The sequence below is a fragment of the Aeromicrobium sp. WCS2018Hpa-31 genome (assembly GCF_031843905.1).
GTDB lineage: Bacteria > Actinomycetota > Actinomycetes > Propionibacteriales > Nocardioidaceae > Aeromicrobium.
On sequence record NZ_JAVTJF010000008.1, the window covers coordinates 168,161 to 224,965 of the forward strand.

The 56,805-nt window shown below is 71.6% G+C and carries 51 protein-coding genes, 1 tRNA gene and 1 pseudogene (2 of these 53 only partly in view); 33 read left to right on the top strand and 20 right to left on the bottom strand.

What is annotated here, in order from left to right; genetic code table 11:
* The 5 genes from RQG84_RS12285 to RQG84_RS12305 all read right to left on the bottom strand — a co-directional run.
* A protein-coding gene (locus tag RQG84_RS12285; RefSeq protein WP_311210262.1) for a sn-glycerol-3-phosphate ABC transporter ATP-binding protein UgpC crosses the window boundary here: on the bottom strand, nt 1-434 show its start. 727 nt of this gene lie to the left of the window's left edge; only the first 434 of its 1,161 coding nucleotides appear in the window; it begins with the start codon at nt 432-434; its stop codon lies off the left edge, out of view.
* A 4-nt stretch (nt 435-438) separates the two neighbouring features.
* A complete protein-coding gene (locus tag RQG84_RS12290) occupies nt 439-1,284 on the bottom strand; it encodes a carbohydrate ABC transporter permease (protein ID WP_055965099.1) in 846 nt (281 codons plus the stop codon).
* A 1-nt stretch (nt 1,285) separates the two neighbouring features.
* Nucleotides 1,286-2,230 (bottom strand): carbohydrate ABC transporter permease, encoded by a 945-nt coding sequence (locus RQG84_RS12295; RefSeq protein WP_055965104.1) that lies wholly within the window; start codon nt 2,228-2,230, stop codon nt 1,286-1,288.
* Complete coding sequence (locus tag RQG84_RS12300; protein WP_311210263.1) at nt 2,227-3,540, bottom strand: extracellular solute-binding protein; 1,314 nt, start codon at nt 3,538-3,540, stop codon at nt 2,227-2,229. Before RQG84_RS12300 ends, RQG84_RS12295 begins: the two co-directional genes overlap by 4 nt.
* A gap of 109 nt (nt 3,541-3,649) precedes the next feature.
* Entirely contained in the window at nt 3,650-5,359 is a 1,710-nt protein-coding gene (locus RQG84_RS12305) for a glycoside hydrolase family 13 protein (protein ID WP_311210264.1), read from the bottom strand.
* 100 nt (nt 5,360-5,459) lie between these two features.
* Here RQG84_RS12305 and ndk point away from each other — a divergent pair, with 100 nt between their 5' ends.
* Complete coding sequence (ndk, locus tag RQG84_RS12310) at nt 5,460-5,870, top strand: nucleoside-diphosphate kinase (protein ID WP_055965112.1); 411 nt, start codon at nt 5,460-5,462, stop codon at nt 5,868-5,870.
* Nucleotides 5,871-5,944: 74 nt separating this feature from the next.
* Here ndk and RQG84_RS12315 read toward each other — a convergent pair whose 3' ends face one another.
* From RQG84_RS12315 to RQG84_RS12325, 3 genes are all read right to left on the bottom strand, one after another.
* Nucleotides 5,945-6,910, bottom strand: coding sequence for a hypothetical protein (locus tag RQG84_RS12315; RefSeq protein WP_311210265.1), 966 nt, complete (start codon nt 6,908-6,910; stop codon nt 5,945-5,947).
* A 221-nt stretch (nt 6,911-7,131) separates the two neighbouring features.
* Nucleotides 7,132-7,791 (bottom strand): hypothetical protein, encoded by a 660-nt coding sequence (locus RQG84_RS12320; protein WP_311210266.1) that lies wholly within the window; start codon nt 7,789-7,791, stop codon nt 7,132-7,134.
* A gap of 25 nt (nt 7,792-7,816) precedes the next feature.
* A complete protein-coding gene (locus RQG84_RS12325) occupies nt 7,817-8,581 on the bottom strand; it encodes a hypothetical protein (RefSeq protein WP_311210267.1) in 765 nt (254 codons plus the stop codon).
* A gap of 127 nt (nt 8,582-8,708) precedes the next feature.
* Between RQG84_RS12325 and RQG84_RS12330 the strand changes: the two genes are divergently transcribed.
* Nucleotides 8,709-10,637, top strand: coding sequence for a TIGR03960 family B12-binding radical SAM protein (locus RQG84_RS12330; RefSeq protein ID WP_311210268.1), 1,929 nt, complete (start codon nt 8,709-8,711; stop codon nt 10,635-10,637).
* Nucleotides 10,638-10,643: 6 nt separating this feature from the next.
* On the opposite strand, the gene RQG84_RS12335 is transcribed toward RQG84_RS12330, so the two are convergent.
* Entirely contained in the window at nt 10,644-11,858 is a 1,215-nt protein-coding gene (locus RQG84_RS12335; protein ID WP_311210269.1) for an MFS transporter, read from the bottom strand.
* An 87-nt stretch (nt 11,859-11,945) separates the two neighbouring features.
* On the opposite strand from RQG84_RS12335, the gene RQG84_RS12340 reads away from it, so the two are divergent.
* The 6 genes from RQG84_RS12340 (at nt 11,946) to proB (ending at nt 19,407) form a co-directional block, all read left to right on the top strand.
* Complete coding sequence (locus tag RQG84_RS12340) at nt 11,946-12,728, top strand: TIGR03936 family radical SAM-associated protein (RefSeq protein ID WP_311210270.1); 783 nt, start codon at nt 11,946-11,948, stop codon at nt 12,726-12,728.
* Nucleotides 12,729-12,908: 180 nt separating this feature from the next.
* Entirely contained in the window at nt 12,909-15,914 is a 3,006-nt protein-coding gene (locus RQG84_RS12345) for an Rne/Rng family ribonuclease (RefSeq protein WP_311210271.1), read from the top strand.
* Nucleotides 15,915-16,066: 152 nt separating this feature from the next.
* The gene (rplU, locus tag RQG84_RS12350) at nt 16,067-16,378 is read left to right on the top strand and encodes a 50S ribosomal protein L21 (protein ID WP_055965138.1); all 312 of its coding nucleotides are present in this window, start codon (nt 16,067-16,069) and stop codon (nt 16,376-16,378) included.
* Between the two features lie 12 nt (nt 16,379-16,390).
* Entirely contained in the window at nt 16,391-16,645 is a 255-nt protein-coding gene (rpmA, locus tag RQG84_RS12355; protein ID WP_055965140.1) for a 50S ribosomal protein L27, read from the top strand.
* 96 nt (nt 16,646-16,741) lie between these two features.
* Nucleotides 16,742-18,322 (top strand): GTPase ObgE, encoded by a 1,581-nt coding sequence (gene obgE / locus RQG84_RS12360; RefSeq protein WP_311210272.1) that lies wholly within the window; start codon nt 16,742-16,744, stop codon nt 18,320-18,322.
* Nucleotides 18,319-19,407 carry a glutamate 5-kinase gene (proB, locus tag RQG84_RS12365; RefSeq protein ID WP_311210273.1) on the top strand — a complete coding sequence of 363 codons (1,089 nt, stop codon included), beginning with the start codon at nt 18,319-18,321 and terminating at the stop codon, nt 19,405-19,407. The genes obgE and proB overlap by 4 nt, the downstream gene beginning before the upstream one ends.
* 138 nt (nt 19,408-19,545) lie before the next feature.
* On the opposite strand, the gene RQG84_RS12370 is transcribed toward proB, so the two are convergent.
* On the bottom strand, nt 19,546-20,799 hold the full coding sequence (locus RQG84_RS12370; RefSeq protein ID WP_311210274.1) for an endonuclease/exonuclease/phosphatase family protein: 1,254 nt from the start codon (nt 20,797-20,799) through the stop codon (nt 19,546-19,548).
* A 60-nt stretch (nt 20,800-20,859) separates the two neighbouring features.
* Between RQG84_RS12370 and RQG84_RS12375 the strand changes: the two are divergent.
* The 10 genes and pseudogenes from RQG84_RS12375 to RQG84_RS12420 all read left to right on the top strand — a co-directional run.
* Nucleotides 20,860-22,110, top strand: a pseudogene (locus tag RQG84_RS12375) (glutamate-5-semialdehyde dehydrogenase); the annotation flags it as partial.
* A 61-nt stretch (nt 22,111-22,171) separates the two neighbouring features.
* Nucleotides 22,172-22,315, top strand: a complete 144-nt coding sequence (locus RQG84_RS12380; protein WP_164468780.1) for a hypothetical protein — start codon at nt 22,172-22,174, stop codon at nt 22,313-22,315.
* A gap of 14 nt (nt 22,316-22,329) precedes the next feature.
* Nucleotides 22,330-23,007 carry a nicotinate-nucleotide adenylyltransferase gene (gene nadD, locus RQG84_RS12385; protein WP_311210275.1) on the top strand — a complete coding sequence of 226 codons (678 nt, stop codon included), beginning with the start codon at nt 22,330-22,332 and terminating at the stop codon, nt 23,005-23,007.
* On the top strand, nt 23,004-23,363 hold the full coding sequence (gene rsfS, locus RQG84_RS12390) for a ribosome silencing factor (RefSeq protein ID WP_311210276.1): 360 nt from the start codon (nt 23,004-23,006) through the stop codon (nt 23,361-23,363). Before nadD ends, rsfS begins: the two co-directional genes overlap by 4 nt.
* Entirely contained in the window at nt 23,360-24,004 is a 645-nt protein-coding gene (locus RQG84_RS12395) for a histidine phosphatase family protein (protein ID WP_311210277.1), read from the top strand. Before rsfS ends, RQG84_RS12395 begins: the two co-directional genes overlap by 4 nt.
* A gap of 75 nt (nt 24,005-24,079) precedes the next feature.
* A tRNA-Ala gene (locus RQG84_RS12400) sits at nt 24,080-24,152 on the top strand.
* Nucleotides 24,153-24,544: 392 nt separating this feature from the next.
* Nucleotides 24,545-25,039, top strand: a complete 495-nt coding sequence (locus tag RQG84_RS12405; RefSeq protein ID WP_311210278.1) for a nucleoside deaminase — start codon at nt 24,545-24,547, stop codon at nt 25,037-25,039.
* 72 nt (nt 25,040-25,111) lie between these two features.
* Nucleotides 25,112-25,528: a Fur family transcriptional regulator gene (locus RQG84_RS12410; protein ID WP_311210279.1), complete on the top strand. Its 417-nt coding sequence runs from the start codon at nt 25,112-25,114 to the stop codon at nt 25,526-25,528.
* A 96-nt stretch (nt 25,529-25,624) separates the two neighbouring features.
* Nucleotides 25,625-27,820: a catalase/peroxidase HPI gene (katG, locus tag RQG84_RS12415; RefSeq protein WP_311210300.1), complete on the top strand. Its 2,196-nt coding sequence runs from the start codon at nt 25,625-25,627 to the stop codon at nt 27,818-27,820.
* Nucleotides 27,821-27,916: 96 nt separating this feature from the next.
* A complete protein-coding gene (locus RQG84_RS12420) occupies nt 27,917-28,513 on the top strand; it encodes a dihydrofolate reductase family protein (RefSeq protein ID WP_311210280.1) in 597 nt (198 codons plus the stop codon).
* On the opposite strand, the gene RQG84_RS12425 is transcribed toward RQG84_RS12420, so the two are convergent.
* Entirely contained in the window at nt 28,469-28,852 is a 384-nt protein-coding gene (locus RQG84_RS12425; protein WP_311210281.1) for a DUF1304 domain-containing protein, read from the bottom strand. The genes RQG84_RS12420 and RQG84_RS12425 overlap by 45 nt on opposite strands.
* Before the next feature lie 89 nt (nt 28,853-28,941).
* Between RQG84_RS12425 and RQG84_RS12430 the strand changes: the two genes are divergently transcribed.
* From RQG84_RS12430 to RQG84_RS12440, 3 genes are all read left to right on the top strand, one after another.
* Nucleotides 28,942-29,685, top strand: coding sequence for an NAD-dependent epimerase/dehydratase family protein (locus tag RQG84_RS12430; protein ID WP_311210282.1), 744 nt, complete (start codon nt 28,942-28,944; stop codon nt 29,683-29,685).
* 92 nt (nt 29,686-29,777) lie between these two features.
* On the top strand, nt 29,778-31,406 hold the full coding sequence (locus RQG84_RS12435) for an MDR family MFS transporter (RefSeq protein WP_311210283.1): 1,629 nt from the start codon (nt 29,778-29,780) through the stop codon (nt 31,404-31,406).
* On the top strand, nt 31,406-31,903 hold the full coding sequence (locus RQG84_RS12440; RefSeq protein WP_082480694.1) for a MarR family winged helix-turn-helix transcriptional regulator: 498 nt from the start codon (nt 31,406-31,408) through the stop codon (nt 31,901-31,903). Before RQG84_RS12435 ends, RQG84_RS12440 begins: the two co-directional genes overlap by 1 nt.
* A 1-nt stretch (nt 31,904) precedes the next feature.
* On the opposite strand, the gene RQG84_RS12445 is transcribed toward RQG84_RS12440, so the two are convergent.
* The gene (locus tag RQG84_RS12445; protein WP_396135293.1) at nt 31,905-32,381 is read right to left on the bottom strand and encodes a GNAT family N-acetyltransferase; all 477 of its coding nucleotides are present in this window, start codon (nt 32,379-32,381) and stop codon (nt 31,905-31,907) included.
* A gap of 40 nt (nt 32,382-32,421) precedes the next feature.
* On the opposite strand from RQG84_RS12445, the gene RQG84_RS12450 reads away from it, so the two are divergent.
* From RQG84_RS12450 to RQG84_RS12470, 5 genes are all read left to right on the top strand, one after another.
* Complete coding sequence (locus RQG84_RS12450) at nt 32,422-33,201, top strand: DUF5819 family protein (RefSeq protein ID WP_311210284.1); 780 nt, start codon at nt 32,422-32,424, stop codon at nt 33,199-33,201.
* Nucleotides 33,198-34,184: an HTTM domain-containing protein gene (locus tag RQG84_RS12455; protein WP_311210285.1), complete on the top strand. Its 987-nt coding sequence runs from the start codon at nt 33,198-33,200 to the stop codon at nt 34,182-34,184. Before RQG84_RS12450 ends, RQG84_RS12455 begins: the two co-directional genes overlap by 4 nt.
* 163 nt (nt 34,185-34,347) lie before the next feature.
* Nucleotides 34,348-35,703 carry a hypothetical protein gene (locus RQG84_RS12460; RefSeq protein WP_311210286.1) on the top strand — a complete coding sequence of 452 codons (1,356 nt, stop codon included), beginning with the start codon at nt 34,348-34,350 and terminating at the stop codon, nt 35,701-35,703.
* A 76-nt stretch (nt 35,704-35,779) separates the two neighbouring features.
* On the top strand, nt 35,780-36,553 hold the full coding sequence (locus RQG84_RS12465; protein WP_311210287.1) for a DUF5819 family protein: 774 nt from the start codon (nt 35,780-35,782) through the stop codon (nt 36,551-36,553).
* A complete protein-coding gene (locus RQG84_RS12470; RefSeq protein WP_055965197.1) occupies nt 36,550-37,611 on the top strand; it encodes an HTTM domain-containing protein in 1,062 nt (353 codons plus the stop codon). The genes RQG84_RS12465 and RQG84_RS12470 overlap by 4 nt, the downstream gene beginning before the upstream one ends.
* Here the strand turns inward: RQG84_RS12470 and RQG84_RS12475 are convergent.
* Both RQG84_RS12475 and RQG84_RS12480 read right to left on the bottom strand, forming a co-directional pair.
* A complete protein-coding gene (locus RQG84_RS12475; RefSeq protein ID WP_311210288.1) occupies nt 37,592-38,821 on the bottom strand; it encodes an MFS transporter in 1,230 nt (409 codons plus the stop codon). The two genes, RQG84_RS12470 and RQG84_RS12475, sit on opposite strands and share 20 nt — an antisense overlap.
* Nucleotides 38,818-40,785 carry a M13-type metalloendopeptidase gene (locus RQG84_RS12480; RefSeq protein WP_311210301.1) on the bottom strand — a complete coding sequence of 656 codons (1,968 nt, stop codon included), beginning with the start codon at nt 40,783-40,785 and terminating at the stop codon, nt 38,818-38,820. The genes RQG84_RS12475 and RQG84_RS12480 overlap by 4 nt, the downstream gene beginning before the upstream one ends.
* 123 nt (nt 40,786-40,908) lie before the next feature.
* On the opposite strand from RQG84_RS12480, the gene RQG84_RS12485 reads away from it, so the two are divergent.
* Entirely contained in the window at nt 40,909-41,742 is an 834-nt protein-coding gene (locus tag RQG84_RS12485) for a siderophore-interacting protein (protein ID WP_311210289.1), read from the top strand.
* A 532-nt stretch (nt 41,743-42,274) separates the two neighbouring features.
* Here RQG84_RS12485 and RQG84_RS12490 read toward each other — a convergent pair.
* Nucleotides 42,275-43,528: a DUF6716 putative glycosyltransferase gene (locus RQG84_RS12490; protein WP_311210290.1), complete on the bottom strand. Its 1,254-nt coding sequence runs from the start codon at nt 43,526-43,528 to the stop codon at nt 42,275-42,277.
* 80 nt (nt 43,529-43,608) lie between these two features.
* On the opposite strand from RQG84_RS12490, the gene RQG84_RS12495 reads away from it, so the two are divergent.
* Complete coding sequence (locus tag RQG84_RS12495; protein WP_311210291.1) at nt 43,609-45,018, top strand: bifunctional cytidylyltransferase/SDR family oxidoreductase; 1,410 nt, start codon at nt 43,609-43,611, stop codon at nt 45,016-45,018.
* Nucleotides 45,019-45,021: 3 nt separating this feature from the next.
* Here the strand turns inward: RQG84_RS12495 and RQG84_RS12500 are convergent, their stop codons facing one another.
* Complete coding sequence (locus tag RQG84_RS12500; RefSeq protein ID WP_311210302.1) at nt 45,022-46,338, bottom strand: DUF6716 putative glycosyltransferase; 1,317 nt, start codon at nt 46,336-46,338, stop codon at nt 45,022-45,024.
* 186 nt (nt 46,339-46,524) lie between these two features.
* On the opposite strand from RQG84_RS12500, the gene RQG84_RS12505 reads away from it, so the two are divergent.
* The 3 genes from RQG84_RS12505 to RQG84_RS12515 are packed head-to-tail and all read left to right on the top strand — an operon-like array spanning nt 46,525 to nt 50,061.
* Nucleotides 46,525-47,841, top strand: a complete 1,317-nt coding sequence (locus tag RQG84_RS12505) for an acylneuraminate cytidylyltransferase (RefSeq protein WP_082480696.1) — start codon at nt 46,525-46,527, stop codon at nt 47,839-47,841.
* The gene (locus RQG84_RS12510) at nt 47,834-48,721 is read left to right on the top strand and encodes an N-acetylneuraminate synthase family protein (RefSeq protein ID WP_055965209.1); all 888 of its coding nucleotides are present in this window, start codon (nt 47,834-47,836) and stop codon (nt 48,719-48,721) included. The genes RQG84_RS12505 and RQG84_RS12510 overlap by 8 nt, the downstream gene beginning before the upstream one ends.
* Complete coding sequence (locus RQG84_RS12515) at nt 48,718-50,061, top strand: DUF6716 putative glycosyltransferase (protein WP_311210292.1); 1,344 nt, start codon at nt 48,718-48,720, stop codon at nt 50,059-50,061. Before RQG84_RS12510 ends, RQG84_RS12515 begins: the two co-directional genes overlap by 4 nt.
* A gap of 11 nt (nt 50,062-50,072) precedes the next feature.
* Here the strand turns inward: RQG84_RS12515 and RQG84_RS12520 are convergent, their stop codons facing one another.
* Genes RQG84_RS12520 through RQG84_RS12535 form a run of 4 tightly spaced genes read right to left on the bottom strand, consistent with a single transcriptional unit; the run spans nt 50,073 to nt 55,361 of the window.
* Nucleotides 50,073-51,302 carry a CDP-glycerol glycerophosphotransferase family protein gene (locus tag RQG84_RS12520; protein ID WP_311210293.1) on the bottom strand — a complete coding sequence of 410 codons (1,230 nt, stop codon included), beginning with the start codon at nt 51,300-51,302 and terminating at the stop codon, nt 50,073-50,075.
* A gap of 25 nt (nt 51,303-51,327) precedes the next feature.
* A complete protein-coding gene (glf, locus tag RQG84_RS12525; protein ID WP_311210294.1) occupies nt 51,328-52,467 on the bottom strand; it encodes a UDP-galactopyranose mutase in 1,140 nt (379 codons plus the stop codon).
* Nucleotides 52,464-53,456 carry a glycosyltransferase gene (locus RQG84_RS12530; protein WP_055965218.1) on the bottom strand — a complete coding sequence of 331 codons (993 nt, stop codon included), beginning with the start codon at nt 53,454-53,456 and terminating at the stop codon, nt 52,464-52,466. The genes glf and RQG84_RS12530 overlap by 4 nt, the downstream gene beginning before the upstream one ends.
* Nucleotides 53,457-53,507: 51 nt before the next feature.
* Nucleotides 53,508-55,361 carry a CDP-glycerol glycerophosphotransferase family protein gene (locus RQG84_RS12535; RefSeq protein WP_311210295.1) on the bottom strand — a complete coding sequence of 618 codons (1,854 nt, stop codon included), beginning with the start codon at nt 55,359-55,361 and terminating at the stop codon, nt 53,508-53,510.
* A 61-nt stretch (nt 55,362-55,422) separates the two neighbouring features.
* On the opposite strand from RQG84_RS12535, the gene RQG84_RS12540 reads away from it, so the two are divergent.
* Both RQG84_RS12540 and RQG84_RS12545 read left to right on the top strand, forming a co-directional pair.
* On the top strand, nt 55,423-56,769 hold the full coding sequence (locus tag RQG84_RS12540; RefSeq protein ID WP_311210296.1) for a potassium transporter TrkG: 1,347 nt from the start codon (nt 55,423-55,425) through the stop codon (nt 56,767-56,769).
* Nucleotides 56,762-56,805, top strand: partial view of a TrkA family potassium uptake protein gene (locus RQG84_RS12545; RefSeq protein WP_311210297.1) — the beginning only. The gene runs 631 nt beyond the window's last position; the window shows 44 of its 675 coding nt (coding positions 1-44); its start codon is at nt 56,762-56,764; its stop codon lies beyond the right edge, outside the window. The genes RQG84_RS12540 and RQG84_RS12545 overlap by 8 nt, the downstream gene beginning before the upstream one ends.

Here is a 56,805-nt window from a genome sequence, read left to right on the forward strand (position 1 = left end):
ATGGCCACGCGCTGGCGCTGACCGCCGGAGAGGTTGCCGGGCTTGCGCTCGAGGTGCTCGTCGAGGTCGAGCGTCTTGCTGGCCTGGCGGACCTTCTCGTCGATCTCCTTCTCCGGCACCTTCTTCAGGCGCAGCGGGAAGGCGATGTTCTCGTAGACCGTCAGGTGCGGGTAGAGCGCGTAGTTCTGGAAGACCATGGCCAGGTTGCGGTCGCGCGGTGCCAGGTCGTTGACCCGGTCGCCGTCGATGATCATGTCGCCGGAGCTGATGTCCTCCAGACCCACGATCATGCGCAGCAGGGTCGACTTCCCGCAGCCCGACGGGCCGACCAGGATCAGGAACTCCCCGTCCTGGACGTCGATGCTGATGTCGTTCACGGCGGGGAAGCCGTCCCCGTACTTCTTGACGATGTTCTTCATCTCGATGGTGGCCATGGGATCAACCCTTCACTGCGCCGGCGGTGAGGCCCGCGACGATCTTTCGCTGGAAGAAGAGGACGAGGAGGATGACCGGGATCGTCGCGACCACGGCACCCGCGGCCAGCAGGGACGCCGGCCGGTTGAACGGGTCGGCACCGACGAAGAACGACAGTGCCGCGGGGATGGGACGTGCGTTCTCGGTGGACGTCAGCGAGATGCCGAAGACGAAGTCGTTCCACGCGAAGAAGAACGTCAGGATCGCGGCGGTGAACACACCGGGTGCCGCGAGCGGGACGATGACCTTGCGGAAGGCCTGCCACGAGGTCGCCCCGTCGACCTGCGCGGCCTGCTCCATCTCCCACGGGATCTCGCGGAAGAACGCCGAGAGCGTCCAGATCGCGAGCGGGAGGGTGAAGCTCATGTAGGGGATGATGAGGCCGGGCCACGTGTCGTAGATGCCGAGCGTGCGCCACATGTCGAACAGCGGCCCGACGAGCGAGACCACGGGGAACATGGCGATGACGAGGGCGGTGGTGAGCACGAACCGCTTGCCCTTGAACTCCAGCCGCGCGACCGCGTAGGCGGTGAGCGTGGCCAGGGCGACGGAGAGCAGGGTCGCGATGAGCGAGATGCCGATCGAGTTGAAGATCGCCCGACGGAACTGCTCGTCGGCGATGACGTCGGCGTAGTTCTGCCAGCCTGCCCCACCTCCGCTGGAGGGGAAGAAGCCGGGGCTGCCGTTGGTGACGGCCTCCTGGCTCTTGAAGGACAGCGAGATGATCCAGGCCACCGGGAGCAGGCACCAGATCATGATGGCGACGAAGCCGACGAGCGTGCCGATGCGGGTCGCAGCGTTCTTGTTCATGTCAGCCCTCCTGCCGTGCGTCCGCGAGGTTGACCCGGAACACCTTGACGATCACGAACGCCACCACGAGCACCGACAGGAACAGCAGCACCGAGAGGGCCGAGCCGATGCCCAGCTGGAACTGCTCGATCACCTGCCGGTAGGTGAGGAACGAGATCGACTCGGTGTTGTTGGCCCCTGCGGTCATGACGAAGATGTTGTCGAAGATGCGGTAGGCGTCGAGCGCGCGGAACAGCACGGCCACCATGATCGCCGCCCGCATGTTCGGCAGGATCACCTTCCAGAGCCGCTGCCACCACGTGGCCCCGTCGACCTTGGCCGCCTCCAGCATGTCCTCGGGGACCTGCGCGAGGCCGGCGAGCAGGAGCAGCGCCATGAACGGCGTCGTCTTCCAGATCTCCGAGACCATGATCGCCACCATCGACGTCTGGTACTCCGCGAACCACGTGAAGTCGTCGCCGAGGAAGGGGATCCAGCCGTTCACGAAGCCGTTCGTGTTGGAGAACGCGAACTGCCACGCGAAACCCGAGACGACGGTGATGATGCCGTAGGGAATGAGGATCGACGTGCGGACGAGACCGCGGGCGAAGATCAGTCGGTGCATGACCATGGCGAAGACGAAGCCGATGACGAGCTCGAACGCCACGGTGATGATCATGATGCCGACCGTGTTGGCCGTGTCGATCCAGAACAGGCGGTCGGTCAGGGCGGTCCCGTAGTTGGCCAGGCCCACGAACTCACGGTCGTCGGGTGCGGTGAGCGAGTAGCTGAACAGCGACAGGTAGAGCGCGCGCAGCATCGGGAACGCGGTGACCAGCAGCATCAGTGCGACGGCCGGGGCCACGAGGTACAGCGCGAGGCGGCTCTCCGCCTTGGCGCGGTCCGACGCGACGGGCTTGCTCGCGGACTTCTTCGGGGCCTTCTTGGGGGCGGTGGCGGTGCTCACAGGAGTGCCTCCCCTCGGAGGATCGCGGTCAGGAAGTCGGCCGACTGCTTCGGCGTCGAGTCCGGGCTCACCGAGCGGGGCGAGTGCCAGCGGGACTGGATGGCGCTCGAGACCTGGCTGTAGAAGGCGCTCTTGGGGCGCGGCCCGCCGGTGTCGACGCTCTCGCTGTAGAGCTGCAGCAGGTCGGCCGGGTAGGCCTCCTTGAGCTCGGCGGAGTCGTAGACCGACTGGCGCGACGGCATGAGGCCCTCGTTGACGGCCAGGGCCGACTGCGCCTCGGCGTTCGTGACGCAGACGGCGGCCTCCTGGGCGAAGTCGGGGTGCTCGGAGAACGCGCCGACGCCGATGTCGATGCCGCCGATCGGGGGCCGGGACTCCTCGCCCTCGACCGTCTGGGGGTACCGGGCCCAGCCGAGGTCCTCGAACTCCTGCTCGTCCTTCGGGCCACCGGGCTTGCCGATGAGTCCCTCGTAGTTCTTGTAGACGAAGGTCCAGTTGGTCATGAACTCGCCGGGGCCGTTCTCGGGGAACATCTGGCCGAGGCTCGTGCCCTCGTTCGAGGTGGTGAGGTCGGGCTGGGCGGCGGGGGAGTCGGCGAGCTTCTCGATGACCGCAGCGGCGTCCTTGCCGGCCGCCGAGTCGATCGTGACCTTCGCGTCGCGGCCGTCCTCGACGGTGTCGGGGTCGAGGATGTTGCCTCCGGCGCCCTGGATGAGCGAGTTGATCCACACGACGTACGCCTCGTAGCGGTTGGCCTGCACGCCGACGGTGCCGCCCTCCTCGGAGGCCGCGTCGATGACCTGGTCCCACGTGACCGGCTGGCTCATGTCGAGCCCGGCGGCCTCGGCGAGGGACTTGCGGAACCACACGACCTGCGTGTTGGCCCACTGCGGCGCGGCGACGACCTGGTCGTTCCAGGTGACCGTCTCGGCCGCACCCTTGAGGACGTCGTCGTCGAGCACCTGGTCCGCGAGCTCGCCCTCGAACGGCTTCAGCCACTTGGCGTTGGCGAACTCGGGGACGAACACCGGGTCGAGGCTCATGAGGTCGGTGGAGCTGTCACCCGCGGCGAGCCGGCGCGCGAGCTGGGTGCGCTGGTCGGTGGCGCTGGCCGGGAGCAGCTGGATGGCGATGTCGTAGTCGTCGGTGCTGCAGTCCTCGGCCAGCTTGTTCAGGGTGTCCTGGCCGTCCGGGTTGATGTACCAGTTGAGCGTGGGCTTGCCCTCGGATCCGCCACAGGCGGCGAGGAGCGAGGAGCCGAGGGCGAGACTCGCGACCATCACCGCCGTCCGACGTCGCGTGGTCGCCATGGGTCGGGTCCCCTTTCCCTCCGTCCCCGACGTGACCGGTGCCACACGGGAGTCAACAACGTAGGACGGTGCCGTCGGGGGCGCAACCCCGGGGTCGCCCCGGTCGCGATCAGGCCGGGTGAGGGCGGAGCCAGACCGTGGTGTCGGCGGGCAGGTGGTCGTCGGCGACCTCGCCGCTGGAGACGAGCAGCTCGCCCGGAGGCCGTGGGACCGGCACCGACGACACGTTGGTGTGGACGGTCGCCACCACGTCGCCGCCGCTGGCGACGAGCGCGAACGACAGCAGTCCGTCGACGTGCTCCACGCCGTGGTCGTCACCGTCCTCGATCCACGCGAGCGACCGCGTGCCCAGGTCGAGCTCGCGCCGCAGTCGCAGCAGCGTGCGGTACAGCTCGAGCGTCGAGCCCTCGACGCCGCGCTGGCGGGCGGGCGCCAGGTCCGCGTAGGTCGGCGGCTGCGGCAGCCACGGCTCGCCCTCGGGGCCGAAGCCGAGCGACGGGCCGGTGGACTCCCACGGGACGGGCACGCGGCAGCCGTCGCGCCCGCGGCGCTCGTGGCCCGAGAGCTCCCAGGTGGGGTCCTGCAGCACGTCGGTGGGGAGCTCGGTGGCGTCGGGCAGGCCCAGCTCCTCGCCCTGGTACAGGTAGGCCGACCCCGGGAGGGCGAGCATGAGGGTGGTCGCCGCGCGGGCCCGGCGCAAGCCCAGCTCCGCGTCGGGCTGCTCGTCGTCGGGGCCGATGCCCTCCGTGTCGACGACACGGGTGGCGTCGGAGCGACCCAGCCGCGTGGCGTGCCGCACGACGTCGTGGTTCGAGAGCACCCAGGTCTGCGGGGCGCCGACGTCGGCGGCGCTCTCGAGGGACCGGCCGATCGCGTCGCGCAGGGCGGGGGCGTCCCACGGCGTCAGCAGGAACGAGAAGTTGAACGTCTGGTGCAGCTCGTCGGGACGCACGTACTGCGCGAGTGCGTGCGCGGGTTCGACCCACGCCTCGCCGCAGAGCATCCGGTCGTCGTCCTGGCCCCACAGGTCGGCGAGCGACCCGGCGTAGCCCTCGACGAGGGTGCGCCAGCTGCGGTAGACGTCGTGCACCTCCGGCTGGTCCCACATCGGCAGCAGGCGCGTGTGGCTGCCGACGGTGTCGAGCAGCAGGTCGGCGTCGGGAAGGCCGTCGGCCTTGATCAGGCCGTGCGCGACGTCGATGCGGAACCCGTCGACACCGCGGTCGAGCCAGAAGCGCAGCACCGAGTGCAGCTCCTCGCGGACCTCGGGGTTGGTCCAGTCGAAGTCGGGCTGCGTCACGTCGAACAGGTGCAGGTACCACTCGCCGGGGGTGCCGTCGGCCTCGGTGACGCGCGTCCAGGCCGAACCCCCGAAGTTCGAGATCCAGTTGTTGGGCGGCTCCGAGCCGTCGGGGCCCTGCCCGGGTCGGAAGACGTACCGCGCGCGCTCGGCGCTGCCGGGGCCGGCGGCGAGGGCCGCCTGGAACCAGGGGTGCTCGCTCGAGGAGTGGTTCGGCACGACGTCGACGATCACCCGCAGCCCGAGTCCGTGGGCCCGCTCGACGAGGGCGTCGAAGTCGTCGAGGGTGCCGAACAGCGGGTCGACGTCGCGGAAGTCGGCGACGTCGTAGCCGGCGTCGTTCTGCGGGGACACGTAGAACGGCGACAGCCACAGGGCGTCGACGCCGAGGTCGGCGAGGTGCTCGAGCCGGGAGGTGATGCCGGGCAGGTCGCCGATGCCGTCGCCGTCGGCGTCGGCCCACGACCGGGGGTACACCTGGTAGATGACGGCGTGGCGCCACCAGGGCTGGTTGCTCATGGATTCCTCGGGGTCGGGCTCGCTGGGGGTCGGCACGGACCACGCTACCGACGGGCGCACCACCGGACGGACGAGCGGGGGCCTTCGCTAGGTTGAGGCCATGTCCCAGCGCACGCTCGTCCTGCTCAAGCCCGACGCCGTCCGTCGTGGTCTCGTCGGAGAGGTCCTCGGCCGCTACGAGGCCAAGGGCCTCACGATCGTGGCCATGGAGCACCGCGCCATCGACGCCGCCCAGGCCGACGCGCACTACGCCGAGCACGTCGAGCAGCCCTGGTACCCGCCGCTGCGCGACTTCGCGACGTCGGGCCCGCTCGTGGCGCTCGTGCTCGAGGGCGACGAGGCGATCGCGGTCGTCCGCGCCCTGAACGGCGCCACCGACGGCCGGGCCGCAGCCCCCGGCACCGTCCGCGGTGACCTCTCCCTGTCCAACCGCGAGAACCTCGTCCACGCGTCCGACTCCGAGGAGTCCGCGGCCCGCGAGATCGCCCTCTGGTTCCCCTCCCTCGCCTGACGCCTCCGGCGGACGCAAGATTCTGCGTTCATGAGTGGAAGGCCGAAGGGTTCTGCCTTCGTGTCCGAATCCCGTCACGAACGCAGAACGCTTGAGCTCCTCGCACCCGAACGCAGAATCTTGCGTTGCTCTGGGTCCCAGGATGGTGACCGGGGAAGGAGCTCGGGGGCCAGGGCGCCTTCCCATCCGTGGGCCCGTGCCATCCGGTCGAGCTGGTCCATCACGGTGTGGGGGTGGTGGCGAACCGCGTACGACGAGAAGGTCAGTCCGTGTCGGCCGGTGATCACGATCTCGTTGGCTCGGACCAGGTCCTCGTCCCACTGCTCGACGGCGAGGTGCGGGATCCCGTGCACCTCGACGCCGAAGCCGAGCCGCTCGCACCACACGTCGAGGTAGAAGCGACCAGTCGGACCACGCACCGCCTCTTGCCGTGCGGCGACGGGAAGCCCGGTGGCTCGCCAGATGGCCGCGACGTCTCGCTCCGGGACCGACTGGATCCCGCCGGCCGCGTCGAGGATCGACGACACGATCACGCTGCGATGCCGACACCGACCGCGGCGGGTCAGGGCCTCACGCAGGTGCCGGGTGGTGACGAGACCGGCCTGCAGGGCACTGATCACGATCCAGCGTGCATAGCGTTCGCTGCTGCTCCAGGAGGCCGTGTCGAGGATCGACCGTGCTGGTCGAGTCCGTCGTGGCCGGTGCGTGGGATGCACGTCGACATCGGTCAGCTCGTGCGACCAGTGCGCGGTGGCGCGGTCCCACGACGGCGCCCGTGCTCCCGCCGGCAGGACGACGAGGTGGCGCTGGTCGCGCGCGTCGAAGCCGTCCTGGCGGAGCGCCGAGGGGCCGGCCAGGGCAGCACGCGGGGGAGAGGAGGCGAGCGCCACCAGGTCGCGTTCGTGCAGGCTCAGGACACCGTTGTGCGTGACGACGACGCCCCGGCACGGTCTCTGCCAGATCCCGTCGCGGAGGCGCTGACGCACAGGCCAGGCCCCGAACATCTCGACGGCCTGGCGGACGGACATGACGGTCTCCATGCCTCCACCGTGTCGGCCGTCCGGCCCCGGACGAAGGGCGCGGCCGAAGGCTGTGGACGGAGGCACGCGGGCGCGAGAGCCCTGTGGACGGGGCGACGCAAGATTCTGCGTTCAGTACCGGCGTCCCGATCGATGCTGCGTTCGCGTCCGGATCCCGTCGTCAACGCAGCATCGTTCGGACTCTCGCTCACGAAGGCAGAATCTTGCGTCCTCCCGAGGGGTCAAGCGGGGTCGAGGGGTGGGGGCTCGGTGGGGCCGGTCCAGGGGACGACGACGTGGGCGAGGACGCCGTGGAAGCGGCCGCGGACCTCCTCGGGGAGCCAGACGACCTCGTGGGACTGCGAGGCGAGGTCGACGGTGCCGTCGAGGGTCACGGCGTCGACGGCCTGGCGGGGGGCGTCGCCCACCCGATCCTCGTACTCCACGAGCGTCACGCCGACGCTGATCGGCACCTCGTTGCGATTGACCAGGCCGATGCCCCAGAAGTCCTGCGGGTCGAGCGTGGCGTGCTCCTCGAGGTCGACCATGAGCGCCTCGACCGGGGCCACGATGCCGTCGAGGTCCACCTGCTCCATGCCCTCGACGTGCACCTCGACGCCGCGCACGTTGCGCGCGCCCTGGCCGTGGAAGTGGAGCACGTCGGTGGCGGCGGCACCGGGCGGCGCCACCACGGCGCCCCGGTCGATGCCGAGCACCGTGCCGACCTCGACGTTGGGCAGCTCGCGACCGTACTGGTCGCGAGGCACGAACCGCAGGATCGGGCGCAGGCCCACCTCGGAGCCGTTGCTCAGCGTGACCGTCTGGTCCGGCGCGTCCGGATCGGACGCCTTCGGCACGTAGGAGACCGAGATCGGCGGCTTGCGTCGATTGAACAGACCCATGGCAGGCAAGCGTACGGAGTCGCGCTCAGTACCAGCCGGCGCCCTTCTTGAAGTCCCACGCCGCACACGGTGATCCGTAGCGACCCTCGATGTAGCCGAGGCCCCACTCGATCTGGGTCGCCGGGTTGGTGCGCCAGTCGCTGCCGGCGCTGGCCATCTTGGTGCCCGGCAGGGACTGCGGGATGCCGTAGGCGCCCGAGGACGGGTTCTCGGCGTCCACGCGCCAGCCGCTCTCCTGGCTCCAGATGTTGTCGAGGCAGGAGAACTGGCCCTCGTCCCAGCCGTAGTCGGCGAGCATGGCGCGCGCGACGACCTTGGGGTCGGCGGCCTCCAGCGCCGCCTGCCGCTCCTTCTCGCGCTTCGCCTTCTCGGCGGCCTCCTTGCGCTCGGCGGCCTCCTTCTTCGCCTGCGCGGTGGCACGCTGCTGTCCGTCGGCCTTGGCCTGGACCTCCTCGACCTGGCGCTGGGCGCCCTGGTCGACGATCACGGCGTCGGACACGCGCTGGGCCTGGACCAGCGGCGTCGCGATGGCCGACACGGGCCGCAGCCCGGTCGCGGCGGCGGCGCTGTCACCGGCTCCCACGGCCTGGGCGCCGGCGGTCAGACCGGCGGCCACGACGACCCCACCGACGGCGAAGGTCGTGAGCGTGCGGCCACGGGGCAGGGCGTCGGCGACGTCGGCCAGCAGGTCGAGGGTGCGGTCGCGCCGACGTTCGAAGGCCGACGGTGCGCGGTGGCGTGCCATCCGGTGCCGACCGCCCGACCGGTCGACGAGGTCGTCGTGACGCACACGCACTCCTGCCAGCTCGACGGAAAGGGGGCGGGGAAGGGCCCAGGACGAAGCCACCATCCTAGGCAACGTTGCTGAGACGGCGCAGGCGTTCTCTCAGGTCCCGGACGCCGCGTAGCCTGGGGCCATGTCCGTCGAGTCCGTCTTCCCCCGTCTCGAGCCGCTCCTGCCGACGGTGGGCAAGCCCATCCAGTACGTCGGCGGCGAGCTCAACGCCACCGTCAAGGAGTGGGACGACGTCAGCGTGCGCTGGGCGCTCATGTACCCCGACGCCTACGAGGTCGGGCTGCCGAACCAGGGCGTCCAGATCCTCTACGAGGTGCTGAACGAGCGTGACTGGCTGCTGGCCGAGCGCACCTACGCGGTGCAGGCCGACATGGAGGCCGTCATGCGCCAGCACGGCATCCCGCAGTTCACGGTCGACGCGCACCGTCCCGTGCGCGCGTTCGACGTGCTGGGCATCTCCTTCGCCACCGAGCTCGGCTACACCAACATGCTCACGGCGCTCGACCTGGCCGGCATCCCGCTGCACGCCGTCGACCGCACCGACGACGACCCGATCGTGCTCGCGGGCGGCCACAGCGCCTTCAACCCCGAGCCGGTCGCCGACTTCCTCGACGCCGCCGTCCTGGGCGACGGCGAGGAGATCGCGCTCGCCATCAGCGAGGTCGTGCGCGAGTGGAAGGACGAGGGGCGTCCCGGCGGCCGCGACGAGCTGCTGCTGCGGCTCGCGGCCTCAGGGGGCGTCTACGTGCCGAAGTTCTACGACGTCGACTACCGCGACGACGGCCGCATCGCGTCGGTCCGGCCCAACCGCGAGGGCGTGCCGTGGCGCGTGGCCAAGCACACCGTCATGGACCTCGACCAGTGGCCGTACCCGCGCAAGCCGCTGGTGCCGCTGGCCGAGACGGTGCACGAGCGGTACTCCGTCGAGATCTTCCGTGGCTGCACGCGCGGCTGCCGGTTCTGCCAGGCCGGCATGATCACGCGCCCCGTGCGCGAGCGCTCGCTGCAGACCATCGGCGACATGATCGACACCGGTCTGAAGGAGTCGGGCTACCAGGAGGTCGGCCTCCTCAGCCTCTCCAGCGCCGACCACACCGAGATCGGCGACCTCGCCAAGCAGCTCGGCGACCGCTACGAGGGCACCAACACGTCGCTGTCGCTGCCGTCGACCCGCGTCGACGCCTTCAACATCACGCTGGCCAACGAGTTCAGCCGCAACGGCCGACGCTCGGGGCTCACGTTCGCGCCCGAGGGCGGCAGCGAGCGTCTGCGCAAGGTCATCAACAAGGCGGTCACCGAGGACGACCTCATCCGCACCGTCACCGCCGCCTACTCGCACGGCTGGCGCCAGGTGAAGCTCTACTTCATGTGCGGCCTGCCCACCGAGACCGACGAGGACGTGCTGCAGATCGGAGAGCTCGCCAAGCGGGTCATCGAGGCCGGACGCGAGGCGTCGGGTCGCCGCGACATCCGCTGCACCGTGAGCATCGGCGGGTTCGTGCCCAAGCCGCAGACCCCGTTCCAGTGGGCCGCGCAGCTCGACCACGAGACCACCGACGAGCGCCTGCGCAAGCTGCGTGAGTCCGTGCAGTCGGACAAGCGCTTCGGCCGGGCCATCGGCTTCCGGTACCACGACGGACGCCCCGGGATCGTCGAGGGACTGCTGTCGCGCGGTGACCGACGGGTCGGGCGGATCGTCGAGGCGGTGTGGCGTGACGGCGGTCGGTTCGACGGCTGGAGCGAGCACTTCTCGTTCGAGCGCTGGGAGGCCGCGACCGCCGAGGTCCTGGCCGACGAGCCGGTCGACCTCGACTGGTACACGACCCGTGAGCGCGACCACGACGAGGTGCTCCCGTGGGACCACCTCGACGCCGGTCTCGACAAGGAGTGGCTCTGGGAGGACTGGCAGGACGCGCTCGACCCCGACGCCCTCGAGATCGAGGACTGCCGCTGGACGCCCTGCTACGACTGCGGCGTGTGCCCGCAGATGGGCACCGACATCCAGATCGGCCCGACGGGCCAGAAGCTGCTGCCGCTCTCGGTGGTCTGAGCGGACTCAGGCGGCAGGGCGCTCGAGCTCGTCCTCGATCGTCCCGCCGCGGTCCACGAGGGTGCCGAAGACGCCGATGAGCACGGCGCCGAGCATGAGCACCGTGACCGGCGCGGTCCACGAGCCGGTCACGTCGTGCAGCAGGCCGGTGCCGAACGGTCCGAGCCCGGCCACGAGGTAGCCGACGGACTGAGCGAACGCCGACAGCGAGGCCGTGCCCTCCGTCGTCGAGGCGCGACGGCCGAACATGATCAGCACCCAGGTGAACGCGCACCCGCCGAGCCCGAGCAGGATCGCCCAGAGCCACGGAGCCGCGGTCGGGGCCCACAGGACCCCGGCCCAGCCGCTCGCGGTCAGGGCGGCGAAGACCCACGGGAGGATGCCGCGGCCTCCGAGGCGGGCCACCAACGGTGGCAGCAGGAGGGTCATCGGGATGCCGACGGCCCCGAGCAGTCCCTGCATCGCACCGGCGGTGCCCTGCGCGAGCCCGGCGTCGGCCAGGATCGTCGGGAACCAGCCGAACTGGGCGTAGGCCTGGGCCGACTGCGCGCCGAAGCAGAGGGCGCAGGCCCAGGCGAGTCGGCTGCGGGCGAGCCGGGCCAGTGACGGTCCGACCGGTCGGACGTCGCGTCCCGCCCGCCCCGCACGGGCCGCGATCGGCAGCCAGGGCAGCAGGGCGGCCACGCTCAGCACGGCCCACACCGCGATGCCGGGCCGCCAGCCACCGAGTGCGTCCGCTGCCGGCACAGTGACGACCGAGCTCACGGCGCCGCCGGCCATGAGCGCGGCGCCGTAGAGCGAGCCGACGAGGGGGAGCCGGTCGGGGAAGTGCTCCTTCGCGAGGGCGGGCAGCACCACGTTGCCCACCGCGCACGCGGCGAGCGACACGACCGACAGCACGAGGAAGAGCGCGGTGGAGTCGACGACCGACCGGGCGAGGAGCCCGAGGGCCAGCACGGCGAGCAGTGCGGCGGCGGTGCGGTCGAGACCGAGCAGACGGACCACGCGCGCTGCCGTCGTCCCGAAGACGGCGAAGCACAGCACGGGCAGCGTGGTCAGGACGCCCGCGACCGTGGCGCTCATGCCGAGGTCGTCGCGCAGGGGGTCGATGACCACCCCGACGCTGCCGATCGCCACGCGCAGGTTGAGCGCGAGCAGCACGATCGCGGCCCCCACGAGCCAGGCGGGACCCCCGCGACGGACGGACGGCGAGGAGCTCACCGAGACATCCAACGCCACCGTCCGGAGGCGTCCGCACGCGGCCCTCGGCGAGAGCCCGCGGTCGCCGACCTCGGTAGGGTCGGACCCATGTCCGACGGCAGCACGACCCTGCGTGGCACCCCCAACCCGGAGGCGCCCAACCCGCAGCTGCCCATCGTCCAGCGGCTGCGCATCCGCTACGCCAAGCGTGGCCGGCTGCGGTTCACCAGCCACCGCGACTTCGGCCGTGCCTTCGAGCGCGCGGTCCGCCGCGCCCAGGTGCCGATCGCGTTCTCGTCGGGCTTCACGCCCCACCCGAAGATCTCCTACGCCGGAGCGGCTCCCACCGGCGCGGCGAGCGAGGCCGAGTTCCTCGAGATCGGGCTCACGCAGCAGCGTGATCCCGAGTCCGTCCGCGTGGCGCTGGACGACGCCCTGCCGCCCGGCATCGACGTGCTGGAGGTGGTCCCCGCGCGCGAGGGCGGGGGCTCGCTGGCGGACCGGCTCGAGGCGAGCGAGTGGGTGATCGAGCTGCGCGGCACCGCGCCGGAGCAGGTCCGGGAGGCGGCCGACGCCTTCCTCGCGGCCGAGCAGGTCGACGTCGAGCGGATGACCAAACGAGGCCTGCGGACGTTCGACGCCCGCGCCGCCGTCCAGTCACTCTCCGTTGGTTCGTCCGACACCTCGGGTGTGGCGTATGCGATACTGATGGTGGTCGTCCGACACCAGAACCCGTCGGTCCGACCGGACGACGTACTCACCGGACTCCGCAACCGCGGGGGCCTCGAGCTCGAGCAGACGCCCTTGGCGACACGCTCGGCCCAGGGTCCTCTGGACGTGGAGGACGGGACGGTCGGCGATCCACTCGCCCTCGACCGCGACGCATCCTGACAGGTGCTGACCGCGGCGGGGCGGACGGGGAGCCGTGTGACAGGCCGGACGTCGACCACCCGGGACGCCCCAGCGCCCCGGCGCCGCCAGAAGACTTTCGGTGACCGAGCCCTCGGGCGAGGAGCCGCAGACGCAGAACCCCGGCCGCACGTCGGCGCTCACGGGGCCTGAGGAGAGCACATGCTCGACGACGACAAGAACACACCCACCACCGAGACCAGCACCACCTCGCGCACGAGACGACGGGCCGCCGCCCGGCCGGCGGGACCTCCCGCGGCCGTGAGCACCGACATCTTCGCCCCGCCCGAGGCCCCGGCGAAGAAGGCTCCGTCGCGTGCCGCGTCCGGCAAGGACCCCGCCACGAAGGACTCCGACGCGTCCGACACCGGTTCGACGCAGGAGGCCCCGGCCAGACGGACCGCCAAGAAGGCGGCTCCCTCGGGCGGGTCCGACGGCGACACCGGGTCCCCCGACGCCCCGGCGAAGAAGGCAGCGGCCAAGAAGCCCGCCAAGAAGAGCACCTCAGCGGGCTCGGCCACCAAGAAGACCGCGGCGAGGAAGACCACGGTCAAGGACGACGCTGCTCCTCAGGAAGCCGACGCGACCTCGTCCGGCCAGGAGGCCTCGACCGCGAGCGACGACCGCGCGAGCAGCGGTGACCGGCCCGCCAGGAAGCGCAGTGGTCGCAAGCCCGCGGCATCCGGTGACGATGCCGGGACCGCAGCCGTGGCGTTCCAGGCTCCCGAGCCCGTGACGGCGCCCGCCCGCGACGACCGGTCCTCCGAGGGGCGTTCTTCCGACGGCACGGACTCCGACGAGCAGGGCGACGACTCCGGTGACGGATCCGGTGGCGGTCCCAAGCGTCGTCGCCGCAGCCGCGGCGGACGTCGTCGCAACAAGAGTGACGACACCCGCGACGGCTCGGACTCCTCCGACGGTGCCGAGTCCGGCGAGGCCAAGGGCCAGGACGACGGAGCCGGCGGCTCGTCGAACCAGGACGACTCCGGTGACGGGGGAGACGGCGAGGGCCAGAGCACCAACACTCGCCGCCGCCGGCGTCGCGCCCGCTCGGGCGAGCGCGCGTCCGCCTCGCCCGACGATCCGGAGAACACCGTCGTGCGGGTCCGCGAGGGTCGCAACCCCGAGGACGAGATCACCGGCGTGGCCGGCTCCACGCGCCTGGAGGCCAAGAAGCAGCGCCGCCGCGAGGGCCGTGAGGCCGGACGGCGCCGCGCGCCGATCGTGTCCGAGGCCGAGTTCCTGGCTCGACGTGAGGCAGTCGACCGTCAGATGGTCGTCCGCCAGCACGTGTCGAAGGGCTCCGGCGCCGAGAGCGACGCCTACACCCAGATCGCCGTGCTCGAGGACTCCGTGCTCGTCGAGCACTACGTGGCCCGCGAGTCCCAGACGTCGCTCATCGGCAACGTCTACCTCGGCAAGGTCCAGAACGTCCTGCCCAGCATGGAGGCCGCCTTCGTCGACATCGGTGCCGGTCGCAACGCCGTCATCTACGCCGGCGAGGTCGACTGGAGCGGTGTGCAGAACGGCAAGGCCCGCAAGATCGAGGAGGCGCTGACCCCCGGCCAGCAGATCCTCGTGCAGGTCTCGAAGGACCCGATCGGCCAGAAGGGCGCGCGGCTCACGAGCCAGATCAGCCTGCCGGGCCGCTTCCTGGTCTACGTCCCGGGCGGCCAGTCCAACGGCATCTCCCGCAAGCTGCCCGACACCGAGCGCGCCCGGCTCAAGGCCCTCCTCAAGGAGGTGCTCCCCGAGGACGCCGGCGTCATCGTGCGCACGGCCGCCGAGGGCGCCAGCGAGGACCAGCTGACCCGCGACGTCACCGCGCTCACGGCGCGCTGGGACGACATCAAGGCCAAGGCCGGCATCGGGGAGGACGGGACGCCCTCCGCGAAGGGCCCCCAGCTCCTGTACGCCGAGCCCGACCTCGTGATCAAGGTCGTGCGCGACCTGTTCAACGAGGACTTCGCCTCGCTCGTCGTCGAGGGCTCCGACGCCTGGGACAACATCTCCGGCTACCTGCGTCACGTCGCACCCGACCTCGCCGAGCGACTGCAGGAGTGGTCGCCCGCCGAGCACGACGGCCGCGACTCCTTCGACGTGCTGCGCATCGACGAGCAGATCCACAAGGCGCTGGACCGCAAGGTCTGGCTGCCCTCGGGCGGCTCGCTCGTGATCGACCGGACCGAGGCCATGACCGTGGTCGACGTCAACACCGGCAAGTTCACCGGCTCCGGGGGCAACCTCGAGGAGACGGTCACCAAGAACAACCTCGAGGCCGCCGAGGAGATCGTCCGCCAGCTCCGGCTGCGCGACATCGGCGGCATCATCGTCATCGACTTCATCGACATGGTGCTCGAGAGCAACCGTGACCTGGTGCTGCGTCGCCTGGTCGAGTGCCTGGGCCGCGACCGCACCCGCCACCAGGTGGCCGAGGTGACGTCGCTCGGGCTCGTGCAGATGACTCGCAAGCGGATCGGCACGGGCCTGCTCGAGTCGTTCAGCACCGACTGCGACCACTGCAACGGGCGCGGTGTGGTCATCACGGCCGAGCCGGTCGAGCCGAAGAAGGACGAGCCGCGAGGCGGCGGACGTCAGCGTCGTGGTCGTGGCGGCAACGGTGGCAACGACAACGGTGGGTCGAACGGCGGCGGCAATAACGGCGGCGGCAACGGCAACGGGTCGAGCAACGGCAACGGCAACGGGTCGAGCAACGGCAACGGTGGCTCGCGTCGCGGGCAGCAGAAGCCGGCGACGGAGGAGGCCGACTCCTCGGAGTCGACGACGTCGAGGACGACCTCGTCGTCCTCGGGCCGGTCCTCCCGTCGTTCGGGCCCCCCGAAGGACGTGCCGACGCCCGAGGACGGCGCTTCGGCGCCTGCCGAGCAGCCGGCCGAGCCGGCCGAGCCGTCGCAGCCGTCGGAGCAGGAGACTCCTGCACCCGCCGTCGACGCCGCGCTCGAGCCCGAGAGCCCCGCACCCGAGACGGCCGAGCAGCCTGTCGAGGACGCCGTCGCGCCGGAGGCCGAGACCGCTGCCGCGCCCGTGCAGGACCCTCTGCCCGAGGCCGAGCAGGCGTCCGCTCCGGACGTGTCGGAGACGGACGGCGACCAGGCCTCCACCAGCGAGGACGCCCCCGTTTTGACCGAGCCGGGTGACGGTCCGTAGAATGATGTGTCGGCGTGCCCTGCGCGCCGATCCGCATGCCCGGGCGAGAGCCCGGCACCGGTCGCCGAACCAGCCCGCTGCGTTCGCCCGGCCCTGCACAGCCCCAAGCCTTGGCAAGCACAGCTTCCAGCAAGAACCGAGTGAGGAATCCCGTGGTCTACGCAATCGTGCGCAGTGGCGGCACGCAGCAGAAGGTCGCCGTCGGCGACGTCATCGAGATCGACCAGCTCGGCCTGGCCCAGGGCGAGGCGGTCTCGCTGCCGGCCGTCCTGTACGTCGACGGTGACACCGTCACGGCCGACGCCGACTCGCTCTCCCAGGTCTCCGTGACCGCCGAGGCCATCGGTGGCACCAAGGGCCCCAAGATCACCATCCAGAAGTACAAGAACAAGACCGGCTACAAGAAGCGCCAGGGGCACCGTCAGAAGTACACCCAGGTCAAGATCACCGGCATCGCGAAGTAGAGGACTGAACTCATGGCACACAAGAAGGGCGCAGCCTCCACCAAGAACGGCCGCGACTCCAACAGCCAGCGCCTCGGCGTCAAGCGCTTCGGCGGCCAGCTGGTCAACGCGGGCGAGATCATCGTCCGCCAGCGCGGCACCCACTTCCACCCCGGCACCAACGTCGGCCGTGGCGGCGACGACACGCTCTTCGCGCTGTCGGCCGGCTCGGTCGAGTTCGGGACGCGTCGCGGCCGCAAGGTCGTGAACATCGTTCCGGGCGAGTAACCGGCAGAACATCCGTCGAAGGGGTGGTCCGCGCATGCGGGCCACCCCTTCGACGTCCCTGCACCTCCCTCCCACCCCCGTTCCCAGGAGCACCCGATGGCCGTCCCCACCTTCGTCGACCGCGTGACGCTGCACGTCGTCGGCGGTAACGGCGGGCACGGCATCGCGTCGGTGCACCGCGAGAAGTTCAAGCCGCTCGGCGGGCCCGACGGCGGCAACGGCGGTCACGGTGGCGACGTCATCCTGCGGGTCTCGGCCGACGTGACCACGCTCGTGGACTACCACCACGAGCCGAAGCGCAAGGCCGGCAACGGTGCGCCGGGCGAGGGCGGCAACCGCAGTGGTGGTCATGGTGGCGACCTCGTGCTGAAGGTCCCCGACGGAACGGTGGTGCGCTCCGGCGGTGAGCACGGCACCGGCGAGGTGCTCGCCGACCTCGTGGGCCCCGGCACCGAGCTCGTCATCGCCGCGGGCGGCCGAGGTGGTCTGGGCAACGCGGCCCTGGCGTCGGCCAAGCGCAAGGCTCCCGGCTTCGCCCTCAAGGGTGAGCCGGGCCAGGAGCGCACGATCGTGCTGGAGCTCAAGGTCGTGGCCGACATCGGTCTCGTCGGGTTCCCCAGCGCCGGCAAGTCCAGCCTCATCGCCGCCCTCTCACGTGCCCGGCCCAAGATCGCCGACTACCCGTTCACCACCCTGGTCCCGAACCTGGGCGTCGTCACCGCGGGGTCGACCACGTTCACCGTGGCCGACGTGCCCGGTCTCATCGAGGGCGCCAGCGAGGGACGCGGCCTCGGTCACGACTTCCTGCGCCACGTCGAGCGGTGCGCGGCCCTCGTGCACGTCGTCGACTGCGCGACGGTGGAGCCCGGCCGCGACCCGTTGAGCGACCTCGACGTCATCGAGGCCGAGCTGCGTGCCTACGCCGACGGCCTGGCCGAGGGTGCCACCGGCAAGGACCTGCTCGAGCGCCCGCGGCTGGTGGCGCTCAACAAGACCGACGTCCCCGACGCCGCCCAGATCGCCGAGTTCGTGCGCGCCGACCTCGAGGAGCGCGGCTACGACGTGTTCGACGTCTCCGCCGCCAGCCACGCCGGGCTGCGCGAGCTGTCGTTCGCCATGGCCGAGATCGTCGCGCGCCGTCGCGCCGACGCGCCCTCGCAGGAGATCACCCGCATCGTGCTGCGCCCCCAGGCCGAGGCCGGCGTGGGCCAGGAGTTCACCGTCGACCAGCGCCGCGGCCCCGAGGGCCAGCAGCAGTGGATCGTGCGTGGCGCCAAGCTCACCCGCTGGGTGGGCCAGACCGACTTCAGCAACGACGAGGCGGTGGGCTACCTCGCCGACCGCCTCGCTCGCCTCGGTGTGGAGGCCAGCCTCGCGAAGCTCGGTGCCGAGCCCGGCGACGACGTCGTCATCGGCGGCACGGCCGACCTGGGCTGGGAGGACGCGGTCGTCTTCGACTTCGACCCCACGATCGAGGCCGGTGCCGAGATGCTGGGTCGTCGTGGTGAGGACCAGCGCCTGGACCGCGACGACCGGCGCACCAACGTCGAGCGTCGCGAGGCGCTGGCCGCCAAGCGGGCGCAGGAGGCCGAGTTCCGCGAGCTGCGCGAGCGCGGCGAGGAGCCCGACTGGACCTCCGAGGACGAGGACACGGACACCGAGGGCACGGGGGCATGACCCGGAGGGTCGTCGTCAAGGTCGGCTCGTCGTCGCTGACGTCGTCGACCGGCCACCTCGACCCGGCCAAGGTCGACGTCGTGGTGGAGGCCCTCGCCGCAGCCCGGCGAGCGGGCGACGAGGTGGTGCTGGTCAGCTCCGGTGCCATCGCGGCCGGCCTGGGGCCTCTGGGGCTCACGACCCGTCCCAGGGACCTGCCGACGCAGCAGGCCGCGGCCAGCGTCGGCCAGGGTGCCCTCGTGGCGCACTACTCCGAGCGGTTCGCCGCCCACGGCATCACGGTGGGCCAGGTCCTGCTGACCGTCGACGACGTGACCCGCCGCAGCCACTACCGAAACGCGCACCAGACGTTCGCCAAGCTGCACGAGCTGGGTGTGCTGCCGGTCGTCAACGAGAACGACACGGTGGCCACGAGCGAGATCCGCTTCGGTGACAACGACCGGCTCGCGGCCCTGGTGGCGCACCTCGTGCACGCCGACCTGCTGGTGCTGCTCTCCGACGTCGACGGTCTCTTCACCGGCCACCCGTCGCTGCCCACGTCACAGCCGATCCCCGACGTGCACGGACCCGAGGACCTCCTCGAGGTCGACGTCGCGCGCGTCGGGTCGAAGGTCGGTACCGGCGGCATGGTCACCAAGATCGAGGCCGCGCGGATCGCCACGGGTGCGGGCATCCCGGTGGTGCTGGCCCGGGCCGACCGGGCCGGTGCGGCCGTCGCGGGCGAGGCGGTGGGCACGCGCTTCCACCCCACGGGCCGACGTCGGCCCACGCGGCTGCTGTGGCTCGCGCACGCGAGCGAGACCAAGGGCCAGCTGCACGTCGACGCCGGAGCGGTCGCCGCCCTGACCTCGCGCAAGGCCTCCCTGCTGCCGGCCGGCATCGTCGGGGTCAGTGGCGAGTTCGGTGCCGGGGAGCCGGTCGACGTCGTGGGGCCCGACGGCCAGGCGGTGGCCCGCGGACTCGTGAACTACGACAGCGGGGAGCTGCCCAGCCTCATCGGCCGGTCCACGCACGCGCTGGCCGCCGAGCTGGGCGCGGACTACGAGCGCGAGGTCGTGCACCGTGACGACCTCGTCGTCCTCTGACCCGACCCGCGGGGCACGCACGATTCTGGCTTCGTGAGCGAAGCGCGGATCGATGCTGCGTTCGTGACGGGATCCGGTCGCTGACGCAGCATCGTTCGGTCCGTCGCGCGGGAACGCAGAATCCTGCGTCCCCGGGCGTCAGGGCCGGTCGACGTCGACCCAGACGAGCCGGTGGTCCGAGGCCGGGAACGGGAACGTGCCGGTGAGCCGTGACAGGGGGTCGGCCTGCCTGGGCCAGAAGACGCGGGCGTCGCGGATGCGCAGGTCCCGGCTCGGCAGCACGTAGTCGGCTCGGATGTTGCCCGGCGGCTCCGCGAAGTCGGCGGTGTCGAACCTCGGGTCGCCGCGGTGCGCGTCGTTCGCCCCGCCCTGCAGCCGGGCCGCCTCCACGGCACCCTCGCTGGACGGCGTCACCGACGTGTTCACGCGGGGCAGGTCGAGCAGCTGGTTCGCGGCACCCGGGAGGGAGTCGCCGTCGACGGGGTCGGAGTTCAGGTCGCCGGCGACGACGAACGAGGCGGCGGGGGAGAGGCCCCCGCGCCGCCCGCGGTCGTCCCTGATCCAGCGCGCCTGGCGAGGAGAGCCGACGTAGTCCGCCCAGAACCGGATCTCGTCGGCGTTGCGACGGCCGTTGCGGTCCTCGGGACCGTCGAAGACCGGCGGCGTCGGGTGGCTGACGAGCAGGTGGACCGACCGACGGCCGACCTTCACGGGCACGTCCCAGTGGGACTTGCTCGACAGGCGCAGGACGTCGACGGCCTCGGGGGAGTAGTAGCCGGTCGGCATGCGGTTCCCGGGCATGTCCTTCCAGAGCTGCTTCTGGAACGTGCGGATCCGCTTCGCGTCGATCGGGTAGCGGCTCAGCACCGCCATGCCGTACTGGCCGGGGAACGCGCCGAAGCCGTACGCGTCGTCGGGACCGTCGGTCGTCCCGTCGCCGTTCAGGTCGAGCCCGGTCGGGACGCCCGTGTTGACCGGCGCCGTGAACGTGTACCGGTAGCGGATCGGCTCCGCCCCGTTCCAGCCGCGCGCCAGGTAGTTCCGCTCGAACAGGCGCAGCGCCTCCGGGTCGTGGTCGACCTCCTGCAGCACCAGCACGTCGGGCCGGGTGCGCTGGATCGTCTCGGCGACCGACCGTGCCTGGGTGTTCGCGTCGGTGGTCAGGTCGCGCCGCAGGTCGCCCTCGGCCGGCCGGTTGAGCGAGGCGTTGAACGTCGCGAACCGCACCGTCGGCTCGTGGCCGGGACCGTGGTGGCCGCTGCCGCGGGCCTCGGCGGGCGACGACGTGGAGGGCACGGCCAGGACGGTACCGCCCAGGACGAGGGCGAGAGCGAGGGCGAGGCGTCGTGCCGGTGCGCGCCCGCCGCGCGTGGTGAAGGGTCCCCGAGTCATGCGCGGCACTGTTCCAGGCGCGGGTGAACGACGGGTGACGTCCCCCGCGCTCGCTACGATCGGGGCGTGAAGGAACAGGTGCACGAGCTCGCCCGGCGGTCACGGACCGCCGCCCGGACCCTCGCCCTCGCGTCGCGGGCGCAGAAGGACGCTGCCCTGCTCGCGATGGCCGATGCGCTCGTCGACGCCACCGAGCGGATCGTGGCCGAGAACGCGGCCGACGTCGAGACCGCCCGTGCCGACGGCACCCCCGAGAACGTGATCGACCGCCTGCTCCTGGACGCCGACCGGGTGGCGGCCTTCGCGCAGGGCGTGCGCGACGTCGCCGCCCTTCCCGACCCCGTCGGCGAGGTCGTCCGCGGGTCCACGCTGCCCAACGGTCTGCGACTCGAGCAGATCCGTGTGCCCATGGGCGTCATCGGGATGATCTACGAGGGCCGACCCAACGTCACCGCCGACGCTGCTGCCATCTGTCTCAAGGCCGGCAGTGCCTCGCTGCTGCGCGGGTCCCGGTCGGCGGCGCGGTCCAACGCCGCGATCGTCGACGTCATGCGCGACGCGATCGCCGCCGCCGGTCTGCCCACCGACGTGGTCCAGGCCGTTCCCGCCCACGACCGCTCCAGCGCCACGGAGCTGATGCAGGCACGTGGGCTCGTCGACCTGGTGATCCCGCGCGGGGGAGCCGGGCTGATCCGCACCGTCGTCGAGCAGTCGACCGTGCCGGTCATCGAGACAGGGACCGGGAACGTGCACGTCTACGTGGACGCCGACGCCGACCTCGACATGGCGCTCGACATCGTGCTCAACGCCAAGACCCACCGCACCAGCGTGTGCAACGCCGCGGAGTCGCTGCTCGTGCACCGCGACGTGGCCGAGGAGTTCCTGCCGCGCGTCACCGAGGCCCTGCAGGCGGCGGGCGTGACCGTCCACGGCGACGCGGCCTTCGCCGCCGTGCCGGGCGTGCTGGCGGCGTCCGACCACGACTGGGCCACCGAGTACCTGTCGCTCGACATCGCCGCCGCGGTGGTCGACTCCCTCGACGACGCGGTGGAGCACATCCGCACCTGGTCGTCGGGGCACACCGAGGCGATCGTCACGCGGTCGATCGACGCGGCGCGACGGTTCACGCTGGGGGTCGACTCGGCCGCCGTGATGGTCAACGCGTCGACCCGGTTCACCGACGGAGGCGAGTTCGGCTTCGGGGCCGAGATCGGGATCTCCACCCAGAAGCTGCACGCACGCGGCCCGATGGGCCTGCAGGAGATGACGACCACGACGTACGTGGTGACCGGCGACGGCCACGTGCGCTGAGCATCACGGGGTCGGGCACCACCACGTCGGCCCGCCCTGCCCGCGCTGGTAGATTGCGACCATGCTCGAGTTCCTGGTCGCAGCCGAAGAGTCCGCCGAGGGCGGCCACATCAACCCGTACATCATCGGCGGTGTCGCCCTCGCGATCCTGCTGATCCTGCTGTTCGCGCTGCTGGCCTTCGGCAAGGGTCGCGAGCACTCCTGAGCACGTCAGGGTCCGTGGTCGCCGAGCCCCTGCCCACGCGACGACGTCGCGTCGGCGTCATGGGTGGCACGTTCGACCCGATCCACCACGGCCACCTCGTGGCGGCGAGCGAGGTGCAGTCGTGGTTCGACCTCGACGAGGTCGTCTTCGTGCCGACCGGTCGTCCCTGGCAGAAGGCCGACCGTGAGGTCTCGACCGCCGAGCACCGGTACCTCATGACGGTGATCGCCACGGCGGCGAACCCCCGCTTCGAGGTCAGCCGGGTCGACATCGACCGCGACGGGCCCACCTACACCATCGACACCCTCCGCGACCTGGCCGCGGACATGCCCGACGCCGACCTGTACTTCATCACCGGCGCCGACGCGATGGCGGCGATCCTCACCTGGCGCGACCACGAGGAGCTCTTCGAGCTGGCGCACTTCGTCGGCTGCACGCGTCCCGGGCACGAGATGGACGAGCAGACGCTGGAGGGGCTCCCCGTCGAGCGCATCACGCTCGTCGAGATCCCGGCCCTGGCCATCTCGTCGACCGACTGCCGTGTGCGCGTCACGTCGGGCGAGCCGGTCTGGTACCTCGTCCCCGACGGCGTGGTCCAGTACATCGGCAAGCACCGTCTCTACTCCCCACCCCCCGCGACGCCCCCAGGGGCCGTCCCGGGCACCGACCCCGACTCCGAGGACTCCCCATGACCGCGTCCGACCGGGCGATCGAGCTCGCCCGTGCCGCCGCTGGCGCCGCCGACGAGAAGCTCGCCACCGAGATCCTCGCCTTCGACGTATCCGAGCAGCTCTACATCACCGACGTCTTCCTGCTGTGCAGCGCGAGCAACCAGCCGCAGGTGCGAGCCGTGAAGGACGCCATCGAGGAGAAGCTGCTGGAGCTCGGCGCCAAGCCCGTGCGGCGCGAGGGCGAGCGGGAGGGCCGGTGGGTGCTCATCGACTTCGCCGAGCTCGTGGTGCACGTGCAGCACAGCGAGGAGCGGGCCTTCTACGCCCTCGAACGTCTGTGGAGCGACTGCCCGACCATCAGCCTCACGTCGCCATGACGCGTCGGGTCGTGCTCTGGCGCCACGGGCGCACGGAGTGGAACGTCGCGGGCCGGGTGCAGGGGCAGACCGACACGTCGCTCGACGACGTCGGACGCGAGCAGGCCCGGGCGGCCGCCGCACGCCTCGCGTCGCTCCGGCCGGTGCGGATCCTCAGCTCCGACCTCGAGCGGGCTCGCGACACGGCCGAGGAGCTGTCGCGGGTGACCGGCGTGCCCGTCGAGCTCGACGAGCGCCTGCGCGAGATGAACTTCGGCGAGCGCGAGGGCCTCACGTGGCGCGAGTCGTGGGACCGCTTCCCCGAGCTCATGAAGGCGATGCTGGAGGACCGCGAGGAGCGGTTCCCGCAGGCGGAGCTGCACGCGGAGGCCGGCGCACGCCTGGCGGAGGCGCTCACCGAGGCGCTCGAGTCGTTGGAGGACGAGCAGACGCTCGTGGTCGTGGCGCACGGCGCGGTGCTGCGGGTCGGCGCCTGCACGTTCCTGGGTTTTCCGGAGACCACGTGGCGGACGTTCGCCGGGCTCTCGAACTGCTCCTGGATCGCGCTCGAGCAGATCTCGCCGGCGCACGGGACGCGCTGGCGGCTCACGGAGTGGAACGCCGGCACGCTGCCCGAGCCGGTCATGTCCGACGACGAGTGACCCCGGTTTGAGTCGCTCCGCGGCAGGGTCTAGAGTGTTCACTCGGTGCTCGACCCGGTCGGGTACCACCCGCGAGGGGCATTGGCGCAGTTGGTAGCGCGCTTCCATGGCATGGAAGAGGTCAGGAGTTCGAATCTCCTATGCTCCACTCGAACGAGAGAAGACCCCCAGTCCTCTGGACTGGGGGTCTTCGTCGTAGCCGCGACGGCGGACCCGGGCACGACCTGCGGCTGCGCTTCCTCGGCTCCTCGTGGACCTGCGCCCCGAGAGGGCATCGACCGGGCAGTCGGTAGGGGGACCGGTCGGGCTCTCGGGCCGCGGTCCGGGTGGTCAGAGGTAGGTGTCGCACGTTTCGTGGGTGTCGGCGGTAGGTCTCGTACCTTTCGACGGTCTCGACAGGTGCGTCACCTACCTCTGACTGCGTCGTTCGGTGCGTCACCTACCTCTGACGGCCCATCGCCGCGGCGGGGAGGCGGGACGCGGCGTGGGGCGGATCGATCCCGTGGCGCGGGGACGCGCGCCCTGGCCGATGATGGCCCCATGACGCTGACCGACACGGACCTCACCCACCTGCGTCGATGCGTCGAGCTGGCGCGCGAGGCGCTCGAGGACGGCGACGAGCCGTTCGGCTCGCTCCTGGTGTCGGCGTCGGGCGAGGTGCTGATCGAGGACCGCAACCGGGTGAAGGACGGTGACCACACGCGCCACCCCGAGCTGGCTATCGCGCAGTGGTCGGCGCGGAACCTGACCGACGAGGAGCGCGCCGCCGCCACGGTCTACACGTCGGGGGAGCACTGCCCGATGTGTGCGGCGGCCCACGGGTGGGTGGGGCTCGGACGGATCGTCGCCGCGGTGCGCTCCGCGCAGCTCACGCAGTGGCTGGAGGCGTGGGGCGAGCCGGAGCCGGCCGTCGCCACGCTCGCGGCCGACGAGGTCGTCCCCGGCCTCGCCGTCGACGGTCCCGCCCCCGAGCTCGCCGACGAGATGCAGGCGCTGCACCGGGCCCGCGTCGACCGTGACCGCGCGCGGCGGTGAGCACCCCACTGCGCACCTGATGTTCGCGTGTCGTTTCTTGACTCGTTCAAGAAAGCGGCTACAGTCAGGGGCATGACGTCGATCGAGGCACCCGAGCTCCTGAAGGGGGCGGGACTGCGCGTCACGCGCCCCCGGGTGGCCGTCCTCGACGCGCTCGAACGGACGCCGCACGCCGACACCGCCACCGTCATCGACGCCGCCCGGACCCTCGTCCCCGACGTCTCGCACCAGGCGGTCTACGACACGCTGGCCGCCCTCACCCAGGTGGGGATCGTCCGGCGCATCCAGCCGCACGGCCACGCCGCACGCTACGAGCGACGCGTGGGGGACAACCACCACCACGTGGTGTGCCGCGGCTGCGGCGACATCGCCGACGTCGACTGCGCCACGGGCGAGGCCCCCTGCCTCGTCCCCTCGTCCGACCACGGCTTCGTCATCGACGAGGCCGAGGTCATCTTCTGGGGCACCTGCCCCTCCTGCACCGCCTGACTCCCGCGTCATCGACGCGGACCGCCCGACCTGTCCAACCCCGTGAGAGGAACCCACGTGAGCGAGCACGACAAGCCCGACGCCGAAGTCGGCGAGATGAACGAGCCGGACCACGCCAAGGGCGCTGCCGGAGGCGGCTGCCCCGTCGCACACGAGTCGCTGCCCCACCCCACCCGCCAGGACGCGAACAAGGTCTGGTGGCCCGAGGGCGTCAACCTCAAGATCCTGGCGAAGAACCCCGCCGTCGCGAACCCCCACGGCGAGGACTTCGACTACGCCGCCGCCTTCGAGTCCCTTGACCTCGCCGAGGTCAAGCGCGACATCGAGCAGGTCCTCACCACGTCCCAGGACTGGTGGCCGGCCGACTTCGGCCACTACGGCGGCCTCATGGTCCGCATGGCCTGGCACAGCGCCGGTACCTACCGCGTGCACGACGGTCGCGGTGGCGCGGGCGCGGGTCAGCAGCGCTTCGCCCCGCTCAACAGCTGGCCCGACAACGCCAACCTCGACAAGGCCCGCCGCCTGCTCTGGCCGGTCAAGAAGAAGTACGGCAAGAACCTCTCGTGGGCCGACCTCATCGTCCTGACCGGCAACGTGGCGCTGGAGTCCATGGGCTTCGAGACCTTCGGCTTCGCCGGCGGACGCGAGGACGTGTGGGAGCCCGACGCCGACGTGTACTGGGGCTCGGAGACCACCTGGCTCGGCGACGAAGACCGGTACTCCGGGGACCGCGACCTCGAGAAGCCGCTGGCCGCCGTGCAGATGGGGCTCATCTACGTCAACCCCGAGGGCCCCAACGGCAGTGCGGACCCCCTGGCCTCGGCTCGAGACATCCGCGAGACCTTCGGCCGCATGGCGATGAACGACGAGGAGACCGTCGCCCTGATCGCGGGAGGTCACACCTTCGGCAAGACCCACGGTGCTGCCGACCCCGACGCCCACGTCGGTGCGGAGCCCGAGGGCGCCTCGCTCGAGGAGCAGGGCCTGGGCTGGAAGAACTCCTTCGGCACCGGCCACGGCAACGACACCATCACGTCGGGCCTCGAGGTCACCTGGACCACCAAGCCGGTGCAGTGGTCGAACGACTTCTTCGAGATCCTGTTCGGCTACGAGTGGGAGCTCACCGAGAGCCCGGCCGGAGCCAAGCAGTGGACCGCCAAGGACGCCGAGGCGATCATCCCCGACGCCCACGGTGGTCCGAACCGCAAGCCCACGATGCTGACCACCGACCTGGCGCTGCGTGTCGACCCGGCGTACGAGAAGATCTCGCGCCGCTTCAAGGACGACCCGGCGGCTTTCGCCGACGCCTTCGCGCGGGCCTGGTTCAAGCTGACGCACCGTGACATGGGTCCGATCCAGCGCTACCTCGGCCCGGAGGTCCCCTCCGAGACGCTCATCTGGCAGGACCCGCTGCCCGAGGCCACCGGTGCGCCGCTCGACGAGGTCGCGGTCGCGGACCTCAAGCAGCGCATCGCCGACTCCGGCCTGAGCGTGACCGACCTCGTGAGCACGGCGTGGGCCTCGGCCTCGACGTTCCGCAGCAGCGACAAGCGCGGCGGTGCCAACGGCGCTCGCGTGCGCCTCGAGCCGCAGATCGGCTGGGAGGTCAACAACCCCGGCGAGCTGCGTCGGGTGCTCGGCGTCCTCGAGGGCATCCAGGCGGACTCCGGCACCTCGGTGTCGCTGGCCGACCTGATCGTCCTCGCCGGTGGCGTCGGCATCGAGCAGGCCGCCAAGGCGGCCGGCCGTGAGATCGCGGTCCCGTTCACCCCGGGTCGCGTCGACGCCACGCTCGAGCACACCGACGTCGAGTCCTTCGAGTGGCTGGAGCCGCGTGCCGACGGGTTCCGCAACTACCTCGGCAAGGGCAACCGGCTGCCGGCGGAGCACCTGCTGGTCGACCGCGCGAACCTGCTCGGCGTCAGCGCCCCGCAGATGACGGCCCTCGTCGGCGGTCTGCGCGCCCTCGGCGCCACCTACGACCAGTCCACGCTGGGCGTCCTGACGGACCGTCCGGGCACGCTCACGAACGACTTCTTCGTGAACCTGCTCGACATGGACGTCACCTGGACCTCGGTCGATCCCGAGGCCGGCATCTACGAGGGTCGCGACGCCTCCGGCGAGGTGCGCTGGACCGGGAGCCGCGCCGACCTCGTGTTCGGCTCGAACTCCGAGCTGCGCGCCGTGGCCGAGGTCTACGCGAGCGACGACGGTGCCGACGCGTTCGTCGACGAGTTCGTCGGGGCCTGGGTCAAGGTCATGGAGGCCGACCGCTTCGACGTGCAGCGCTGATCGTCGAGCGCGACCTCTGAAGGGCCCGGACCGCCACGGTCCGGGCCCTTCGTCGTGTCGAACCGGCCTGTCGGAGCTCGCGCCTACGCTCGCCGCATGGGACGCATCGTCTACGACACGGCCACGAGCCTCGACGGCTGGATCGCCGACGAGCAGCACTCCCTCGACTGGCTGTTCGCCGTCGACGGCGGCGAGCAGCCCGAGGAGGGGCTCCTGCCGGTCGACGCGGCGGTGCTGGTGGAGGGGTCCAGCACCTACGAGTGGCTCCTGCGCACCGAGGACGTGCTGGAGCACCCGGAGAAGTGGCAGGCCTTCCACGGCGACCGCCCCACCTTCGTGTTCACCACCCGCGACCTCCCCGTGCCCGCCGGCGCCGACGTGCGCCTGGTGCGTGGTGCCGTCGCCGACGTGCTGCCGCGGATCCGCGAGGCCGCGGCGGGGCGCGACGTGTGGGTCGTCGGGGGAGGGGACCTCGCCGCTCAGTTCCTCGAGGCCGACGCGCTCGACGAGATCGCGGTCTCCGTCGCCCCGGTCACGCTCGGCAGCGGCGCCCCGCTGCTTCCGCGCCGTGTGGAGTCGTCCCGCCTGCGGCTGCGCAGCGCCACGGCCGTGGGCCAGTTCGCGCGGCTGGTGTACTCCGTCGAGGCGTCAGGCCAGGCCCAGGGCCAGGCCGACGACGCCCAGCAGCGGTAGCGCTCCCTGGGTGATCGCGGCGCGGGCCTTGTCCGGGCTCGAGAGCAGCAGCACCGCGGCGGCGGCCAGCATCGAGCCCGCGCCGACGAACGCCATCGTGGCCCCGACGACGGTCTCGTCGACGGCCACGAGGACCACACCCGCGCCCGCCACGAGAGCCAGGAACAGGTTGTAGAAGCCCTGGTTGTAGGCCAGCTCCCGCGTGGCCCGGGCCTCCTCGACGGTGGTGCCGAAAGTCGCCCGCCCGCGGGCCGAGGTCCACGCGAACGACTCGAGCCAGAAGATGTAGACGTGCAGCAGGGCGGCGAGCCCCACGAGGACCAGGCCGACGATGAGCATGGCGACATCATCGCCGATCGAGGTGTCGGCCGGGGGTCTGGCACCGCGCACCCCTGCGGGCGTACGGTCCACCGAGAGCAGGAGGTGCCGTGAAGCTCGTCGTCGCAGGCGGTACGGGGGTCATCGGACGGGTGGTCGTCGAGCGTGCTCGCCGGCGAGGCCACGACGTGACGGTGCTGTCCCGAGGCAGCGGTCACGACCTCCGGCGGAGCAGGGCCGGTCTCGACGACGCCCTCGCAGGAGCCCACGCCGTGGTGGACCTGACCAACGGCGTCACCCTCTCTGCACGTGCGGCGGTGCGCTTCACGACCACCGTGACGCGCAGGCTGCTCACCGCGGGGGCCCGGGCCGGCGTGGGGCACCACGTGGCGCTCTCGGTGGTCGGCATCGACGACATCGACGCGGGCTACTACGCAGGCAAGCTCGCGCAGGAGAGGATGGTGGCCACCGGCCCTGTCCCGTGGACGATCCAGAGGGCGACGCAGGTGCACGAGCTCGCCGAACAGGCCCTGGGCTTCGCCTCCGTCGGCAGCGTCTCCCTCGTGCCGCGGATCCTCGCCCGGCCGGTGGCGGCGGACACCGTGGCCGAGCGCCTGGTCGACCTCGTGGAGGCCGGGCCGCAGGGTCGGGTGCCGGACCTGGTCGGACCGCGCGACGAGGTGGTCGCCGATCTCGCCCGGCAGTGGTTGGCGGCGACCGGACGCGGCGGCCGGGTCGTGCAGGTCTCGCTGCCAGGCGCCTACGGCGCGGGGATCGCCTCCGGTGCGCTGCGCGGCAGCCCGGGCGCGGCGGGGGAGGGGCCGGAGTTCCGGGAGTGGCTGGCTCGCCGGTGAGCCACCTCACGTCGACTGTTGGTTGCGCTGATCAACCATCTCGCTATAGTTGACGGAGTCAACCAATCCGTCCTCCCGTGAAGCGAGCCCCCGTGTCCGAACCCAGCGCCACCACCCAGGCGCCCGCAGCCGAGGCCGCGGGCCAGATGACCCACCGCCAGGTGCTCGAGGCCCTCAGTGGCCTGCTGCTCGCGATGTTCGTCGCGATGCTGTCGAGCACCGTGGTCACCAACGCGCTCCCGCGCATCGTCACCGACCTCGAGGGCAGCCAGACCGGCTACACGTGGGTCGTCGTCGCCACGTTGCTGGCCATGACCGCCACCACCCCGATCTGGGGCAAGCTGGCCGACCTGTTCAGCAAGAAGATGCTCGTGCAGATCGCCCTGGTGATCTTCTCGGCCGGCTCGCTCGTGGCGGCGTTCGCGCCCAGCATGGGCGTCCTCATCGGTGCGCGCGCCCTGCAGGGGCTCGGCGTGGGCGGCCTGACCGCACTCGTGCAGGTCGTCATCGCCTCGATGGTCACCCCGCGTGAGCGGGGCCGCTACTCCGGCTACATCGGCGCCGTCTTCGCGCTGGCCACGGTCAGTGGCCCGCTCATCGGCGGACTGATCGTCGACAGCCCGCTCGGCTGGCGCGGCTGCTTCTTCGTCGGCCTGCCCTTCGCCCTCGCCGCCTTCGTGCTGCTGCAGCGCACCCTGCACCTGCCCGTGGTCCGCCGCGAGGTCTCGATCGACTACGCGGGAGCGACCCTCATCATGGGTGGCGTGAGCCTGCTGCTGGTGTGGGTCTCGCTCGCCGGCTCCAGCTTCGCGTGGGCGTCGGCCACGTCGGCCGGTCTGGTGATCGGTGGCGCGGTGCTCATCGCCGCCGCGCTCGTCGTCGAGGCGCGCTTCGCCACCGAGCCGATCATCCCGCTGCGTCTCTTCCGCGACCGGACCACGTCGTTGGCCACCCTCGCCTCCGTGATGATCGGCATCGCGATGTTCGGCGCCACGGTGTACCTGAGCCAGTACTTCCAGTTCTCGCGCGGCATGTCCCCGACCGAGGCCGGGCTGATGTCGATCGCCATGGTCGGCGGCCTGCTCGTCTCGAGCATCACCTCCGGGCGCATCATCAGCCGCACCGGTGTGTGGAAGCGCTGGCTCGTCGGCGGCATGGTCCTCGTGACGGCCGGCTTCGCCCTGCTCGGCACGATCGACGGCTCGACGCCGTTGTGGACCGTCGGCCTGTACATGGCCCTCGTGGGGCTCGGCCTCGGCGCCACCATGCAGAACCTGGTCCTGGCCGTGCAGAACAACACGCGTCTCGAGGACATGGGCGCCGCCAGCTCCGTCGTCGCCTTCTTCCGCTCGATGGGCGGATCGGTGGGCGTCGCGGTGCTCGGGACGATCCTCAGCCACGACGTCAAGCGCAACGTCAGCGACGGTGTCCAGCAGCTGACGGCATCCGGTCAGCTCGACCGTGCAGATCTCGAGGCCGCTCAGCAGTCGACCGGCCACATCCCGGACATCTCGGCGCTGCCGGGCCCGTTCCGCACCCTCTACGAAGCCTCGTTCGGGGAAGCCTTCGGCCACATCTTCATGGTGGCGACGCCCTTCGCGGTCGCGGCCCTGGTCTGCATCCTGTTCATCAAGGAGGTGCCGCTGCGCACCACCATCGAGAAGGACGTGGACGAGCTCGAGTCCGAGGGGCAGCCCGCCGACACCGTGGCGAGCCTCTGATGACCGCCGCGCCCACCTCGACGCACGACGACAGCGGCACCCAGCCGGGCGCGCTGGGCGCGCTGCGGCTGGTCGAGCTCGAGGTGGGTGTGCTGCTGAGGCGGGCGCGCCGCGCGGTCGTGGAGCGGGCCCACTCGGTGCACCCGGACCTGCAGCCCGTCGGCTACCTGGTCCTGGCGCAGGTCGAGGCGGACGGACCGGTGCGGGGGAGCTCGCTCTGCGGGGTCCTGGAGCTCGACAAGGCCGCCGTCAGTCGGTCCGTCCAGCACCTGCTGGAGCTCGGTCTGGTCGATCGCACCCCTGACCCGGAGGACGGGCGGGCCACGCTGCTGTCGGCCAGCGACGAGGGTCGACGACGGATCCGTGACGTCGACGTCGACCGGCGGACGGCGCTCGGTGAGCGCTTCGCGGGGTGGCAGGAGGGCGACCTGCTGGCCGTGGCGGACTCGCTGCACCGCTACAACGCGACCTTCGACGTGGAGCCCGACGCGTCCTGACTCAGTCGAGGGCGAGCGTCATGAAGACGCTGTGCGGGTCGAGGACGTACGACGCGAAGGGACCGCACTCGACGAACCCGCGCCGGGCGTAGAGCCGGCGGGCCGGATCGAACGCGGGCTGGGTGCCCGTCTCGAGACTCACGGAGGTCAGTCCCTCGGTGCGCGCGATCTCGACGAGGTGGTCCAGCACGGCAGCGCCGACACCGGCGCCGCGTGCATCCTCGGTGGTGCGCATGGTTTTCAGCTCCCCGAGGCCGCCGGCGTGCCGCTTGAGGGCCCCGATGCCCAGCAACCGGTCCCCGTCGTGGTCCGTCCCGGCACGTCTGGCCGCGACGAGCACGACGTCGTCCCTCGCCAGTGCGTCGTGCGGAAGCGCGTGGACGCTGCCGGGAGGCGAGGTGGCGCGCATCTGCGCGAGGTGCTCGTCGAGCAGGACGGCGACGTCGGGGTCGTGGGGCGAGGCCGTCTCGATGCGCACGAGTCCATCATCCACACCGAGGTCCGAGTACCGTGTGCAGGTGCAGCGAGAGGAGCCGACCGCGCGACCGCGCCCGCCGTGGTGGCGCCTGGTGGTCGTCGGCCTGGTCGCCGTCGCAGCAGTCGGCCACCTCGTCGTGGTGACGCTCGCCGCGCTGCCGCCCAACACGTACTCCGAGGCCGCGCGTCCGGCCACGTCCTACCTGGGCGCCTACTTCGCCCAGAACTGGCGGCTCTTCGCGCCCAACCCGGTCGCGGCCGACCGCACCGTCCGGTTCCAGGGCGCCTACGAGCAGGACGGTGAGCTCGTCGTCACCGACTGGCTCGAGTGGACCGACGTCGAGCTCGACCTCGTGCGCCACCGGCTCGTCGGCGGGCGCGCGGGCTACGTCACGAACAAGCTCTACGGTCCGCTCGGCTCGAGGTACGGCACCCTCGACACCGACCAGCGCGAGGTCGCGGACGTGCCGGACCCGGAGGACGTCGTGTCCTGGCAGCGTCTCGCCCAGGACCTGCGCGCCGGCTCCGACGACGCGCTCGACGACAGCCAGGTGGATCTCTACCTCGTGTACGACCGTGCCACCACACGGCTCGCCACCGAGGCGCTCGAGGCCCAGCGACCGGACCGGCGGCTGGTCGCCGTCCGCTACGCGACGCGCAGCCAAGGGGTCACGCCCTGGGAGGCTCGCGGCGAGGATGCGGACGGCCGCGAGCGGGCGCGGCCCGCCGTGCGTCAGCGGATCAACGGGTGGCGCGAGCCCCTCCGCGGCGACGAGGCCGAGCAGGCCTCGATCCGTGACTTCTGGGCGTCGCACCGATGAGGTCGGCCGGGGTGGGGGGCGGGCTCGACCGGGCCTGGGACTGGCTCACGGCCCGTCCGCACGCGACCCGGGGACTCGCGGTCACGCGCATCGTGCTGGGCCTCATCGTCTGGACGCAGATGCTCGTCAACTGGCCCGATCGTCACTACACGTGGGGAGACGGCGCGGCGTGGACGTCGTCGGTGCGCGACGCGAAGCCGTGGCCGGGAGTCCTCGGCATCTTCCAGCAGGCCGACGGACTCACCTTCGACCTCCTCTACCTGCTCACCGTGGTGGCAGGCCTCCTGCTCATGGTCGGGCTCTGGACCCGTGGTGCGGCCGTCCTCACCCTGTTCCTGTGGATGTCGCTGTACGTGAGCAACCCGTTCGTCGGCTCCGGTGGCGACGCCATCCTGCGCATGGTGCTCCTGTACGCGTGCTTCACCGACTCGGGCCGGCACTTCTCCGTCGACGCCTGGCTGCGTGGGCGCAGGGGGGCGGTCCGGCCGATCGTGCCGCCGTGGCTCTCGACGACGCTGCACAACCTGGCGGTCGTCCTGATCATCCACCAGGTGGTGATGGTCTACGTCGGCTCGGCGCTGTGGAAGGTGCAGAGCGACGTGTGGATGAGCGGGCGAGCGGTCTACTTCCCGCTGCAGACCGAGGCCTACTCGCCGTGGCGGGACCTCATCCACACGTTCTCCAGCGCCGAGCCGATCGTGCTCGCCGCCACGTGGACCGCCATCGCCGTCCAGCTGCTGTTCCCGGTGCTCCTGCTGTACCGCAGCACCCGAGCCCTCGCCCTCGTCGTCGTGACCGGGATGCACCTCGGGATCGGGGTGTTCATGGGGATCATGTACTTCTCGCTGGTCATGATCGCGGTCGACATGATGCTCGTGAGCGACGCGTCCTGGCAGCGTGCCGGACGCTGGTGGCGAGCGCGTCTGGCCCGGAACCGCAGGGGCCGAGGGGTCCGAGGGCAGTACGAGTCCATCGGTGTGTGATGCGTCTCAGCGTCCGCCCGATGGGACCGAAGACCCACGATTGCCTGAGATCTGCGTAAGATGTTGCCCGCGGCCGCCTGTGGTGGTCGTCACTGGCACGCGGCACACGTCGAGGGAACGATCTTCTCGCGCCGCAACAACAGCGACACGGGAGTCTTTCCACATGAACAAGCTCGGCAGAAACACCCTCGCGCTCGGGTTGGGCACCCTGCTCATCACGACCGCGGTCTCTTTCTCCGCCAGCGGCGCCGACGAGACCGTGGCGCAGTCCAACGCCAGCGCCGTCACCGCCTCCGGCATCACCGGCATCGTCGACTCGCAGGAGTGCGCTGCGGTCTCGACCGGTGAGGGTGCTCCCAACAACGGCACGGGCCTCTGCGGCACCGGCCTGTCGACGCAGGGCGTCAGCGCCTTCGACCAGACGGCTTCCACCGGTCTGGACGGCGACCGGGGCACCTCCGAGGCCGCGGCCGCCGTCGCGCCCATCGCCATCCCGACGCTCGCGTCGATCGACCTCTCCACCATCGGCGACGACATCGCTCCCGGTGCCGTGAACACCGGCACGATCCTCGACGGGATCGTCGACGGGCTCGACCCGCTCCTGGCCCCGGTCTTCGAGGCCGCCCTGACGCCCCTGCTCGGCGCGATCCAGGACGCTGCGCTCGACCCGGTCCTCGACGCCGTCACCGGCGTCATCGACGTCCGCGCCGAGATCGGTGCCGTCACCAGCCAGTGCACGGCCGAGGCCGGCGCCGACGCCACCGGCACCTCGCAGGTCGCCAGCATCAACCTGATCGTCGACCTGCCCGAGGGCAACGACGTGATCATCCCGGTCCAGCTCGGCGCGGGTGAGCCCAACACCGCACTCGTGGGTCCCGGTGTCCAGGACCTGGTCAACGGTGTGGTCGACGGCGTCATCGCCACGCTCGAGCAGTCGCTCAACGACAGCCTCGGCGCCGTGCTCGGCCCGCTGGCCGCTCTCGTCGCCACGGTCCAGCAGCAGCTGGTCACGCCGATCCTCGACGCCGTCGAGACCAGCCTGCTGAACCAGCTGGGCGAGGCCCTGCAGCCCGTCGTGAACGGCACGATCAACAAGCAGGTCGTCAGCGCTGACGGCGAGGCGATCGAGGTCACCGCGCTGAGCCTGACCGCGCTCGGCATCGGCGACAACCCGGCCGTGGCCCTGGACCTGGCTCGCACGAGCTGTGGCCCGAACGCCCTGGCCACGCAGGCCGACGACGCCGACACGCAGGCCGACGTCGACGTCGACGCTGATGTCGACGCCGACGCCGACGCCGACGCCGACGCTGACGCGGACGCCGACGCGGTGGCCGACGCCGACTCCGACGCCCAGGCCGACGCTGCTGCGGACGCCGACGCGCAGGCCGACGCCGACGTCACGACCACGCTGCCCGCCACCGGTGCCCCGAACCTGCTGCCGTTCTGGCTGCTGGGTCTCGGCCTGGTGCTCTTCGGAGCCGCGGTGCTCATCAACGAGCGCCGTCGTCTGAAGATCTGACGACGTAGCACGACGCCTGCCCGGTGACCGGTCTCGGTCACCGGGCAGGCGTCTGTCACGACCTACGATGGAAGGCATGTCGGTGGAGGGAGGTGGCAGTGGCGGATCGCGGCGGGCCGACGTCCCTCGGCACGACTGGCGCACGACCCTCGTCCTGGTGCTCGCCTCGCTCGCTCTCGTCCACTCGGTGCTGCTCGCCCTGTGGCTCGCCCCGTCGGGCCCGGTCCGCGAGGCGGCAGGAGGATCCTTGCTCGCCACCTACGTCGACCCCTACTTCCGGCAGTCGTGGGACCTGCTCGAGCCCAGCTCCCAGCGGGTCGACGAGTCGCTCTGGGTCCGGGCCCGTGTGCGTGTGGGGAAGGACGAGGTGAGACAGACCCCCTGGCTCGACGTCACCCGTGCCGACCTGACGCGGACGCGCAACGACGTCGCCCCCGCGCGCGTGCACCTCGCCGGCCGCCGACTCGCCACCAACCTGAACAACGCGATGTTCGGTCTGGGGGCGTCCGGGCGGCGCGTCGTCCTCGGTTCCTACGCCGGCCGCCCCGTCGCGGAGCTGCGCGGGGCCCTGCAGGGTGCGGGAGTGCCGGCCGACGCCGTGCGCGGCTACCTGGACCTCGACACGATGGTGACCCGCTTCGCCTCGCTCTACACCCAGGCCTACTCCGAGCAGAGGGTCGTCCAGGTCCAGTACCGGGTGGGCCGCCGGATCGTGCCGCCGCACGAGCAGCGCGACGCCGAACGGATCACCGCCGTGGACTTCGAGTGGTTCGACGCCGGGTGGCGACGTGCGGTGCGGGGTTCCGCCGAGGCACAGTCCGCCTTCGACTCCTACCTGGCGGACGCATGAGCACGATCTGGCGCGTCAGGGACGCGATCGGCAGCACCCGCAGGTCGGCGGAGCGGTGGCTCACGTCGGAGCGCCACGCCCTGCACGCCGTGGCGGCAGCACGGATCCTCATCGGCCTGTGCGTGCTGGGGCTGCTGCTGACGAACTTCTCGACCCGACAGGTGTGGGTCGGCGACGCCTCCGCGTGGGCCGAGCCCGCCCGCGCCGTGAGCCGCTTCCCCGAGATCGCGCTGCTCGACGGGGTGAGCGGTGACCTGCTCACCGCCATCTACGTGGCGGTGATCCTGGGGGCCGTGGGACTCGTGCTGGGATGGCACGCCAAGGCCATGACCATCGTGGTGCTCGTCGGGTTCATCGCCGTCACCGCGCAGAACCCGGTGCTGGGGTCGATCGGTGACAACCTCGTCCGGCTCGCGCTGCTGTGGATGCTGCTCATGCGGACCTCCGAGGTCTGGTCGCTCGACGCGAACCGGGTCGAGCCGCGCGACAGCGACGACGTCGCGCCGGAGTGGCTGCGCACGGGGATGCACAACGTGGGCCTGGTGGGCCTGGGCACCCAGACGATCCTCGCGTACTTCGCCGGTGGCCTCGACAAGGTCTCCCAGCCGGCCTGGCAGGACGGCACCGCCCTCTACACGACGCTGCAGCTGCCGGAGTTCCGACCGTTCCCGTGGCTCTCGGACCTCATCTCCAACGGTGACGTCCTCCTGGCGGTCCTCACGTGGACCGTGCTCGGCGTGCAGCTGTTCTTCGCGCCGATGCTGCTGCGGCGGGGGAGCCGCGACCTGGTGGCGACCGTCGCGATCGTCGTCAACCTGCTCTTCGCCGTGGTGCTCGGCACGCCGTGGTCGTCGCTGGCGGTCATCGCGGTGACGGGGCTGTTCGTGAGCGACGACCGGTGGGCCGAGCTGGGGGAGCGCGTGGCGGACCTGTTCTGGCCCGTCCTGGACCGGACGGCGGACGCCCGCTACGCGGTGGCCGACCGCGTGGCCGACTGGTGGTACGACCGCGTCCTGAGCGTCGTCGACCGGATCCGCTTCAGCGTGTTCCGACGCTGACCTGCTGGGCGGCCCGCCGTCCGGCGACCACCAGCAGCACGACGGGCACCACGAGCGTGCCGGCGACCGCGTTGAGCGTGCCGAAGCCCTGCCACGCGACGAGCACGCCCGCCAGGAGGCCTCCCGCGGCTCCGGCCAGGTTCATCGTCAGGTCGCCGAGCCCTTGCACCAACGGGCGCACCGAGGGATCGGTGGACCGGGTGAGCAACGCCGCCCCGGCGATGGTGGCGGCCGACCAGCCGAGGCCCAGGAGCACCAGGCCGACCGTGATCCGCACCTCCGAGGTGCCGGACGTCCCGGCGACCACGACGGCGGCGACCAGCACGAGCTGACCGGCGAGGATGGTGCGAGCCGGGCCCCAGCGGTCCGCCAGCCACCCCATGACCGGCGACAGCGCGTACATGCCGGCGATGTGCAGGCTGATGGTCAGCCCGATCACCTCCACCCCGGCACCGTGGTCCTGCATGTGGACCGGGGTGAGGGCCATGACGGACACCATCACGGCGTGGGCGAGCGCGATGGTGACCACGGCCGTGCGCGTCTCGCCCCGCACGTGCGGCAGGGCGGCGCGGACCCGGGGCACCGGGACGTCGATCCCGTCGCGCCGGGCCGGGGGCAGCGGGTCGGGTCGCAGGAGCACGAGGACCACGGTGCCGGCCACCGCGAAGGCGACGCACGAGAAGACCAGGGGACCGGCGAGGTCGGGCACGCCGAGGGCCCGAGCCGTGGTGGTGCCCGGCCCGATCAGGTTGGGGCCGAGCACGGCGCCGACGGTCGTGGCCCACGTGACCAGCGCGAGGGACCGTCCGACGTGCCGCGGCTCGGCGCGGTCGACCGCCGCGAAGCGCGACTGCAGGTTGGAGGCCGTGCTGACGCCGCAGAGGAACAGTCCGACCAGGACGAGCGGCAGGCTGTCGGCGTCGGCGCCGAGCACCACCACGGCGGCCCCGACCGCACCGAGGAACCAGCCGGTGGCCAGGGCCGGCCTGCGCCCGGCGCGGACCGCCAGCGTCGCGAGCGGGACGGTCGCGAGCGCCGCACCCAGGGTGAGCATGACGGTCGACATCCCGGCCCAGCCCGACGAGCCGGAGACCTCCCGCAGGAGCAGCACGCCCACGGCCAGACCGGCTCCGTTGCCGACGCCGCCGACCACCTGCACGGCCACGAGGGTCCGCACGATCCGGCGCTGCAGGCGCGCCTGCTCGGTCACGACGCCCAGATGGTCACACGGTCCTCGGGCGCGAGCCACAGCTCGTCGTCGGGCGTGACGCCGAACGCCTCGTGGAAGGCGTCGATGTTGCGCACGACCTGGTTGCAGCGGAACTCCGGCGGCGAGTGCGGGTCGACGGTGAGGCGGCGGACCGTCTCGGCCGGTCGGACCTTGGCCTGCCAGGCCTGGGCCCACGAGATGAAGAACCGCTGGTCACCCGTGAGCCCGTCGATCGTGGGTGCCTCACCGCCGGTGGCGATCCGGTACGCCTGGTAGGCGATGCCGAGACCACCCAGGTCGCCGATGTTCTCGCCGATCGTGAGCTCGCCGTTGACGGTGTGCCCGTCGGCGCCCTCGGGCGACAGCGCCGCGTACTGCTCGACGAGGGCAGCCGTGAGCTTCTCGAAGGCCACCCGGTCGTCGTCGGTCCACCAGTTGCGCAGGGCCCCCGTGCCGTCGAAGTGGCTGCCCTGGTCGTCGAACCCGTGCCCGATCTCGTGCCCGATCACCGCGCCGATGGCGCCGTAGTTGACGGCGTCGTCGGCGTCGGCGTGGAAGAACGGCGGCTGCAGGATGGCCGCGGGGAAGACGATCTCGTTCATGGTGGGGTTGTAGTACGCGTTCACGGTCTGCGGCGTCATGTACCACTCGTCGCGGTCGATCGGTCGCCCGATCTTGGCCAGCTCGCGGTCCATCGCCACCGACAGCCCACGTCGGGCGTTGCCCAGCAGGTCGGTCGGGTCGGTCTCGAGCGCCGAGTAGTCCTTGAAGGCGTCGGGGTGGCCGACCTTCGGGGTGAAGGCCGCGAGCTTCTCGAGTGCCTGGGCCTTCGTGGTGTCACTCATCCAGGGCAGGGCGGTGATGCTGCGCCGGTACGCCTCGACGAGGTGCTCGATGAGGTCGTCCATGCGGTCCTTGGACGTCGGCGGGTACTCGGTGCGGACGTAGATCTTGCCGATCGCCTCACCCATGGCCGACTCGACGAAGCCGACGCCACGCTTCCAGCGCGGGCGCAGCTCGTCGGTCCCGCTCAGCGTGCGTCCGTAGAAGGAGAAGTTCTCCTCGACGAAGGCCGCGGGCAGGTACGGCGCGGCGGCGTGCAGGACCTGCCAGCGCAGCCAGTCGCGCCAGGCGGGCAGTCGGTCGGCCGTGACGAGCCCGGCGACGCCCTCGAGGAACGACGGCTGCGACACGACGACCTCCGCGAGCACGTCGCGTCCGATGCCGGCGGCCTGGGACCACGTGGCGAGGTCCAGGGGACCGACCAGCGTCTGCAGCTCGTCGAGGTCCATGAGGTTGTAGGTCTTCTGCGCGTCGCGGCAGGCCACCCGGTCCCAGTGGTGGGACGCGATGGCGGTCTCGAGGTCGAGCACCCGCGCCGCGCGCTCCGCGGGCGACTCGAACCCGCCGAGCGTGAACATCGTCTCGAGGTGGGAGAGGTAGGCCTCGCGCACCTCGGCGAAGTCGTCGTCGGAGTAGTAGGACTCGTCGGGCAGGCCGATGCCGCTCTGCACCAGGTGCGTGACGTAGCGGTCGGGGTTGCCGCGGTCGGGAGCGATGTACATGCCCAGCACGCTCCCGACGCCGGACCGTTCGAGCTGCCCGAGCACGTGCACGAACGTCGGGACGTCGGCGATCCCGTCGACCAGGGCGAAGTCCTCCTGCAGCGGCTCGGTGCCGAGGGCGTCGATCCGGTCGGTGTCCATGAAGCTGGCGTAGAGCTCGCCGATCTTGCGGGAGTCCCCATCGTGGTCGACGCGGTCCTGCCCGGCGCCGTCGAGCGCGTCGCGGCAGCCCTCGACGATGCCCCGGACGGTCTTCTCGGCCTCGTCGACGAGGGTCACGAACGCTCCGGCGGTGGCGCGGTCCGGCTCGATCGCCGCGTCCCGGAGCCACGGACCGTTCACGTGCCGGAAGAGGTCGTCCTGCGGGCGGATGCCTGGGTCGAAGGCGGCGGTGTCGATGGCAGGCGCTGTGCCGTGGGGAGAGGGGCCATGGGGAGAGGGGTCATGGGGAGAGGGGCCGTCGGAGGAGGGGGTGGCTGCGGTCGTCGGGGTCTCGTGGCTCACCTGGTTAGGCTACCCATCGTGTCGACGTCGCGCCCCGCTCACCTGACCGTGCTCGACGTCCGGGAGGTCACGCCCCACCTGAAGCGGCTCGTGCTCGGTGACGGTGAGGTCGCCCGGGGCTTCGACGAGCTCGCCGGACGCTGGTCCGGCTGGGCCGACTCCTACGTCAAGCTGGTGTTCCTGGCCGACGGCGTCGACTACCCCGACCCGCTCGACCTCGACGAGGTCAGGGCGACGTTGCCGAACGAGGTGTGGCCGGTGCTGCGCACCTACACGGTGCGACGCCTGGACCTCGAGGCCCGCGAGCTCTGGATCGACGTCGTCGTGCACGGCGACGAGGGCGTGGCCGGGCCGTGGGCGGCGCAGGTGCGACCGGGGGCCACGATCCACGTGCGCGGACCCAGCGGTGCCTACTCGCCGCGCGAGGACGTCGACCACCACCTGCTCGTGGGTGACGAGTCGGCCCTGCCTGCCCTGGCCGTGGCGCTGGAGCACCTGCCCGAGGGTGCGCGGGCCACGCTGTTCTGCGAGGTCGACGACGCCCGCGACGAGATCGACCTGCCCACGGCGGGGGAGGTCACGGTCCACTGGCTGCACCGCGGCGATGCCCCGGCCGGCAGCACCTCGCTCCTCGACGACGCGGTCCGCGCGTGGGACTGGCCAGAGGGTCGTGTCCAGGCCTTCGTCCACGGCGAGTCCGGTCTGCTCAAGACCGTGCGCCCCTACGTGCGCGAGCGGGTGGAGCGGGCCGACCTCTCGGTCTCGGCGTACTGGCGCCTCGGGGAGACCGAGGAGGGCTTCCGGCGCTGGAAGAGCAGCCAGGACGAGGCGATCATCCGGCCGGGCGGCTGAGCCTCGGTCTCGCTGGGGCTCGTCGCGACCGGCGGGTGCGCCGGTTCAGCTTCGTCCGGGGGCGGCGCCGCACGGGCCTCGACCGGGCGCCTGGGCGCCGGGTCGGGTGGGCTCTCGGAGTGCGGCGAAGGGTCGGGGCAAGGATTCTTCCCTCTCGGGGCCGTTGATCAGGGAGGGAGAATCCCGGTCGGCCTGGCGGGTCAGAGGTAGGTGATGCACCGAATGACGAACGTATTCGGAGCGTCACCTACCTCTGACCCCGGGATTAGGTGCGTCACCTACCTCTGACCCCGGGATTAGGTGCGTCACCTACCTCTGACGGCCCAGGGCCGTCTGGTCGAGGCCCTTCTCGGAGACCACCCCGACGACGAGTCACGCCGGCGCATCCGCGGGGCCCCGCAGGATTCTGCGTTCGAGCACGCCGACCCCAAGGATTCTGCGTACGTGCTCGGATCCCGTCGTGAACGCAGCATCGTTCGACCTCCGGCACGCGAACGCAGAATCTTGCTTCGGCCACAGGCCGCGCCGAGGCTCAGCGCAGGTGCAGCACGGCGCGGTTGAGCCGGCGGGCCGCGGCCAGGAGCAGCCGCTCGAGGGGCTCGAGCGCCGTCCCGCGCCACGGCGCGAGGGCGTCCAGCCGGTAGTAGAGGTCCCGCACCCGGTTGCCGAGCGTGGTGGGCACGCGGGCGGGCGCAGGGAGCCCGTGCCGGGCCCGCTCGGCCAGGAGGTGCTCGACCTGGGCCTGCCAGTCGTCGGCAGCGGGGTCGTGGAAGTAGTTGTCGTGCGCCCAGCCGCGGTCCACGCTCCGGAACCGACCGTGCGCGACGTCGGCGAGCGTGCCCAGCAGCCCGCTCCCCACGAACACGCTGTTGAGGTGAGCGTCGTCCACGCCCAGGTCGGTGAGCACGACGGCGGGGACCCCTGCGGCCACGGCCTCCAGCGCCGCCGAGGAGCCGACCGTGACGAAGCCCGAGGCGCCGCGCAGGTGCTGGCTCATGGGGCCGTCGACCACCCGCAGCCCCTCTGGGGCGGTGCCGTCGGCGTGCAGACGTGAGAGCAGCGCGGCGTAGTCGCCGGCACCGCGGTGCGCCTCGACCTCGCCGGCCCGCGAGCGCACCTTCACGTGCACCTCGCGCCCCGGCCTCACGGCGGTGGCGAGCCCGCGCAGGACCCTCTCGCGCCCGGCGTCGTCGTGCGGCACGAGCGACTGAGGTGCGAAGACCACCGGGCCGCCGGGTGCGGACGGCGCGGCCACGGCGCCACGACCGGCCCCGACCTCGACCGGACGGCGCGCGGCCACGCGCAGGAACGGCAGCGTCGCCAGCGCCACCCGGTGCGGCACGTCGTGCCGGGCGGCGACCGCCACCAGGTCGCGTCGTTCGCGGCGCGAGTGCACGACGAAGACGTCGGCGCCGCGGCGCAGGTTCACGTCGTACCACTGCACCGGGACGCAGACGCCCGCCACGCCCGTGAGCACGACCGGCCGACCGGGGGCGTCGTCGAGCAGACGGAGCACCGGTGGCACGGCGTGGGCTCGGACGGCGAGGACCAGCACGTCCGGGCGCCACGCCGTGAGCAGCTCGCGCAGGGCGTCGGCGTCGGTCCAGGTGACCTGCTCCGCGTCGAACCCCGAGCCGTCGACGGCGTCGGCGACCTGGCGTCGACTCGGTGCGGCGTGGCCGTCGAGCACGGCGAGGCGCGCCGTCCACGGCGTGGTCGCGGCGAGCGTCGCACCCCACTTCACGTAGGAGTCGGTGTCCGCCAGGACGAGGGCACGCACGCTCATGGCGGCCAGCCTGGAGCACCGGAGCGAGCGGCAGGAGGACGGTGGGCGACGTCGACATGAACGCAGGTACCCTTCCTCGGGTGACCGAACTGCGCAACGTGGCCGTGATCCTCGCCGGTGGAACCGGGACCCGGGTGGGGCTCTCCATCCCCAAGCAGCTCATCAAGATCGCCGGGAAGACGATCCTCGAGCACACCGTCGCCGCCTTCCAGGCGTCGAGGAACATCGACGAGATCGTCATCCTCATGACGCCCGGCCACCTCGACCCGGTGCGCGCCATCGTCGACGCGGGCGGCTACGACAAGGTGACCCAGATCCTCGAGGGCGGCGAGACCCGCAACGAGACCACCAGCCGCGCGCTGGCCGCGCTGGGTGACGACGAGTGCAACGTGCTGTTCCACGACGCGGTCCGCCCGCTCGTCTCCCAGACGATCATCGACGACTGCGTGGCCGCCCTGCAGGAGTACGAGGCGGTCGACACCGCCATCCCCTCGGCCGACACCGTGGTGCAGGTCGACGCGACCTCGGGCTGCATCGAGGACGTCCTCCCGCGCCACCTGCTGCGCCGCGGCCAGACGCCCCAGGCCTTCCGGTCCTCCGTCATCCGCCGCGCCTACGACCGTGCCTGGCAGGACCCCGACTTCACGGCCACCGACGACTGCACCGTGGTGCTGCGCTACCTGCCGGAGGTGCCGATCACCGTCGTCGCCGGGCACGAGCGCAACATGAAGGTCACCGAGCCGATCGACGTCTACATCGCCGACAAGCTGTTCCAGCTGGCCTCGGCCGACGCGCCCGACGAGCTCGACGAGAACCAGTACCGCGAGGCGCTCGCGGGCAAGGTCATGGTCGTCTTCGGCGGCTCGTACGGCATCGGTGGCGACATCGCGGCGCTGGCGCGCGAGCACGGCGCAACGGTGCACACCTTCTCCCGCTCCTCCACGAACACCCACGTCGACCGTCGCGAGGACGTCGCTGCGGCCGCGAAGAAGGTGCTGGCCGAGTCGGGTCGGATCGACCTCGTGGTCAACACGGCCGGCGTCCTGCCGATCGGCGACCTCGCAGAGACGTCGGAGGAGACCATCTGGGCCGCCACCGAGATCAACTACCTCGCCCCGATCTTCATCGCCCAGGAGTTCTACCCGCACCTGGCCAAGCACCACGGCTCCCTGCTGCTGTTCACGTCGTCGTCGTACACGCGCGGCCGCAAGGGCTACTCCCTGTACTCCTCGGCGAAGGCCGCCACCGTGAACCTCACCCAGGCCCTCGCGGACGAGTGGGCCGGTGAGGTGCGGGTGAACTGCGTGAACCCCGAGCGCACCGGCACGCCCATGCGCACCAAGGCCTTCGGGGCCGAGCCCGAGGGCACCCTGCTGGAGTCCGAGGTCGTCGCCCTGCGGTCGCTCGACGTGCTCCTGTCGCCGCAGACCGGGCACATCATCGACATCCGCCGCGAGGACGGTCCGGCCGCCATCGGCGGCGGCAGCTGACGCTCAGACCCGACCCAGGGCGCGCCGGTAGAGGTGCCGCACGGGCCGCATGAGGGCCGGCGGGAGCAGCTGGGTGCCGGCGTGCACCACGGTGCCCCGGACGACGCCGTACCGGTGGCGACGTCGTGCCCACGGGCCCGGTGCCCGGGTGAGCGACCCGGCGGCGCGTGCCGCCTCGAGCTCGACGGCCGCGCGGAAGTACGGCGACGAGCGGACCAGGCGCGAGGGCCGCTCGCCACTGGCCAGCAGCTTCTCGACCCGGTCCACGATCGTGCCGGCCGAGGACGAGGTGCGGCCACCGAAGTAGCTGTCGACCCAGGCCGCGGCGGGCGTGCCGAGGTCGTCGTCGTCGATCTGGTCGAACGTGCGCAGCAGGTCGCTGTCGAGGAAGACGTGGTTGCCCAGCCGCTCGTGCACGCCCAGGTCCAGCACCAGGGCGACGCGACAGCCCGCGTCGACCGCCTCGAGGCACGCGGTCGAGGAGACCGTGAGCAGCAGGTCGGTGCGGGGGAGCAGCTCGGGGATGGAGGTGTAGACGATCCGGAAGTTCGGCGGCAGGTCGACGTCGGCCAGCAGCTGCTCCGGGTGGTGGTGCATCCGGTGGAAGGTGTCCTCGCCGAGGCGGTGTCGCGGCTTGAGCAGGACCTCGCGGTCCGGGTGTCGACGGGCGTGCTCGACGAGCCGGCGGTACAGGTAGCTTCGGTCCCCGGCGCCGGACGGCACCGTGGGCTGGTCGGCGAACAGCACCGTCCGCACCGGGGTCTCCCGCTGGGGCCGTGGCTGCGACGAGAGGAAGGGCAGGCCGCTCAGCACGAGGTTCTCGTCCGGGACGGCGAGCCGCTGGGCGGTGAAGCGGAACTGGTCGAGCTCGTGCCGGGCGTTCACCGCCACGACGTCCGCGCCGCAGCGGTCGAGGTAGCCGGCCGTGATCTTCTCGATGATGATCCCGACCCAGCCGGCGACGACGACCGGACCGGGCTGCAGGGGGCGCTCGGCCAACGCGATGGTGAGCCGCCGGACCAGCGGTCCCGCCAGCGCACAGACCACCACGTCCGCGGCAGCGGCCGCATCGACGACGTCGTCCCAGTCGACCGTGCGCACCGCGCTGAAGCCGACGTCGCGGACCTGCTGGTCCGAGAGCGCGCTGCGACCTCGCGGCGCCAGCACCTCGACCTGCGCCCCGCGGCTCTCCAGCTCGCGGCAGATGCCCACGGACCACTTGAGCTGCGAGTCGAACCCGGCGATCGCCACCACGCGCACCGACGCCTCCGCGCGGGCGGTCGTGGCGGCGGCCGGGCTCGTCCGGCGGGTCTGCTCCATGGCGTTCACGGCGCCACGGTAGCCACGATCCTCGCGCGATCCGGCCGTGGCGTGGGGTGGTTCACCCACTGTTGGTCCACGGTTCGACTGGTGGCCCACGGACCCCTCGAGGTGGTCGATCGACGTTCGTCGGCGGGTGCCGTGGCGTTCACCTGACGGACGGTCGGCCTCCCTAGCGTCACCGACATGACCGAGCTCCTCGAGCGCAACCTCGACCCGACGTCCGTCGGCGTCGGGACGCTCCCCACCCCGTCCTCGTCGCGTCCCGCCGTGCGCCGCGGCGGCGTGGTGGCCGTGATCCCCGCCCGCGGTGGCTCCAAGGGCGTGCCGCGCAAGAACCTGCGGCCCCTCGGTGGCGAGCCGCTGGTCGTGCGTGCCGTCCGGTCGCTGCGTGCCGTGTCGTCGGTCGACCAGGTGGTCGTCTCCACCGACGACCACGAGATCGCCTACGCCGCCCGCGCGGCCGGGGCGCTCGTGATCGACCGTCCGGCGCGGCTGGCCGGCGACGAGGCGTCCTCGGAGTCGGCCCTGCGCCACGCCCTCGCTGCTCTCGGCACCCGTGGCGCCGTCCCCGAGGTCACGGTCTTCGTCCAGGCGACCAGCCCCTTCATCGACCCCGACGACGTCGACCGCGCCGTGGCCTGCGTGACGACCGGTGGCTCGGACGTGGCCTTCAGCGTGGTCCGCACCGAGCAGCACGTGTGGCGGCTCGGGCCCGACGGCCCCGAGGGCGTGAACCACGACAAGCGTCGCCGCCAGCGTCGCCAGGACCGGGCCCCGGAGTTCACCGAGACGGGTGCCTTCTACGCCATGCGGACCCACGGGTTCCTCGAGCACGGGCACCGGTTCTTCGGCCGCCTCGAGATGGTGGAGGTCTCCCCGCGCGACGCGCTCGAGATCGACACCGAGCACGACCTGCGACTGGCCGAGGAGCTGTTCACGAGGCGCGAGGCCGAGAACAGCGACCCGGCGTCGTGCCCGCTGCGTGCGCGCGCCGTCGTGACGGACTTCGACGGCGTGCACACCGACGACAGCCTCCGTCTGGACTCCCACGGCGTCGAGTCCGTGGTGGTCAGCCGTTCGGACGGCCTGGGCATCGGGCGCCTGCGCGAGGCCGGGATCCCGGTGCTGGTGCTCTCCACCGAGACCAACCCGGTCGTCCGCGCGCGGGCCGAGAAGCTCGGTGTCGACGCGGTGACCGGGTGCACCGACAAGATCGCCGCCCTCACCGCCTGGGCTCGCGACCTGGACATCCCGCTCGCCGACGTCGCCTACCTCGGCAACGACGTCAACGACGTCGAGTGCCTGCGCGCCGTCGGCTGGCCGGTCGTGCCCGCCGGCGCCCACTCCGCCGCCCGCGTGGCGGCCCCCTACGTGCTCCGCCGCCGAGGTGGCGACGGAGCCGTCCGCGAGCTCGCCGACCGCGTGCTCGCCGACCCGCACGATCGCATCACGCAGGACCATCCGAACATCCACGGAGAAGAAGGGCCCGACCATGAGTGAATGGGTACAGATCGGTGAGGAGATCGTGGGGCGTCACCGCCCGACGTACGTCATCGGAGAGATCGGCATCAACCACAACGGCGACGTCGCCGTCGCCAAGAAGCTCATCGACGTGGCTGCCCTCGCGGGTGCGCAGGCGGTCAAGTTCCAGAAGCGCACCCCCGACATCGCGACGCCCGAGGACATGAAGCACACGCGTCGCGAGACGCCGTGGGGCGAGATGAGCTACCTCGAGTACCGCTACAAGGTCGAGTTCGAGACCGAGCAGTACACCGAGATCGCGGCCCACGCCGCGGCGCAGGGCGTCGACTGGTTCGCCTCGCCGTGGGACGTCCCCTCGGTGCAGTTCCTCGAGGACATGGGCGTCTCGACGCACAAGGTCGCCTCGGCCTCGGTGACCGACCACGAGCTGCTGCGCGAGCTGGCCTCGACCGGCAAGCCGATCATCCTGTCGACCGGCATGAGCACGCTGGAGCAGATCGACGCGGCCGTCGAGATCCTCGGCACGGAGAAGCTGATCGTCCTGCACGCCACGTCGACCTACCCCCTCCCCCCGGAGGAGGCCAACCTGCGCACCATCCCGGTGCTCGCGGAGCGCTACGGCGTCCCGGTCGGGTACTCGGGCCACGAGCGCGGCCTGCAGATCTCGCTCGCCGCCGTGGCGCTCGGTGCCGTGGCCGTCGAGCGGCACATCACGCTCGACCGCACGATGTGGGGCTCGGACCAGGCCGCCAGCCTGGAGCCGCACGGCTTCATGAGCCTGACGCGCGACATCCGCGTGCTCGAGAAGGCCATGGGCGACGGCGTGAAGCGGGTCATGCCCGGCGAGCACAAGCCGATGCAGCGACTGCGTCGGGACACGTCGACGGTGGGTGCGTGACGGGGTCCCGCCCCCACACCGACGGCAGGGCCGCGGACGTCGATGACCGTCCGCGGCCCAGGGTCCTGGTCGTCACCGACTCGGACTCCTACGTCAAGTACGGCGCCGCCCTCGCAGGACGGCTGCCGAAGGACTGGGGGGCGCTGCTCGTCGTCGCGCGCAGCAGCGCCCTGCCCAGCCCGCGTCAGCTGACGGACGCGCTGGAGGGCACCCGGTTCGAGGACGACACCGTCGAGGTGGTCGGGCTGGGGGACCTGAAGCGGCTGCTCGAGCGGTGGCGACCCGACGTGCTGCTGCTCGCCGCCCGCGGCTACACGGTGCAGGCCACCGTCTCCCTGGTCGCGAACACGCCCGATCGACCGGTGCTGGTGAGTGGGCTCGCCGGCATCGCCGTCCCCGTGCTGCCCTACGGGTTGGGGTTCCGGCGCTCGGTCGACGTGTTCGTCGTGCACAGCAGGCGCGAGCTGCGCGAGTTCGCCATCGCGAGCCGACGGCTGGCCGTGCCGCTCGGCTTCGAGCTGGCGACCATGCCCTTCATCGACCGTGTCCCGGTCGCCGCGGGCGCGGACGCCATGCGCGCGGACCCGTCGGAGGTGCCGCGGGACCGCATCGTCTTCGCCGCCCAGGCCCAGGTCCCGTCGGGCCGCCGTGACCGTGCGCACCTGCTGGACCGGCTCGTGGAGACCGCTCGCGCCCATCCGCACCTCGAGGTGGTGGTGAAGGTCCGGGCGCAGGAGGGCGAGTCCCAGACCCACCACGAGCAGGACTCCTACCCCGACCTCATGGCCGAGCGGGTGGCCGCGGGTGACGACCTCCCGGACAACCTGGTGGTCGAGAGCGGCTCCATGCGCGCCCAGCTCCGCCGGGCCGTGGGTCTGGTGACCGTGAGCTCCACCGCGGTGCTCGAGGCCGTCGCCGCGGACGTCCCGGTCATCGCCCTCGACGACTACGGGGTGGGCGCCGCGCAGATCAACGTCGTGCTGAAGGGCAGCGGCCTGCTGGTCGGCTCGGACGAGCTGGTGGCCGGACGCTTCCGCCACCCCGACCCGGCCTGGCTCGCGGACAACTACTTCCACGACCCCGACGACGACACGTGGGTCGCGCGGGTGGAGGAGCTGCTCGACCAGCGGTCCACGCTCGGCCTGCTGCCGTACCGGGAGGTCCCGGCCGGCTGGATGAACCGGCTGCGGCGGCTCATGTACCGCCACTTCGCGTTCAGCCCCGAGAACCCGGGCCGGCTGCGCGAGCTGGAGCGCCGCTTCCTCGTGGCTGCGCAGTGGGTGAACCGTCGCCGGTGGCACCTGACCCGCCTGCTGCGTCGCGTCGGCCTCGCCCGCTGACCGGCCCCCCGCTACGGGCCGGTGGCGCCCAGGGCCTGCTTCTCGGCCCAGAGCCGGTCGCGTCGGGCCATGACCTGCTCGCACGCGTCGACGAACCTCTGCGTGGCAGCGCCCGGGGTGACGTCGGTCAGGTAGTGGGACACGAGGGCCGTCCGCGCCTGGCGGGTCGGGTCGTCCGCGAGGTGGTGCGCCACCAGGGCGGCGTGGTCGTCGCCGCGGCGGACTCGAGGGAGCAGCTCCAGCATGCGGCTCGCCGGCGTCGGCACCCCCGGCACGGTCACGAGCATCGGCTTGCCGGTGGGGAGCCAGTTGAGGGGGACCGCCGACACGTCGGTGACGAGCAGGTCGGCGTCGGCGAAGGACTGCTCGAGCGGGACGCGCAGGTCGACCCGGTCGGCCGCCTCGCGGACCGCCGCGTCGGCCGCGCCGTACTCGGCGCGCACCACGCCGTTGAGGGGGTGCGGACGGTAGACGACGCGGTAGGTCGGCTGCAGGGCCCGGACGAGCTCGAGGCCCAGGGCGTCGACCGATCCGTACGACACCGACGGCTGCGACGCCTCCCACGTGGGGGCGTACAGCACCGTCGGTCGTCCGGCCGGGTCCGGCGCCGGCACCACGTCGGGGGAGCCGTCGAGCTGTGGCTGGCCGATGAGGATGCTGCGCTCCTCGGCGTCGTAGTCCATCACGTGCGTGGCCGTGCGCTCCAGCGCGGCTCGGCCGGCGAGGAAGCAGTAGTCGTAGGCCTTGACCTGGTTCGAGACCGACACGCCCTTGTCGCTGTCGCCGTGGCCGAGGTAGACGTGGGCGAGCGAGGTGAAGCGCAGGCACTCGAAGTTGATCGGGTCGTGGTTCACGTAGAGCGCGAGCCGCACCCGACTGCGGCTCAGGATGGCGTCCAGCTGCCCGTAGGTGGCGAGGGTCAGGCACGTCACGCCGGCGTCGTCGCCGCTCTCGGCCAGCGCGGTGCGCACGGCTGCGGCCGTGCGGGAGTCGCGGAACACGATCGTGACCGGGTGCGTGGTGCCCAGTGCGCGGAACGCCGGCAGCCACGGCAGCAGCTGGTACAGCGTGTCCTGACCCGTGGGGTGGAAGACGATCACGTCGGCGGCGAGCGGCTGCTCGAGCGCGGCGACGTCGACCCGCTTGTCGGGCATGCCGGTGGGCAGGAACCGGGAGCGTCGGATCCGGCCGATCAGCCAGAGCCGCACGCGGACCGCGAGACCCGCCCGTGCGCCGCTCACCTGGACCCCGGCGTTCGTGCGGGGGTCATCGGGTCAGCGTGTTGTCGACCATCGACAGCGCCGAGCCGATGGCCATGTGCATGTCGAGGTACTGGTAGGTGCCGAGTCGGCCACCGAAGTGCACGTCGGGCTCGTCGGCCATGAGGGCGCGGTAGGCGAGGAGACGTTCGCGGTCGGCTGGCGTGTTGACCGGGTAGTACGGCTCGTCGGTGGCGCCGTCGGCGAACCGCGAGAACTCCCGGACGATCACCGTGGCGTCGTCGGGGTAGTGCGTGCGCTCGGGGTGGAAGTGCCGGAACTCCAGGATGCGCGTGTACGGGACGTCGTCGTCGGCGTAGTTCATCACCGACGTGCCCTGGAAGTCCCCGACGCCGAGCACCTCGGTCTCGAAGTCGAGGGTGCGCCACGACAGCGGACCGTGCGCGTCGTCGAAGTAGCGGTCGACGGGGCCGGTGTAGACGACCGGCACCTGGCCGACCGTGGCGTCCTTGGAGACGACCGACGCGGGATCGAGGAAGTCGACGTCGAGGGTGACGGTGATGTTCGGGTGGTCGGCCATCCGCTCCAGCCAGGCCGTGTACCCGTCGACCGGGAGACCCTCGTGGGTGTCGTTGAAGTACCGGTTGTCGTAGGTGTACCGGACCGGCAGCCGGCTGATGATGTCGGCGCCGAGCTCGGTGGGGTCGGTCTGCCACTGCTTGGCCGTGTAGCCCTTGATGAACGCCTCGTACAGCGGCTCACCGATCAGGCTGATCGCCTTCTCCTCGAGGTTCGCCGGGGTCCCGGTCTGCCGGGCGGCGTGCTCGACCACCCAGGCGCGCGCCTCGGAGGGGGTCATCGACGAGCGGGTGAACTGGTTGATGGTGCCCAGGTTGATGGGCAGCGGGAACACCTCGTCGCGGTACGTGGAGTACACACGGTGCTGGTAGGGCGTGAACGCGGTGAACCGGTTGACGTACTCCCACACCCGCTCGTTGGAGGTGTGGAACAGGTGCGCCCCGTACCGGTGGACCTCGATGCCGGTCCGCGGCTCGGCCTCGGAGTACGCGTTGCCGCCGATGTGGTCGCGGCGGTCGATCACGTGCACCTGGCGACCCTGCTCGGCCATGCGCTCGGCGACCGTCAGTCCGAAGAAGCCCGCACCCACCACCACGAGGTCGGTCATCGCCGCACCTCCGGCTCGGTGGCCGGGGGGAGCGCCGGCGGGACGTCGGACGGGTCCATCGGCCGCCACGTGTCGTCGCGCCAGATCGCCCGGTTGGCGCGGAAGCCCCGCACGAGGTCGCCGACACCCTTGAGGGTGTGCTGCACGACGACGAGCCGGAACACCTCCTTGGCGAGGGTCAGCGCGGTGCCGAGGCCGAAGCCGAGGCGGTTGAGCTTGCCGTACTCGCGGAAGTACTTGCCGACGTAGGCGCGGTTGCGGATCACGTGGAAGCGGAACAGGGGCGAGCCGTCGTTGAGGTGCCGGATGCCCAGGTTCACCTGCTGCTGCTCCCGCTTGCGCTTGAGCACGAACTCGTCGACGTACACGACCGTGGTGTGCTGGGCGGCCAGCCAGGCGTAGGCGGCATCGTCCCAGGAGATGAAGAAGCGTGGGTCCGGCAGGCCGATGAGGCGCACGACGTCGGCGCTGACCAGCATCCCCTCGAAGGTGCCCGAGTTCGTGACGGCGTAGCCGCCGCGGTCGAAGTCCTTGACGCTGTAGGGGAGCGGGACGCCGAGGAACTGGTTGAACTTGGCCTGCCAGTAGAAGGGTGAGCCGTCGAAGTCGTAGCGCCGGCCGTGGATGCAGCCGAACCGCTCCATCCAGGGGGCGAAGCGCTCGAGCGCGTCGGGGAGGATCTCGACGTCGTCGTCCATCAGCCACACCCAGTCCGCCCCCAGCTCGAGCGCCACGCGGGTGCCTTCGCTGAACCCGCCCGAGCCGCCCGTGTTCGTGTCGAGCAGTCGGTTCACGAGCACGCCGTCGGGGAACCAGGCCTGGGCGTCGGCGAGCACCTGCTGGGTGTCGTCGGTGCTGGCGTTGTCGACGACGACGATGCGCCACGCCGGCGTCGTCATCGCCGCGGCGCTCTGCAGCAGCTCGGCGAGGAACGCGGACCGGTTGAACGTGACGATCGCGATCGCGATCTTGTCGGGTGCCTCGGTCACCGGGCCACCCTACCGTCCGGGACGCCCGCCACCGGGAGGCCCTGACGCTGCCTACTCGACGTCGCCGAGGCTGTCGTCGGAGTCGCTCGGGTCATGGGACTGGGTCTGGCCGAAGTACTGCTCGCGCTCGCCCTCCGCGCGGGTGATGAACGCCTCGACGCTGGCGCGGAAGGACTCGAGGGTGCGCTTCTCCGGTGCCCCCAGGAGGTAGGTGGCGAGGCGGGTCCGCTCGGCCGCGCGCTCGTCGGGGACCTGGCCGGTGGCGACCTGCACGAGCTCCTCGATGCCCGAGCCGCCGGGGCCCACGATGGTGGCGGCCGACGCGGAGGGGTACTCGGCGCGGAACGTCGTCTCGTCGAGCGGGGTGCCACCGTGCCCGGTGTGGTTGAACACGGCGATCGGCTTCTCGCTGGCCAGGAAGTCCGAGACCACGCTCGAGACGTCGGTGAACAGTGCGGTGGCACGGTTGAACCACGGCTCGATGGGACCGCTGCGCACCACCTTGTGGTCGATGCCGGAGGAGGCGGCGGCCTCGCGCACGCGTGCCGCGATCGCAGCGTCGACGGCGCGGTACTTGGCGTCGCGCTGGCCGGTGAAGGGGTGCGGCTTGTAGACGAGGCGTGCCGGGGTGGGGGAGTCGAGCACGGCCTCGACGATCCTCGCGCCGACGGCGGAGACCGACGAGTACTCCTGCAGGGTGTTCACGCCCTCCCAGGTGGGGGCGTACAGGATCGTCGGCACGTCCTCCTCGCCCACCCGCGGGCTCGAGGAGATGGAGTGCACCTGGGGGCGGCCGACGAACCGGAACTGGCTCTCGTGGATGCCCAGCCCGGACTTGCGGTAGCGGTCGGCACCGGCCTCCCCGGCCACCCACAGCTCGTCGTAGACCCGCGAGAACGGGTTGGCCGAGGCCGACTTGTCGCTGTCGCCGTGGCCCACGAACGCACTCATGATGTGCGGCAGGCGCAGCAGGTGGATGTTGTTGCCCGTGTTCGACGGGTACAGGGCGACCTTGACGCTGGCGAAGTCCAGCATGAGCAGCTCGCCGGCGTTGCCCAGCTGCAGGGTCGGCAGCTCGGTCTCACGGATCGTGTCGAAGAGCGGCGCGTCGCGCAGCACCACCAGCACACGACGGTCGAGGGCCTCGAGCGACTCGAGCCAGGTGTTGACCTGGTAGGCCGAGCCGAGCGGACCGCTGAGGTGCAGCACCACCTCGGGCTGGTACTCGTCGAGGAAGTCCTGCACCTGGCGCAGTGCCGGGGTGAAGCCGGTGGCGCGCTTGGCCTGGCGCATCCGCCACGACGCCCGGGCGTCGGGGACGGTGACGTAGGCCAGGGCGGCGACGGCGAGCACGCCGATGAGCAGGACCACCCAGAAGGGCGCGCCGAGCGGTCCGACGACGAGCACCGCCGCCTGGGCGAGGCACACCTCGAGCACCCGTGCCGGGGGCTCGACCGCGATGGACGGATCACCCGGGATGTTGCGTGTGCGCAGAGGTCGCAGCGAGCCGACCCGGCGGTACTCGTGGTGCAGGGCGCGTCCGCACAGGGCCACCAGCATCGCGAGACCGACGAAGGCCGTCGACGTGTGGGCCGTGCGGTCGTCGGGCAGGTTCAGGAGCGTGAGCACGGCGAGGAGCCGCACCACGAAGCGGACCGGGATGCCGAGCGACGCCTGGTGCAGGCCGGTCCGCACCGCCGGCGGGCCGGTGAGCAGCAGGTACTCGCCGACGAGCGAGAGCGCCACGAGGGCGAGCGCGACCCGTTCGGTGCCCACGGAGTCGACGACCAGCACGAGCAAGAGAGCGACGGCGGGAAGGGCGAGGCTCAGCAGGAGGGCCACGCCGGAGCGCGAGACGGCCACTCGGGCCAACCGGCCGACGACGGCAGAGGGGCTGGAAGGCATCAGGAGACCGTAGCAGCCACGTACGGCCCCCCGAAGCCTCCGGTAGGGGTACGGTCGTGCCGTGCCACGTCCGAGGATCCCGGCTGCCATCGCGCACCCCGTGCGACTGCTGCCGCTCACGTTCTTCGCCCTGATCCTCCTCGGCACCGCCCTCCTGCTGATGCCGGTCGCCCGCAGTGCACAGGGGCGTGCCGACGTCGTCGACGCCTTCTTCACGTCCGCGTCGGCCGTCACCGTCACGGGTCTGGCGAGCGTCGACACGTCGACCTACTGGAGCCCTGCCGGCCAGGCGATCATCCTCGTCCTCGTCGAGATCGGCGGCCTCGGCATCGTCGCCCTGGCCACGGTGCTCGGCCTGTTCATCGGCGGCCGCCTGGGGCTGCGCACCCGCCTGGTCGCGCAGGCCGACATGCACGTCGTCAACATCGGCGAGGTCCGGCCCCTGTTCCGCCGCGTCGCGGTCATGATGTTCGGCTTCCAGTCGGTCATCGCCGCGGTCCTGACGCTGAGGTACAGGCTGGAGTACTTCGACGACCTGCCCACGGCGTTGTGGCACGGCGTCTTCGACTCGGTCATGGCGTTCAACAACGCCGGCTTCTCGCTCAACAGCGACAGCCTCATCGGGTACGCCGGCGACGGTCTGATCATCCTCCCGATCTGCGCGGCCGTCTTCATCGGTGCGATGGGCTTCCCGGTGCTCGCCGAGCTGTTCAAGGAGTGGCGGACCCCCTCCCGGTGGACGATCCACACCCGGCTCACGGTGTGGGGGTCGATCGCGCTGCTGGTCTTCGGTGCCGTGGCCTTCCTGGCCCTGGAGTGGTCGAACGAGGCGACGCTCGGCTCGATGTCGCTGAAGGACAAGCTGGTCACCGGCGTCGAGGGCGGGATCATGCCGCGGTCCGGCGGGCTCAACAGCTTCGACTGGGGTGCGGTGTCGGGGGAGACCCTCTCCATCGGCACGATCCTCATGTTCATCGGCGGTGGCAGCGCCAGCACCGCCGGCGGCATCAAGGTGACCACCTTCCTGCTGCTGGCCTTCGTGATCCTCGCCGAGCTGCGCGGCGACCCGGAGGTGACGGTCGGCAACCGCTCGGTGGGGCCCGCGGTCGTGCGCACCGCGCTGAGCATCGCGCTCATCTCGGTGATGCTGGTGATGTCGACGACCCTGCTCGTCATGGTCCTCACGGACTTCTCGTTCGAGCAGGTCCTGTTCGAGTGCACGTCGGCCTTCGCCACGGCGGGACTGAGCACCGGACTGACCCCGCAGCTGCCCGACAGTGCCAAGCTGGTGCTCGCGGTCTTGATGTTCGTGGGCCGAGTGGGCACCATTGCGGCTGCGTCGGCCTTCGTCTTGAGGCGGCGCGCACCGCGCTACCACCTTCCCGAGGAGCAACCGATCATTGGCTAAGGCAAAGGACACCCCCGCCAACGCCCCCGTCATCGT

What these genes read in the sequence shown, in the direction of transcription:
- RQG84_RS12370 (WP_311210274.1), bottom strand. Translation starts at nt 20,799, where the DNA reads ATGACTCGGGGACCCTTCACCACGCGCGGCGGGCGCGCACCGGCACGA.
- rpmA (WP_055965140.1), top strand. Translation starts at nt 16,391, where the DNA reads ATGGCACACAAGAAGGGCGCAGCCTCCACCAAGAACGGCCGCGACTCC.
- ndk (WP_055965112.1), top strand. Translation starts at nt 5,460, where the DNA reads ATGTCCCAGCGCACGCTCGTCCTGCTCAAGCCCGACGCCGTCCGTCGT.
- RQG84_RS12440 (WP_082480694.1), top strand. Translation starts at nt 31,406, where the DNA reads ATGACCGCCGCGCCCACCTCGACGCACGACGACAGCGGCACCCAGCCG.
- rsfS (WP_311210276.1), top strand. Translation starts at nt 23,004, where the DNA reads ATGACCGCGTCCGACCGGGCGATCGAGCTCGCCCGTGCCGCCGCTGGC.
- RQG84_RS12315 (WP_311210265.1), bottom strand. Translation starts at nt 6,910, where the DNA reads ATGGAGACCGTCATGTCCGTCCGCCAGGCCGTCGAGATGTTCGGGGCC.
- RQG84_RS12505 (WP_082480696.1), top strand. Translation starts at nt 46,525, where the DNA reads ATGACCGAGCTCCTCGAGCGCAACCTCGACCCGACGTCCGTCGGCGTC.
- RQG84_RS12510 (WP_055965209.1), top strand. Translation starts at nt 47,834, where the DNA reads ATGAGTGAATGGGTACAGATCGGTGAGGAGATCGTGGGGCGTCACCGC.
- RQG84_RS12290 (WP_055965099.1), bottom strand. Translation starts at nt 1,284, where the DNA reads ATGAACAAGAACGCTGCGACCCGCATCGGCACGCTCGTCGGCTTCGTC.
- RQG84_RS12535 (WP_311210295.1), bottom strand. Translation starts at nt 55,361, where the DNA reads ATGCCTTCCAGCCCCTCTGCCGTCGTCGGCCGGTTGGCCCGAGTGGCC.
- proB (WP_311210273.1), top strand. Translation starts at nt 18,319, where the DNA reads ATGACCCGGAGGGTCGTCGTCAAGGTCGGCTCGTCGTCGCTGACGTCG.
- RQG84_RS12380 (WP_164468780.1), top strand. Translation starts at nt 22,172, where the DNA reads ATGCTCGAGTTCCTGGTCGCAGCCGAAGAGTCCGCCGAGGGCGGCCAC.
- RQG84_RS12410 (WP_311210279.1), top strand. Translation starts at nt 25,112, where the DNA reads ATGACGTCGATCGAGGCACCCGAGCTCCTGAAGGGGGCGGGACTGCGC.
- RQG84_RS12490 (WP_311210290.1), bottom strand. Translation starts at nt 43,528, where the DNA reads ATGAGCGTGCGTGCCCTCGTCCTGGCGGACACCGACTCCTACGTGAAG.
- RQG84_RS12340 (WP_311210270.1), top strand. Translation starts at nt 11,946, where the DNA reads ATGTCCGACGGCAGCACGACCCTGCGTGGCACCCCCAACCCGGAGGCG.
- glf (WP_311210294.1), bottom strand. Translation starts at nt 52,467, where the DNA reads ATGACCGACCTCGTGGTGGTGGGTGCGGGCTTCTTCGGACTGACGGTC.
- RQG84_RS12420 (WP_311210280.1), top strand. Translation starts at nt 27,917, where the DNA reads ATGGGACGCATCGTCTACGACACGGCCACGAGCCTCGACGGCTGGATC.
- katG (WP_311210300.1), top strand. Translation starts at nt 25,625, where the DNA reads ATGAACGAGCCGGACCACGCCAAGGGCGCTGCCGGAGGCGGCTGCCCC.
- RQG84_RS12330 (WP_311210268.1), top strand. Translation starts at nt 8,709, where the DNA reads ATGTCCGTCGAGTCCGTCTTCCCCCGTCTCGAGCCGCTCCTGCCGACG.
- RQG84_RS12470 (WP_055965197.1), top strand. Translation starts at nt 36,550, where the DNA reads ATGAGCACGATCTGGCGCGTCAGGGACGCGATCGGCAGCACCCGCAGG.
- RQG84_RS12425 (WP_311210281.1), bottom strand. Translation starts at nt 28,852, where the DNA reads ATGCTCATCGTCGGCCTGGTCCTCGTGGGGCTCGCCGCCCTGCTGCAC.
- RQG84_RS12305 (WP_311210264.1), bottom strand. Translation starts at nt 5,359, where the DNA reads ATGAGCAACCAGCCCTGGTGGCGCCACGCCGTCATCTACCAGGTGTAC.
- RQG84_RS12460 (WP_311210286.1), top strand. Translation starts at nt 34,348, where the DNA reads ATGAACAAGCTCGGCAGAAACACCCTCGCGCTCGGGTTGGGCACCCTG.
- RQG84_RS12395 (WP_311210277.1), top strand. Translation starts at nt 23,360, where the DNA reads ATGACGCGTCGGGTCGTGCTCTGGCGCCACGGGCGCACGGAGTGGAAC.
- obgE (WP_311210272.1), top strand. Translation starts at nt 16,742, where the DNA reads ATGGCCGTCCCCACCTTCGTCGACCGCGTGACGCTGCACGTCGTCGGC.
- RQG84_RS12345 (WP_311210271.1), top strand. Translation starts at nt 12,909, where the DNA reads ATGCTCGACGACGACAAGAACACACCCACCACCGAGACCAGCACCACC.
- RQG84_RS12500 (WP_311210302.1), bottom strand. Translation starts at nt 46,338, where the DNA reads ATGGAGCAGACCCGCCGGACGAGCCCGGCCGCCGCCACGACCGCCCGC.
- RQG84_RS12300 (WP_311210263.1), bottom strand. Translation starts at nt 3,540, where the DNA reads ATGGCGACCACGCGACGTCGGACGGCGGTGATGGTCGCGAGTCTCGCC.
- RQG84_RS12405 (WP_311210278.1), top strand. Translation starts at nt 24,545, where the DNA reads ATGACGCTGACCGACACGGACCTCACCCACCTGCGTCGATGCGTCGAG.
- RQG84_RS12465 (WP_311210287.1), top strand. Translation starts at nt 35,780, where the DNA reads ATGTCGGTGGAGGGAGGTGGCAGTGGCGGATCGCGGCGGGCCGACGTC.
- RQG84_RS12320 (WP_311210266.1), bottom strand. Translation starts at nt 7,791, where the DNA reads ATGGGTCTGTTCAATCGACGCAAGCCGCCGATCTCGGTCTCCTACGTG.
- RQG84_RS12455 (WP_311210285.1), top strand. Translation starts at nt 33,198, where the DNA reads ATGAGGTCGGCCGGGGTGGGGGGCGGGCTCGACCGGGCCTGGGACTGG.